We start from the raw sequence: 56,140 nt of genomic DNA, 5'->3' as shown, positions 1-56,140 counted from the left end.
CCAGGACCGACTGAACCGTCAGGACCCCAAGGACCGCCAGGGCCCGGCCGTCCGAGGCGGGCAGGCCGTACCTGACGCCCCGCCCGGCGACGGGCGGCGGAAGCTGGTCGTCGCCGCGCTGATGCTGTCCATGGCGCTGGTCGCGCTCGACTCGGCCTGCGTCTCCACCGCCGTCCCGCAGATCGTCAGCGAGCTGGGCGGCTTCAGCTACTTCTCCTGGATGTTCTCCGGCTATCTGCTGGCGGTCACGGTCACGCTGCCGATCTACGGCAAGCTGGCCGACGCGCGAGGACGCAAGCCGGTGCTGCTGATCGGCTCGTCGATCTTCCTGATCGGCTCACTGCTCTGCGCGGGCGCGTGGAGCATGACGGTGCTGATCGTGTTCCGGCTGGTCCAGGGGCTCGGCGGCGGAGCGATCCAGGGGACGGTGCAGACGCTGGCGGCCGACCTCTACCCGCTGGAGAAGCGGCCCCGGATCCAGGCCGCGATGTCCACGGTCTGGGCCGTCTCCGCGGTCCTCGGCCCGGCGCTCGGCGGGGTGCTGGCCACCTACGCCAACTGGCGCTGGATCTTCCTGATCAACCTTCCGGTCGGTCTGATCGCGCTGGTGCTGCTCAAGCGGAACCTGCGCGAGCCGCAGGTCGCGGCGGCCACCCGGTCGCGGATCGACTGGCTGGGCGCGGTCGGGCTCTTCCTGACGACCGGTCTGCTGCTCTTCGCCATGGTCCAGGGCGGCGTCGCCTGGCCCTGGCTGTCGGCCCCCAGCATCGGCCTCTTCGCCGCCTCCCTGCTGGCGGGCGTGGCGACCTACGGGATCGAGCGGCGTGCCGAGGAGCCGATCATCCCCGGCTGGGTCTGGCGACGGCGGGTCATCGCGGGCGTCAACCTGGCCCTGGGCTGCCTGGGCCTGCTGATGATCGCCCCGATGGTCTTCCTTCCCACGTACGCGCAGTCGGTGCTGGGACTGGCCCCGGTGGCGGCGGGCTTCGTGCTGTCGGTGTGGACGATCAGCTGGCCGATCTCCGCCGCGCTCTCCAACCGGCTCTACCGGCGGATCGGCTTCCGCAACACCGCGCTGATCGGCGCGGCCGTCGGGACCGCGCTGCTGGCCGCCTTCCCGCTGCTCCCGTATCGCGGCGCGGCGTGGCAGCCGGCCCTGCTGATGCTGATCCTCGGCGCGGGTCTCGGGCTGTTCCAACTGCCGCTGATCATCGGTGTGCAGAGCAGCGTGCCGTGGCACGAGCGCGGCACGGCGACGGCCTCCATCCTGTTCTGCCGTCAGGTCGGCCAGAGCGTCGGCGGCGTGATCTTCGCGGTGATCGCCAACGCCACGCTGACCGATTGGCTGCGCTCCGCCCCCGCCGCGCTGCACGGCAGTCTCCCCCAGGGCCTGGACCAGATAGCGGGCGCGCTGCTGCACCCGACGAGCACGCTCAGCCCCTCCGGCGCGGACTACCTGCGACACGCGCTCGCCTCGGCCGTCAACCACGTGTACGTGGGTGCGGCCGTCGCCGCCGCGCTGGCGGTGGTGGTGCTCGCTACAGTGACGCCGAAGCGCTTCCCTCTCGCCGAGGGCAGCTGACGCAGGCAGAAACGACGCAGACGGAAACGACTTGGGCAGAAACGGGGAGCGTGATGTCGGGCACCGGCTGGATCGAGGTCGGCGACCGGGTCTACCAGCGCCGGTACGACCCGTGCGACGTGACGGTCTCCGTCGTCGTCGGCACGGACGGCCTGCTGGTCGCCGACACCCGGTGCAGTCTCGCCGAGGCGCGTGAACTGCGGGAGCACCTGCGCGCGTTGTCGGCCACCCCGGTTCGGTGGGTGGTCAACACCCACATCCACTGGGACCATGTCTGGGGCAACGCGGAGTTCGTCGCCCCGCGCCAGCTACCCCCGGCCGAGGTCTGGGGCAGCGCGCAGACGGTCACCGCGATGCGCGCCGAGGCCACCGATCCGGAGGCCGCCGCCTTCCGCGAGCGGATGGCGCGCCGCAGCGCGACGTGGGCGGCGAAGATGGCCGAGTTGGAGGAGTACGTGCCCGACCACGAGGTCCACGGCGCGCACGACCTGGACCTGGGCGACGGCCGCACCGTGTCCCTGCGCCACGTCGGCCGCGGCCACACCGACGGCGACCTGCTCCTCCATGTCCCGGACGCGGGCGTGCTGCTGACGGGCGACCTGGTCGAGGAGTCCGGGCCACCGGCCTACGGCTCCGACTCCTTTCCCCTTGACTGGGCCCCCACGCTGGACGCCGCGCTGACCCTCGCCGGTCCGGACGCCCGGTACGTCCCCGGCCACGGCGCGACGGTCGACGCGGCCTTCGTCCGCGCGCAGGCGGACGCGATCCGCGCGGTCGCGGAGCAGTGCCGGGCGCTGCACGCGGCGGGCGTCGCGGCCGACGAGGCGCTGCAGGCGGGCGAGTGGCCCTTCCCGCCCGAGGCGCTGGGCAGCGCGATCCCGCGCGCCTACGGGCAGTTGGGCTGAGCCCCGGCACTGCTCGCCCGCTGCTGACGTGCTGTTGACGTGCTGTTGACGTGCTGTTGACGTGCTACTGACCTGCTACTGGTGCGGGTTGACCAGATCCAGGATCTTGTTGACCAGCTCGACCACCGGTGCGCCCAGCACCCCGACCGTCTGGGCGATGGCGCGGATGCTCCGCAACGCCCGGCTCCGGCGGTCGGGTTGGCTGTCGTCGGTCGCCTCGGCCAGATGGGCGTCCAGGTCCTCGGCGACCTCCGGCGCTACGGCGGCGTCGCCGCGGAGAGCGGCCACCAGACCGCGCAGCTGCGCCAACTGCGCGGCGAGCTCCGGGACCTGGCCGGCGCCGTACTGGTTCTTGACCATCCCGATGTTGTTGCTGCCGCCCTCGATCCGGACGACGTCACCGAAGTAGCTGTCTCCGCTCACGACTTCACCATCCCCATGTTGCTGGAGCCGCCGTACATGTTCACGACGTCGCCGAAGTAGTAGTTGGACGGCTTGCTGATGTGGAGCCGCTGCACCTGGTAGATGGCCTCGGGGCCCGGGTGCTCGATCGCGCCCACGATCGCGTCGACCAGCCGGTCCAGCTCCCGCCGCTCGGGGAGGGTCACCAGCGCGGTCGACGGACCCGAGGTCTCGATCGCCAGGGCGGGGTGCGGGTTCTCGGACAGCACCTGCACCAGCTGCACGACATAGGTGATGATCAGAGCCACCCCGACGAACCACAGGAAGACCAGCCACCCGCTGACGCCGGACTGCTGGCCCGTCTGGTCTCCGGTGCTGTTGGCCAGGGCGTCGAGAAGGCTGAACATCCCCAGGGCCGCCAGCGTGACGGCCGTACGCCAGAAGAACCTGAACACCGCCAGGCCGTAGCGGGGCCGCAGCTCGAAGGTGAACACCCGCGCGATGTTCCGGATCGGATAGGCCGCGTGCCCGACCCAGAGCACCCGCTCGGTGACCCGCAGGTCCAACTCCCGCCGGGGCGACGCGGACGGCCTCCCGATCGGCGGCGGTGGCGTCGCGGTACGCCGCACCGGCGGCGGTTGTTCCGCGGGCGGAGGTGCCTGCTCCGAAGGCGCTGGTGGTTGCTCCGGCAGTCGTGGCTGCTCCGTCGGCGGTGGTGGATACTCCGCGCTCACCCGTACAAGCCCCCGTTCCCCTGGCTTCCCAGGATCGATCTGCGATCGTTCGATCACCGACAGAGCATAGTTACTGTCGGCAACGGGGAGCCAGGGGAATGACGTTGACGTGACATCAGATGTCGCCGAGTTGTGATCGGGCGCGATCAGATGTCGATCAGCACCTTGCCGACCGCCCCGCCCTGGACGGCGTCGTGAGCCGCCGCCGTCTGCGCGAGCGGAAAGCGGTGCCAGGGAAGACCGGCCTCCGCGCCGCCGCGGAGCGCCCCCGCCGCCACCGCGTCCCGGATCGCGGCGACCGCCGCGACCTTCGCAGTGTCAGGGATGGTGTACACCAGAACGCCCAACCAGCGGAGGTTGCGGAACATCGACGGGCGGACCGGGAGGGTGACCTCCGCGCCGCTGCCGTCGGCGTAGAAGGCGACCGTCCCGTTGTCGGCCAGCACGGCCAGATCGAGGTCCACGTTGGCGGTGACCGCGACCTCGACCACCACGTCGACGCCCTCCGGCGCCAGCCCGCGGATCACCGCCGCCGCGTCCTCCGTACGGTAGTCGACGACGTGGTGCGCGCCCGCGGCCTGCGCCAGCTTGGCCTTCTCGGGGCTGCTGACCGTGGTGACGACCGTCGCACCCGCCCAACGGGCCAGCTGGATCGCGGCGTTGCCGACCGCACCCGCGCCGCCCGCGACCAGGACGGTCCTCCCGGCCAGCGCGCCCGGTGCCAGGAGCGCGGGCGCGTCCTCGGCGAGGGTGAGGGCGCGGTGCGCGGTCATCGCGGGGATGCCGAGGCTCGCGCCGAGGTCGAAGGAGGCGTGCTCGGGCAGCGCGACGGCCTGGCGTTCGGGGAGGACGACGTACTCCTGCGCCGTCCCGTCGGGTCGCTGCCAGGCCGACTCCCAGATCCAGACCCGCTCGCCGACGCGGCCCGCGTCCACGCCGGGACCGACCGCGTCGACGACGCCCGCGCCGTCCTGGTTGGGGACCTGCTGCGCACTCAGCCCCGGACCACCCGAACGGGACTTCCAGTCGGTCGGGTTGACGCCGGAGACGACGACGCGGACCCGGACCTCGCCGGGACCGGGCTCCGGGACGGGGCGGTCCGCCAGGGAGAGGACGTCGGAACCGCCGCTGCGCTCGTACACGATTGCCTTCATGTCCGGCGCAACCGCCCGCACGCGGCCGATGTTCCCGCTGCCTCAGCGATTCTCGGCCAGCCGGCCCAGCGCCTCGCGGTGGGCGCGGTCCAGCGCCTGCGCCGCCGGGACCTCGATGTCCGGGGTGATGCCGGTGCCCTCCCAGTCCGTGCCGCTGGTCGGGTTGATCGAGCGGCCGACGGGGATGGTGGCCTCCAGGTGCGGGTGGACCGTCCAGCCGTTGCGCGGGTGCGCACCGCCCTTGGTGCGCTCGCCGACCACGACGGCGCGGCCGAGCTGCTGCAGGTCGTAGGCCAGCTCCTCGGCGCCGGAGAAGGTGGTGGCGCTGGTCAGCAGGTAGACCGGCTTCTGCTGCCCGAGTCGGCGGCCCGGGACGTGGGGCAGCGTCCAGGACTGCTCCTCCTGGTCGCCCTCACGCCAGTACTGGGTGTTGATGTGGGTCGGCTGGTCGAAGAAGTAGCTGCACAGGTACTGGACGGTGTGGGGGTCGCCGCCCTCGTTGCGGCGCAGGTCGACGACGAGGGCGCGCGCCTGGGCGGCCAGGGTCATCGCCGCGGTCAGCGGGTCCGCCGAGAGGTGCAGCGGGAAGATGATCGGCGCGAGCTCCAGCACCGCGACGCCGCCCTCCAGCAGCTCGAAGCGCGGGACGCCGCCGCAGGACTCGGCGGAACGGCGCTCCATCATCTGCCCCGCCGCCGCGTCCTGACCGTCGGGGACCTCGTCGGCGTGGAAGGCCAGCCTCAGGTGCTTGTCCCCGTTGACGGACTGCAGGTCCTCGGTGACCAGTGCGCCGAGCCGCTCGACGTCCCCGGCCGCGCCGGCCTCGGTGTACCGCCCGGCTGCCAGCGCCGCGCGGAGCTGAGCGGCGATCTTGTCGCCCTGCTCGGGGAAGACGTAGTGGGCGGTCACCAGGTCGGCGGTCCGCTCGACTATGCCCACGTGATCGAGTGTCGAATTCATGATCGGCAGTAAAGCGGTCCCGAGCCGAACCGAACAGGGTTTCCGCAGCTCGCCGACTGCATCGATCGGATTAATTGTGTGACCGGAACGCTTCAATATGCGCACGGATGGTGACATATGGCCCCAGACAGTCGCGGTGTGTCCCCCGTACCCCGGGCCCGACGCCCGAGGTCCGCACCCGACGCCCGGAGGTGCCGGATGCGCCGCATACCGCCCCGCCCCACCCGTCGTCGCGCCGCCGCACTCGCTGCGGCCACCGCGGCAGCCACCGCGTTCGCCCTCGCCCCGGCCGTCGCGCTCGCGCCGACCGCCTGGGCCAGCGGCGTCAACGGCGCCGACATCACGCTCAGCCCGGACACCGTCGACCCGGGCGACACGGTCGGCCTGATCGTCAACTGCAGCTCGTCGTACTTCGGCACGCCGAACCCGACGATGGTCTCCTCGCTGGCCTTCGTCACTGCGGTCAAGCTGCACCCGATGCCGGGTCAGGCGGGCTTCTTCTCCGGCGCGGCCACGGTCAGCCACGACGTGAAGCCCGGCGACTACAACGTCTCCGGCGCGTGCCAGGTGACCAACACCTCCCTCTCCGGATTCAACGCGACGGTGACGGTCAGGGGCCACGAGCACGAACACCCGCACGGCCCGGTGCACACCGGCGTCGGCGGCAGCGTCGACCCGGGCAACGGCACGCAGGTCGCCTTCGGCCTCGGCATCGCCGGTCTCGGCGGCGGCGCGCTCTACTGGAGCCGTCGGCGCGGCGGGCAGCACTGACACACCGACCGGTGAGGGGTAGCGGATGGGCCCTGCGGGGCGGCGGTTCGTCGCGCGCGCGGTGCTGGTGCTCGGGCTGGTGATCGCCGGGCGCGGCGTCGGGTCCGCCCCGCCGCAGCCGGACGCGAGCGCGGTCTCCTCCGACAACGGCGTCTACTGGTACAGCGACGAGGACCGTCCCGCCCCGCCGCTGCCCGCGTCGAAGCCGCTCCGCGTGCGGATCCCCTCGATCGGCGTGGACGCGCCCCTCACCGCGCTCTCGCTGGACAGCGGCGGCCAGCTGCGGCCGCCACCGGAGAGCCGGAAGAACCTGGCCGGCTGGTTCGCCGACGGGACCGCGCCCGGCAGTGCCGGACCGGCCATCATCGCCGGGCACGTGGACAACGCCCACGGCCCGGCGGTCTTCTACGGTCTCGGCGCACTGCAGCGCGGCGACACGGTCGACGTGCTCCGCGCCGACCGCCGTACGGCCGTCTTCCTGGTCGACGACGTGGCGGTCTTCCCCAAGAACGCCTTCCCTGACCAGCGCGTCTACGGGCCGACCCCGCTGGCCGTGCTGCGGCTGATCACCTGCGGCGGCGGATACCGCGCCGGGCAGGGCTACCTCGGCAACGTGGTGGTCTTCGCGCATCTGGTGAAGCGTCAACCCTCCTGACAGAAGCGGGAATGAGGATGGTCCTGATTCTTCGCACACGTTCGGTGCTGCAGACGTCTAGGCCGTACCGACTGGTCGGTACTACCCTCCTGGCACACTCCGGCTGCCACCCCGGGAGGGCCCATGGCCACTGCCACCGCTCCTGCCCCGCTCGTGCTCCACCGACTGTGGAGACGCGAACTCGCCCACTACCCCGACTCCGCCCGGCGTTACGTCTACCTCGGCATCGTGGTGCTGACGACCGTCGTCCTCTACTACGCGCTCTACGTCCAGTACGCGGTCGCGACCTCGATCATCACCCACTACCAGATGAGCTACCGCTACTTCGTCTGGATCAGCGTCGTCGGCAACGCCGTCGGCGCGTTCGCGTCCCTGATAGCCGGGCTGGCGGACCGTTGGGGGCGGGCCAACATGGTCGTCTACGGCCTGCTGGCCACCGGCCTGCTGGTGCTCTTCGGGCTGCCCAACGCGCCGGACCAGGGGACGTACCTGGTGCTCTTCGCACTGGTCGGCTTCGTCGAGGGCCTGGTTCTGGTCGCCACGCCCGCGCTGATCCGCGACTTCTCACCGCAGTTGGGGCGGGCGGCGGCCATGGGCTACTGGACCATGGGCCCGGTGCTCGGCAGCCTGGTGGTCACCGAGGTCACCTCGCACACGCTCGGCTCCGGCGCGGGCAGCGCCACCTGGCAGGACGAGCTGCGCTACGCGGGCATCGCGACGCTGCTGGTCTTCCTGGTCTCGCTGTTCCGCCTGCGCGAGCTCGCACCGAGACTGCGCGACCAGCTGATGGTCAGTCTGCGCGACCGCACGCTGGTCGAGGCCCGGGCCAAGGGACTCGACCCGGACGCGGCGCTGAGCGGCCACTGGCGGCAGATGCTGAAGCCCGACGTGATCGGATCGGCCCTCGCCATCAGCGTCTTCCTGCTGCTCTACTTCGCCGCCGTCGGCAACTTCGTGGTCTACTTCGCCACGAACTTCGGCTACAGCGAGCAGCGCGCCGACGCGCTGGCCAACTGGTACTGGATCAGCAACGCGATCGCGCTGGTGATCGCGGGACTGGCCTCGGACCGGCTTCGGGTCCGCAAGCCGTTCATGCTGGTCGGCGGGATCGGCAGCATCGTGGCCACCGTGCTGTTCGCGCTGCGCGCGACCCAGGCCACCACCGGCTACTACACCTTCGCCTGGCTCTCCGTCGCCATCGGCGTGCTGGGCGGGCTGACCTACGCGCCGTGGATGGCGAGCTTCACCGAAACCGTGGAGCGCCGCAATCCGGCGGCCACCGCGACCGGGCTGGCGGTGTGGGGCTGGATCATCCGCGTGGTCGTCGCGGTCTCGGCGGCGTTCCTGCCGGTGGTGGTCACCTCGGTGACGCCGCTGGTGGAGCACGGCTCCGAGGTGGCGGCGGCCCAGGCGCGCGCCGCGAAGGCCTTGGCCGTCGTAGACGCCCACCCGCAGCTCTTCGCGGAGCTGGCGAAGTACCAGCCGAACGCGATCCCGCCCGCGCTGCTGGGACAGGCCGTCCAGCAGGTCGGCCTGCCGGGCCTGCAGACCGTCCAGGCCGAGCAGTCAGACCTGGCGCTGCTGCAGAAGTACGGGCCGCAGGTGGCCGCGGCGGCGAAGGACAACCCGCACGACTGGCAGGTGTGGTGGTGGGTCTGCGTGGGCGGCCAGGTGCTGTTCCTGCCGTGCGTGCTGCTGATGGCCGGCCGCTGGAGCCCGCGCCGGGCGCGTGAGGACGCCGAGGCGCACCAGCAGGCCGTCGACGCCGAGTTGGCGGCGCTGACCGGCGAAGCGTGACCGAACGTGAACAGTGGGGCCCGGAGCGCATCGCTCCGGGCCCCACTCCATGCAGTGAAAAATTCAACGAAAGCGCGACCGTTCGATAAGAAAGTGTTGCTGCTCCGTTCGGCCTATTCCCCCGTTCGGAGCAATGTCATGACCATCCCCGCCGGGCGCTCGCTGCAGGTATTTGGTCCACTAGGACTTGAGGGGTATTTCGTTCGAAGAATCCCCGACCAGAGGGTGATCAGAAGATCCCAGGCCGCATGGCAGACTACTCACCCATGGGGAAAGCAATGGAAGCCCGCGACCTCACCAGCAGCCCGTTGGGCCACTGGGCAGGATCGGTGCGTGGCCACTTCCGTTCGCCCGGTCGCCCCCGATTGTGGGTCGAGCTGCTGCTGATTGCCGTGAGCTACTGGATCTATTCGATGGTCCGCAATGCGGTGCCCGAGATGGAGACCCGCGCCCAACAGAATGCCCACGACATCTGGTCGCTCGAACAGACGCTGCACATTGATGTTGAACGATCGATCAACCACGGCTTGGACTCGATCGGCTGGTTGATCACCGGGCTCGACTACGACTACGCGACCCTGCACTTCATCGTCACCATCGCGGTTCTGGTGTGGTTGTTCCGCGCCCATTCCGGGCGCTACGCCGCCGCCCGACTATCACTCTTCGTGACTACGGGCATGGCTCTGGTGGGGTACTACTTCTTCCCCCTTGCGCCGCCCCGGCTGATGACCCACGGCGGTTTCGTCGACACCGTCGCCACGCACCACACCTGGGGCTCCATGGCCTCCGGCGACATGGCCCACGTGTCGAACCAGTTCGCCGCCATGCCGTCCATGCACATCGGCTGGTCGCTGTGGTGCGGCATCACCATCTGGTTCCTGGCGAAACGCCGCTGGGTCCGCGTGCTCGGCGTGATCTATCCGGTCACCACGCTGGTGGTCATCGTGGCGACGGCCAACCACTTCTTCATGGACGCGATCGCCGGCGCGGTCTGCACCGGCATCGGGCTGACCAGCTCCCGGCTGGTCTACCGGCGCTGGCCCTACAGCTTCCCGAAGGCCGCGCCGGTGCCGACGCCGCTGCCCGAACCGGTCAAGGAGCCGGTCGGCGCGTCCCGCTGAGGACCCTTCTCAGGTCTTCTCAGCCCTTCTCGCCGTAGACCCGGTTCTCCATGACCTCGCGGGCGAGCCGGGCCGTGCGGCGGTAGTCGTCGACCATCTCGCCCGCGTGGCCCTCGCCGTAGCCGAGGTAGCGCGCGACGCCGGCCAGCTCGCGCGACTCCGCCGGGAAGCTGTCGCCCGGCCGTCCGCGCACCAGCATCACCGCGTTGCGCACCCGGGTGGCCTGTACCCAGGCGGCGCTGAGCGCCTCCGCCTCGTCGGCGGCCAGCAAGTCGGCCTCCAGGGCAGCGGCCAGTGCGCGCAGGGTCCGGGTGGTGCGCAGGCCGGGGACCTCGGCGGCGTGCTGCAGCTGGAGCAGCTGGACCGTCCACTCCACGTCCGCCAGCCCGCCCCGGCCCAGCTTGGTGTGGGTGGTCGGGTCCGCACCGCGCGGCAGCCGTTCGGTCTCGACGCGGGCCTTGATCCGGCGGATCTCCAGCAGCTCGGCCTCGTCCAGCCCCGCCTCGGGGTAGCGCAGCGGATCGATCAGCGCGGTGAACTCCGCCCCCAGCGCGACGTCGCCCGCGACCGGCTTGGCCCGCAGCAGCGCCTGGCTCTCCCAGGTGCGCGACCAGCGGCGGTAGTAGGCGGCGTAGGAGCCGATGGACCGCACCAGCGGGCCCTGGCGGCCCTCCGGGCGCAGGTCGGCGTCGATCAGCAGCGGCGGCTCGGTCGAGGGTACCTGGAGCAGGCGGCGCAGCTCCTCGAAGACCTGGCGGGCGGCGTTGCTCGCCGCCGTCTCGTCCGCGCCCGGCAGGGGGTCATGGACGAACATGACGTCGGCGTCACTGCCGTAGCCGAGCTCGTGGCCGCCGAAGCGGCCCATGGCGATGACCGCCAGCCGGGTCGGCAGCGGTTCGCCGGTGGCGGCCTCGGCCGCGGCGACGCAGGCGGCCAGCGCGCCGCTGAGGGTGGCCCGGTTCAGGCCGGTCAGCGCCAGCCCGGCGGCCTCGACCGCGTCGGCCGGCGTGTCCCCGAGACGGCCCAGCACGTCGGCCGCCGCGGTGCGGAACAGCTCGCGGCGGCGCACCGACCGGGCCGCGGCGACGGCCGCCGGCGCGCCCTCCGCGCGCCCGACGGCGGAGGCCACCTCCCGGTCCAGCGCCTGCGGCGAGCGCGGGTCCAGGCCGTCACTGTCGCCGAGCAGGGCGACTGCCTCGGGGGCGCGCAGCAACAGGTCCGGCGCCAGGCGGCCGGAGGAGAGGATCCGGGCCAGGTTCTCCGCGGCCGCGCCCTCGTCGCGCAGCAGCCGCAGGTACCAGGGCGTCGAGCCGAGGCTGTCGGAGACCTTGCGGAAGCCGAGCAGCCCCGCGTCCGGGTCGGCGGAGTCGGCGAACCAGCCGAGCATCACCGGCAGCAGGGTCCGTTGCAGCGCGGCGCGGCGGCTGACTCCGGTGGCGAGCGCCTGCAGGTGACGAAGGGCGTCGGCGGGCGCGGTGTAGCCGAGGGCGGCGAGGCGTGCCTGGGCCGCCGAGGCGGAGAGCGCGTTGCCGCCCTCCAGACGGCCGGTCAGTCCGGCCTCCTCCAGATCCAGCTCGGCCACCGCGTCCAGCAGCGGGCGGTAGAAGAGCTTCTCGTGCAGCCGGCGCACCTCGCGGCTGTGGCGCTTCCACTCGGTCAGCAGCGCGGCCACCGGGTCGGCGCGCAGTCCCAGCGAGCGGCCCAGCCGCCGCAGTTCCTGCTCCCCGGTGGGGACGAGGTGGGTACGGCGCAGCTGGAACAGCTGGATCCGGTGTTCCAGCGTGCGCAGGAAGCGGTAGGCACTGTCCAGCGCGGCGGCGTCGGCCCGGCCGACGTAGCCGCCGACGGAGAGGTCGGCCAGCGCGGTCAGCGTGGTGGCGCTGCGCAGCGACTCGTCCGTCCGGCCGTGCACCAGCTGCAGCAGCTGCACCGAGAACTCGACGTCGCGCAGTCCGCCGGGCCCGAGCTTCAGCTCGCGGTCGACCTCGGCGGCCGGGATCGCGTCGACGACGCGACGGCGCATCTGCTGCACGTCCTGGACGAAGTTCTCCCGCTCGGACGCCTGCCACACCATCGGCATGACCGCGTCCACATAGGCGCGGCCCAGCTCCGCGTCGCCCGCGACCGGGCGCGCCTTGAGCAGCGCCTGGAACTCCCACGTCTTGGCCCAGCGCTGGTAGTACGCGAGGTGGCTCGCGAGGGTCCGCACGAGCGGGCCGTTCTTGCCCTCGGGGCGCAGGTTGGCGTCGACCTGCCAGATGGTGCCCTCGCGGGTCGTGTCGGAGCAGAGCTGCATCATCCGGGCGGCGAGCCGGGTGGCCGCCTGGATCGGGTCCGCCTCCCCCGCGGGCCGGCCTTCGGGCCCGTCCTCGCGCTCGTCACGCTCCTCGCGCGGCTCGGCGACGAAGACCACGTCGACGTCGGAGACGTAGTTGAGCTCGCGTCCCCCGCACTTGCCCATCGCGATCACTGCCAGCCGGCAGGCCCGGGCGGCGGCCGGGTCCTCCTCGGCGGCGATGTCGAGAGCGGCCTGGAGGGTCGCCCCGGCCAGGTCGGCGAGCTCGGTGGCGGTCTGGCCCAGGTCGGCGGTGCCGGTCAGGTCCCGGGCGGCGACGGTGAGCAGCAGGCGGCGGTAGCCGGAGCGCAGCGCGTCCGCGCGGGGCGTGTCCGCGTTCTCCTCCCAGATGTGCCGGTAGAGGCGGCGGACGAACTCCTCCGGCCCGGGGTGGATGTCGTGCAGCTCGAAGGTGACCAGCTCGTGCCAGTCGTGCGGGTGCCGGCGCAGGTGGTCGCCGAGGGCGGCGCTGGCGCCGAGCACGCCGAGGAGCCGGTCGCGCAGCGGCTTGGCGGTGGTGACGGTGTCGAGCAGGGCGTGCCGCTCGGCGTCGGTCGGGCAGGCCTCGACCAGCTCGGCGAAGCCCTGCAGCGCCTGGTCCGGGTCGGCGGTGGCGGCGAGCGCGTCCAGCAGCACGCTGTCCGAGGCGTGCGCGGCCAGCGTCGGCTCGGCGAGCCGCTGGGCCGCCGCCTCGGGGTCGGTGAACCCGCGCCGGATCAGCCATCCCAGTGGATTGCTCCGCCGCGCCCCGCCGTGCACCTGCTCCACGCTTCTCGCCTCCGGCCGACCGCCTTCGCGGACCTCGCTGTCGATCCTCCCCGACCCTACGGGGTTCGAACACTCGACACAGCGACCGTCCGCGCAGGCGCTAGGCCCTGTCTGACAATTCCCGTCGGATCAGCCCGGGTCGGCTGGCGCGGTCAGCTGCAAGGCGGAGGATCGCCCTCGTACTGGGCCGTACTTGGGCGATTCGACAACGCAGCATGGGGGCACCCCCTAGCCGAAGGCCGGGGGAGGCCGTGCCAGGCGGGTCGGGCCCGACGGGAATTGTCAGACAGGGCCTAGGCCCGGACGACGACCGTGCGGGCGGCCTTGTCGTGCAGGGTCTGCTGGTTCGGCCGGTCCCACAGCATCCAGAGGCAGTCCAGCATGCTCAGGTACGCGCCGACCCCCAGCACCGCGGCGGGCAGGACGTACACCGCCGTCCGCAGCCACGCCTGACCGGCCGTCAGCCGGCCCGCGCGCTCGGTTCCGATCGGCACCACCCGGATGCGGAACGCCCGCATGCCGAGCGTCCGGCCGCCCCCGAACTGCAGCTGGAGCGCGCCGTAGAGCAGCCGGATCCCGGTGAGGACGAGCAGCACGAGGACGCTGTTGGTCATGCCCGGCAGCCGCAGGCTCGCCAGGTACAGCACCACGATCACGACCATGTCGACGGCGGCGGCACCGAGCCGCGCCCCGAACGAGGCCAGGTCGTGGCCGCCGACGACACGGAGCTCGGAGACCAGGGTTCCCGAACCGAACGGACTGTCCACCGGGTTCTGCTGTGGCTTCTGCTGTGGGTTCTTCTGCACCGCGGCATCCAAGCACGCGGCCCTGACCTGCGACAAGCAGCCGTTACAGCACCGGGAGGCTGCGCTTCAGCTCGAACGGGGTGACCTCCTGGCGGTACTGCTCCCACTCGTCGTGCTTGTTGCGGAGGAAGAAGTCGAAGACGTGCTCGCCGAGCGTCTCGCGGACCAGGTCGCTGCGCTCCATTAGTTCGATGGCCTCGCCCAGGTTCTGCGGGAGGGGCTCGATGCCCATGGCGCGGCGTTCGAGGTTGCTGAGCGCCCAGACGTCGTCGTCCGCCCCCGGAGGGAGCTCGTAGCCCTCGGCGATGCCCTTGAGACCGGCGGCCAGCACCACCGAGTAGGCCAGGTACGGATTGCAGCCGGTGTCGAGGGAGCGGATCTCGACGCGGGTCGATCCCTGCTTGCCCGGCTTGTACATCGGGACGCGGACCAGGGCCGAGCGGTTGTTGTGGCCCCAGCAGATGTAGGACGGCGCCTCGCCGCCCGCGCCCGCGGCGCGCTGCGAGCCGCCCCAGATGCGCTTGTAGGAGTTGACCCACTGGTTGGTGATCGCCGAGGTCTCCGCCGCGTGGCGGAGCAGACCGGCGATGAAGGAGCGGCCGACCTTGGAGAGCTGGTACTCCGCGCCCGCCTCGTGGAAGGCGTTGCGGTCGCCCTCGAAGAGGGAGAGGTGGGTGTGCATGCCGGACCCCGGGAAGTTGGAGAACGGCTTCGGCATGAAGGTGGCGTGGACACCCTGCTCCAGCGCGACCTCCTTCATGACCAGACGGAACGTCATGATGTTGTCGGCCGTGGAGAGTGCGTCCGCGTAGCGGAGGTCGATCTCCTGCTGGCCCGGGGCGCCCTCGTGGTGGCTGAACTCCACCGAGATGCCCATCGACTCCAGCATGGTGATGGCCTGTCGGCGGAAGTCGTGGCCGACGCCGCGCGGGGTGTGGTCGAAGTAGCCCGAGTGGTCCGCCGGGGTCGGCGGGGTGCCGTCCGCGGGGAGGTCGTTCAGCAGGAAGAACTCGATCTCGGGGTGGGTGTAGAAGGTGAAGCCCAGGTTGGACGCCTTCTCCAGGGTCCGCTTGAGGACGAAGCGCGGGTCCGCGAAGGACGGCGAGCCGTCCGGCATCAGGATGTCGCAGAACATGCGGGCCGTCCCCGGCGCCTCCGAGCGCCACGGCAGTATCTGGAAGGTCGCCGGGTCCGGCTTGGCCAACATGTCCGACTCGTACACCCGGGCGAAGCCCTCGATCGCGGACCCGTCGAACCCGATGCCCTCCTCGAAGGCCTGGTCCAGCTCGGCCGGAGCGACCGCGACGGACTTGAGGAAGCCGAGGACGTCGGTGAACCAGAGCCGGACGAACCGGATGTCACGCTCTTCGAGAGTGCGGAGCACGAACTCCTGCTGCTTGCCCATGACTACAGTCTCACCTCTGCGCTTTACGGATGCGTTAACGCGGAAGCGCCGTCGGGCGCGTCGTCCACTGTGCGCATCATTGCAGATTATGAGGCTGGTGGGACGATCCGAATGTCGCCCCGCCCGTCACCCCGCTCGTTACGCTGCCGCGTCAGCAGACGCGGCCGAACTGGGTCGGGTAGTAACCGGTCGACAGGACCGAGATCCGGACGTCGGCACCGGGGTGGGGCGCCTCGATGTACCGGCCGCCGCCGAGGTAGATCGCGACGTGGTGGATGCCGGAGGCGCGGCTGCTGGAGGACCAGAAGACCAGGTCACCGCGCCGTAGCCGGCTCGCGGTGATCGGGGTGGTCGCCCGGTACTGGTCGGCGGCCACCCGCGGCAGGCTGACCCCGGCCCGCTGGTAGGCCTGCTGGACCAGACCGGAGCAGTCGAAGCCGTAGGGTCCGTTGCCGCCCCACACGTAGGGCTTGCCCAGCTGCGCCTCGGCGTACCTGATGGCCGCCTCGAGGCTGCCCGCGCTCGGGCCGGGGGCCGGATTCGGCTCGGGGGTCGGGCTCGGGGACGGAGTCGGATTCGGGCTCGGGCTCGGGGAGGGGTGTGCGCTGCCGACGTGGGCGAGGTAGATGTCGTAGTGCGTCGTCCAGCGCCACTCGCCGTTCTTGCGGAACCAGTAGCGGTGCCCGTCCCAGCCCTGGCGTATGCCCCCGCTGGTCGCGGCGGCACCACCGCCGGACCCGCCGCCGCTGCTGTGGCGCAGGTAGATGTCGTAGTGCGAGGTCCAGCGCCATTCGCCGTTCGCGCGGAACCAGTAGCGACTGCCGTCCCAACCCGCATGCGCGGGGGCCGGGTCCGCGTGCGCGGCCGGGGCGGATATCAGCGCGACGCCACCGCCGACCGCCAGCATCGCGGTCGTCGCAGCGGCCCGCGCCAGGGGACGCACGTGCGGTGTGACCGGGGGCGTCGGGGATGCCGGGGTGCCGTGGGTGCGGCAGTGGACACAGGTGCAGCCGGTCGTGTCCAGCTCGGCGAAATGCGGTGCTCATGGCGGACGGGCTCCGTTCTCTTCGGGACGGGGGTGCTTACGGCGTCACGGAAGGTCTGCGTCGCTGAAGGTCTGCGTCACGGAAGCTCCGCGTCACTGAGGTTCTGCGGCGGACGGTTCGGTTACGGAGAGCGGGACGTCCGGTCGGCGCAGGGCGGGGAGGCCGCCGCCGATGTCCTCCAGTGGAATCGCTGTCACCGAACCGGGGGTTGGCGGCTCGGCTGCTGTCCGGTCCTCGTCGGCGGTCCGGCTCGACGGGCTCGACGGGCTCGACGGGCTCGACGGGCTCGGCGGGCTCGGCGGGGTCGGGACCGCAAGGAAGGCGGTCACCAGGTCCCGCGTCAGCAGCGCGCGAAACTCCGCATCCAGGGCCATCCCCTGGTCCCGCTCGAACTGACGCAGCGTCAACCCGGCTGTCTCGACCGCGTCGCCGACGATCACCTCACGGGTGCCGGCGTCCAGCTCGGCGAGGCGGCGACGACGCATGCCGTCGGCGAAGTCGGCGCGGTAGTCGAGGCCGACGGCCTGGACCGAGTAGACGGCGATGCCGACGGGCGCCATCTCCGCGCCCAGCAGGCGGGTCAGTTCACCGCCGAGCCACTGGCCGTCGCGCAGCGAGGGGCCCGGGGTGACGAAGCTGTCGCACGGGAGCGTGGAGGCGACCCGGCAGAAGACCGCCTCGGCGCTGGCCGCCAGGTGCCTGCCGTGGTCGTCGACGGCGAAGCGGGCGCGGGCGGTGTCCTTGACCTGCCAGACCAGCATCAGCTCGGCCGTGATCGGCGAGCCCTCGCGGTCGGTGGCCTGGATCGCCTCGCTGCGCCAGTGCCGGATCCGGACGTCGATCGGCCGCCGCTTGAGCAGCGGGTTCACCCAGACCAGCCCGGAGCGGCGGACCGTGCCGCGGTAGCCGCCCCAGCGGCTGAGCACGCGGGCGGTGCCCACCGGATTGGCCATCAGCCCGAAGAACCCGACAACGGAGACCAGCGCGCACAGCCCCTGCAGTACGACGGCGGTACGCGAGGCCAGCGCCGGCCCGCTGCCATGGAGGGCCTGCGCACCGGGCACCCAGCCCGGCAGGCCGGCGGCCCGGGCCTGGACCAGCGCCGCCGCGAGTGCGGCGGCCGGAATCAGCAGCAGGGCGACCCACCCGGGCACGACGCCACGCTGCCGGACGCTCCCTCAGTTCCGCGTCCGAGCGGGGCGGTCGGCGTACCGCCCAGGGAGCGGTGGCCTGACGTTCGGCCGACTGGTCCACGTGGTCCATCCCCTCTGCAGGCATCGCGCCCCGCGATCGACTTCGCAGGCGATCTTCAGGCGGCACGAACGTACCCTTAATTCGGACATACCGTCAATACAGCTATAACTCAGTAGTAACACCGGCATGCCCTGATCATTCGGACAGTCAAACGCATCCGAACGAAGGACATCCGGGACATGGCGAAGCCCCGCCGACTCCCGCCGGGCACAGGCCTTCGGCGATCGCCAGTGCACGAACGAAGCTTCCCCGCGCTCCTGTCCGAGCATTCCGGCAGACATCTCGTCGGACAGACGATTACTGTGGAGTCATGCCTTCCCTTCGTCTCGCGCTGAACCAGGTCGACAGCGTCGTCGGCAACCTCGACGGCAACGCCGAGCTGATCGTCCGCTGGACCAGGCACGCCGCCGAGCAGGGCGCCCACCTGGTGGCCTTCCCCGAGCTGACCCTCACCGGCTACCCGATCGAGGACCTGGCGCTGCGCCCGTCCTTCATCGAGGCCTCGCGCGCGACGCTGGTCGCGCTGGCGGCCCGGCTGCAGGCGGAGGGGCTGGGCGAGACCCCGGTCGTGGTCGGCTACCTGGGCAAATCGCTGACCGACACCCCGGGGCCGGGGCCCGAAAGGACGTTGGGTCTGCCCGCCGGTTCGCCGCAGAACTGCGCCGCGCTGCTCCACAAGGGTGAGGTGGTCACCAGGCTGGCCAAGCACCACCTCCCCAACTATGGCGTGTTCGACGAGTTCCGCTACTTCGTCCCCGGCGACACGCTGCCGGTGGTCCGGCTGCACGGGATCGACGTCGCGCTCGCCGTCTGCGAGGACATCTGGCAGGACGGCGGCCGGGTCCAGGCCGCACGCCAGGCCGACGCGGGACTGCTGCTGGTGGTCAACGCCTCCCCCTACCAGGCGCGCCGCGGGGCCGAGCGGCTGGAGCTGGTCCGCAGGCGGGCGGCGGAGGCCGACTGCACCCTCGCCTACGTCAACCTGGTGGGCGGCCAGGACGAGTTGGTCTTCGACGGCCAGTCCGTGGTCGTCGCCGCGGACGGCACCGTGCTGGCCCGCGCGCCGCAGTTCGAGTCCGGCTGCCTGCTGCTCGACCTCGACCTGCCGGAGGCGACGGCGCCGCTCGACGACACCACCCGGATCGTCGCCGACGGCCTGGAGATCCGCCGCACGGTCCTCTCCGAGGAGCCGCTCCCCGCACCGGACGAACCCGTCGCGCCGGGCCGGGCGCCCGAGATGGACGAGCTGGAGGAGATCTACGCCGCGCTGGTCTGCGGGCTGCGGGCCTACGTGGAGAAGAACGGCTTCACGTCGGTGCTGATCGGCCTCTCCGGCGGCATCGACTCGGCGCTGGTCGCGGCGCTCGCGGTGGACGCGGTGGGGGCGGAGCACGTCCAGGGCGTCTCCATGCCGAGCGCGTACTCCTCGCAGCACTCACAGGACGACGCGGCCCAGTTGGCGGAGAACACCGGGCTGCGGTTCCGGACGGTCCCGATCGCGCCGATGTTCGACGCCTACATGTCCGCGCTCGGCCTCAGCGGTCTGGCGGAGGAGAACCTGCAGTCGCGGCTGCGCGGCACGCTGCTGATGGCGATCTCCAACCAGGAGGGCCACATCGTCCTCGCCCCGGGCAACAAGAGCGAGTTGGCGGTCGGCTACTCGACCCTCTACGGCGACTCGGTCGGCGCGTTCGGACCGATCAAGGACGTCTACAAGTCGCTGGTCTTCCAACTGGCCCGCTGGCGCAACGAGGCCGCGGCCAAGCGCGGCGAGACGCCGCCGATCCCGGAGAACACGATCACCAAGCCGCCCTCCGCCGAACTGCGGCCCGACCAGGTCGACACCGACTCCCTGCCCGAGTACGACGTCCTGGACGCGATCCTCACGGCCTATGTGGAACAGGACCGGGGCCGCGCCGAGATCGTCGCCGGGGGGTACGACCCGGCCCTGGTCGAGCGGGTGATCCACCTGGTGGACACGGCCGAGTACAAGCGGCGGCAGTACCCGCCGGGGACGAAGATCTCGTCCAAGAACTTCGGCCGCGACCGTCGGCAGCCGATCACCAACCGGTGGCGCGAGCGGTAGTCAGGCAGCGGCAGTCACGCGGCAGCAGTCACGCCTGCGGACGCCCGCTCGTCGGCGTCCGCCAGCCAGAAGTAGACGGGCGGCAGGCCGAGCTCGATCACCGAGAGCACGATCTGGAACCACTGCGGCCAGCCGTGCAGGGCGAGGGAGAGCACCCGGCCGAGACCCCCCAGCAGGAAGACACCCGCCAGCCAGCGCACGGCGGTGGCCGGGACGGGCCGCTGCCGCGCGGCCCAGAGCCAGGCCAGGCCGTAGCCGCAGAAGCTCGCGCCCATGAAGCGTCCCCAGCTGTCGACGGTCGTCCCGGCGTTGCCCGCGCCGGGGATCGCCGCGTTGCCGAGGGCCACGTGGAACAGCCCGATCGCCACGCACGCCCAGCCCATCAGCTGGACGAGCAGTCGGAGAGTCCTGGCCATGACGCACCACCAGCCTTAGTTGACATATGTCTACTAGCCCTGGAACCCAGGGTAGGCCCGCCTGGTAGACACGTGTCAAGTAATCTGGTGACGTGCCACCTCCCCGCCGGCGACTCAGCCCGGCCGACCGTCGCGCCCAGCTCCTCTCCGTCGGAGCCGGGATGTTCGCGGAGCACCCCTACGAGGAGGTGCTCATGGACGAGGTCGCCCAACGGGCCGGGGTCTCGCGGGCGCTGCTCTACCGTCACTTCCCGAGCAAGCACGCGCTCTTCGCCTCCGTCTACCAGGAGGCGGCCGACCGGCTGTTGGTCGAGACGCGCATCGACCCGGCCGACTCCCTGCGCCAGCAGCTCGTTCAGGGCATGGACGTGCACCTCGACTACTTCATCGCCAACCGCAACGCCGTGCTGACCGCGAACCGGGTCCTCGCGGGGGACCCCGTGATCCAGACGATCATGACCGGTGAACTGGACGCCCTCCGCGCGCGCTTGCTCGGCGTCCTGCCGCCGGCCGACGACACCACCCGCGCGGCGGTGTCGAGCGTGCTGAAGAGCTGGCTGGTCTTCGTCCAGGTGCTCGTCGTGGACTGGCTCGCCGACGAGACCTGCAGCCGGGACGAGATGCGCGACATCTGCGTCGGCGCGGCCCTCGGCGCGCTGCGCCCGCTGCTCCCCGAGGCTGCGTCGGCCTGAAGCGTCCGGCCGTCGGCGGAGGCTCCGTCTCCCTCGGGCCTACAGCTCGAAGTGCGCGGCGATCGGCCGGTGGTCGCTGCCCGTCCGGGGCAGCACCCAGGCCGAGGTGGGCGTGATGCCGCGGGACATGATCTGGTCGATCCGGGCCATCGGGAACTGGGACGGCCAGCTGAAGCCGAAGCCCCCGCCCGCGCTCCCCTGCGCGGACTGGAGCTGCATGGTGACCGGGGCCAGCGCGCGGTCGTTCATCGTGCCGTTCATGTCGCCGAGCAGCAGCACCTTCTTCAACGGCTCCGCGCTCAGCGCCTCACCCAGCGCCTCCGCGCTGTGGTCGCGCTGGTTGGCGGTGAAGCCGTTGTCGAAGTTGACCCGGACCGACGGCATGTGGGCCACGTAGACGGCGAGCGGACCCTGCGGGGTCTGGACGGTGGCCCGCAGGGCGCGGATCCAGCCGATCTTGATGTCGACGGGCTGGATGTCCGTCAGCGGGTCCTTCGACCAGAGCCCGACGGTGCCCTCGACCGCGTGGTACGGGTAGCTGCCGCCCAGCGTCCGCTCGATCGTCGGGAGTTGGGCGGAGGTGATCTCCTCCAGTGAGATCACGTCCGGCTTGGCCTGCATCAGCGTGTCCATGGTGCTGACCACCTGGGTGTTGGACGCGTCGATGTTGTGCTGGACGGCGGTGAAGTCGTACGAGCCGCCGCTCTTGTCGGTCAGCAGCCCGCCGAAGAGGAGCAGCCAGACCAGCGTGGGCGCGAGCAGCGCCGCCAGCGCGGTCGCCGAGCGGCGCAGCAGCGCGACCACCAGCAGTACCGGGACGGCCAGCCCGACCCACGGCAGGAAGGTCTCGGTCAGGCTGCCGAAGTTGCCGAGCTGGTCCGGGATCTGCCGATGGAAGGCCAGCACACAGCCGACCAGCAGGGCCAGCCCGGCGGCGACCCAGCCCCGGCGCCAGGTCGAACGGCCCTTGCCGTCCCGTCCGCGCCAGTGGAGGTCCCTGCCGACGAAAGCCATGCGTTGTTCCTCACCCTCTGGGCCTTTTGGCCTGTTTGCTGCGGTTCAGCCTATGGGTGAGGAGACGCCGACAACCGCAGTCGGGTTCCCGTGGCCAAGGTAAGTGCTTCCTGAGGAGGCGTCCCTACGGAGCGGCCTGCACAGTGACCGACACAGTGACCGACACGACTCGCGACTGGCCGGTCTCTCCCCTTCCCGTCCTTCGCCACGACGTGTCAGCATGGACGTGATCCGGGGACGCCGCACGGCGCCACGAGACCACGACACAGGAGACAGACCATGCAGAACGGTTCGCTTCCGCCTGCCCAAAAAGCCTCCGGCACAGCCTCCCTCTACGGCGGGGTCACTGGCCGCCGGGTGACGGTCCGGGACCTGGCCGCCGCCAAGACCCGGGGCGAGCGCTGGGCCATGCTCACCGCCTACGACGCGCCGACCGCCGGCGTCTTCGACGAGTCCGGCGTGCCGGTCCTGCTCGTCGGCGACTCGATGGGCAACTGCCACCTCGGCTACGACACCACCGTGCCGGTCACCATGGACGAGATCGCGATCCTCTCCGCCGCGGTCGTCCGTGGGTCCAAGCGCGCCATGGTCGTCGCCGACCTGCCGTTCGGCAGCTACCAGGAGTCCCCGGCCCAGGCGCTGCGCAGCGCCGTCCGGCTGATGAAGGAGGCCGGGGTCCACGCGGTCAAGCTGGAGGGCGGCGAGCGCTCGGCGGCCGCCATCGAGCTGCTGGTCCAGGCCGGCGTCCCGGTCATGGCGCACCTGGGCCTGACCCCGCAGTCGGTGCACGCGCTCGGCGGCTACCCCGTCCAGGGCCGGGGCGACGAGGCGTCGCACCAGCTGCTGCGCGACGCCAAGACGGTGCAGGCGGCCGGGGCGTTCTCGGTCGTGCTGGAGGCGGTGCCGGCCGAGCTGGCCGCGCAGGTCACCAAGGAGCTGCACATCCCGACCGTCGGCATCGGCGCGGGCGTCGGCTGCGACGCGCAGGTGCTGGTCTGGACGGACATGGCCGGCATGACCGACGGCCACGTGCCGCGCTTCGTCAAGCAGTACGCCAACCTGCGCGCGGAGCTGGGCCGGGCCGCACGCGAGTACGTGGACGAGGTGCGCGGCGGGACCTTCCCGGCCGAGGAGCACAGCTTCCACTGAGCACGTTCCACTGGTACGGCACTCCGGCCGGACCCGGCGCGCCGCGCGGTGAGCACGCACGCCGCCACGCGCCGGGCCTGGCGTTACCGTCGCCGACCCGGCATCATCGGCACTCCATGCCGTTCCGGGAGACGTTCCCGGGATGCCGTCCGACCGGAGCCCTGTCACCCCATGAGCTCGTTCGCCAGTCACCAGCACTCGGAACGCCGGATCAGCGTCGTCTTCTGGGTGCTGCTCGCAGTCTTCGCCGCCTCCGGCGGGGCCCTCTGGACGGACTGGGGCAACCCCCGCGTCGGGGTCTTCCTCTTCGTCTGCGCGGGCTGGCTCATCTCGCTCTGCCTGCACGAGTACGGGCACGCGCGCACCGCGCTGCACGGCGGTGACATCAGCGTCGGAGCCAAGGGCTACCTGACGCTGAACCCGCTCAAGTACACGCATCCCGTCTACAGCTTCGTGATGCCGCTGATCTTCATCATCCTGGGCGGCATCGCGCTTCCGGGCGGCGCGGTCTTCATCGACCGCAGCAAGATCCGCAGCAAGGTGAAGAACAGCCTGATCTCGGCGGCGGGCCCGCTGACCAACGTGGTGTTCGCCCTGGTCCTGCTGCTGATCGTGGGCGCGGTGCCGGTGACCACCGGGCACGTCAACTTCTTCGCGGCGCTGGGCTACCTGGCGCTGCTGCAGCTGATGGCGGCGATCATCAACCTGCTGCCGGTCCCCGGCCTGGACGGCTACGGGATCATCGAGCCCTGGCTCTCCTACGAGACCCGCCGCTCACTGTCGTTCATCGCGCCCTACGGCATGATGATCGTCTTCCTGCTGCTGTGGAACCAGCGGGTCGGCAGTTGGTTCTTCAACGACGTGATCTACAAGATCCTCGGCTGGTTCGGCAACACCGGGGACTTCGCCCAGCTGGGCAACGTCCTCTTCCACTTCTTCAGCCTGAACCTCGGCGGGATCTTCGGCGGCAGCTGAGCCGAGGCTCAGGCCCGGGCACGCTTCCACTGCACCCAGCCGACGTTGCTGGCGACACCGGCCAGCAGCACGAAAGCCAGCCCGAGCCAGAACTGCGCCAGCACCGACACCACCGCGGCAGCCAGGGCCAGCACGGCGAGAACGAAGGCGAAGAGCGCGAAGCGGGGCATCGGGGGAACTCCAGCGGTACGAACGGAAGGGCACGAGCGAGCCCGGACGAGGACCATTCTCCCCCGTCCGGACCGTTCCCCCGTTGCCGGGGTGCACAGCAGGCTCACACGCCCGCGTCACACGTCGGTGATCCGCAGGCCCGCGTGCGCCTTGTACCGGCGGTTGACCGAGATCAGGTTGGCCACCAGCGACTCGACCTGGTGGGCGTTGCGCAGTCGGCCCGCGAAGACACCGCGCATGCCGGGGATCCGGTCGGCCAGCGCCTGCACCACGTCCGTGGCGGCCCGCTCCTCGCCCAGCACCAGCACGTCGATGTCGATCTCCTCGACCTCGCGGTCCTCCAGCAGCACCGCCGACAGGTGGTGGAAGGCCGCCGTCACCCGCGACTCCGGCAGCAGCGCCGCGGCCTGCTGTGCCGCGCTGCCCTCCTCCGGCTTGAGCGCGTAGGCGCCCTGCTTGTCGAAGCCCAGCGGGTTGACGCAGTCGACGACGATCTTGCCCGCCAGCTCCGCACGCAGCGACGCCAGCAGCTCGGCGTGGCCCTCCCACGGCACCGCGACGATCACCACGTCCGACCGGGCCGCGACCGAGGCGTTGTCCGCGCCCTCGACGCCGTGGCCCAGGTCGGCGGCGACGGCCTCGGCGCGCTCCGCGCTGCGCGAACCGACCAGCACCCGCTGACCGGCCTTGGCCAGCCGGTACGCCAGCCCGCGCCCCTGCGGGCCGGTCCCGCCCAGCACGCCGACGACCAGGCCGGAGACGTCCGGCAGGTCGAACGGCGACCGGGCCGCGGTGGAGGTGGTGGCGGCAGCGGCGCCACCGGACGCAGCATCAGATGTACTCATGGCCAGATCCTCCCATTCCGCCGCCGCGGTGCGGGAGCATGGCTGCCATGGATGCGGTGAGGGTCACAATGCTGCGCGAACTGCTCGCGGACACCGCCTGGCCGGAGCGGGCCTGCGGGTTCGGCGGCGCACTGCGCGAGGCGGCGACACCGGGCGGGCTGCTGCTGGTGGGCACCGAGCAGGAGGAGCCGTGGCACCTGGCCGCCCACCTCACCGACGAGGCCGCCTACGCCGACCTGCCGGGCCTCGCACCGACGCTGGTGCGGCACCGCGTCCCGCCGGGCGCCCCGCCGCACCTCTCCGTGCCGCTGGCCCGGCTGGAGCAGGCCCGCCGCGGTGAGACGGTCTTCGTCGTCGCTCCGGACGCGACCGACGAGGGCCTGCTGGAACGCGTCCACGACGCCCGCCGGATCGGCGCGACGGTGCTGGCGCTGGAGGCCGACGACGTGGAGCTGCGCGGCCTGGCCCACGAGGCGCTGACGGTCCGCCGGGATCCCGCCACACCCTCGTTCGAGCTAGTCCAGCACCTGGTCAGCGCCGCCGCCGGAGAGCCGGTCTGCCGCCCGCGCCGACGCGGCGTCAGGGACCGGCTCTCGCAGCTCGTGGACCGCCTGACCGCACCGCCCCCGCCACTGGGCTGGTAGCCCCGCCGCAAGCCCCTCCGACGACTCTGCGACCACTCGCGCAGCGCAACCGCCGTGCCGGAGCCGGGTTCGCGTCGTTGGGCCCGGGACGACGCAGCCGCGCCCGCGAGGAGAAACGCATGAGCTCAGCCACGGCACCGACGGTCACGGCGGTGACGCCTCCCGTGCTCGACCTCCTGCTCCCGCACGGGCAGTTGCTCGCCTCCCGGGTGCACCCGCAGGCCGACGCGATCCGGCGCGAGCACGACGCGTGGTTCCGGCAGGCCCTGGCAGGGCTCCAGCTGCCGGGCAGCGAGCGGCTGTTCGGGCCGTGCGAGGGCGTCAGCCTGATGTGCCGGGTACTGCCGGACGCGGACCCCGAGCGGCTGGTCGGCATCTGCGTGGCCGCCTCCGCGCTCTTCCTGCTGGACGACGTGGCCGACGACGAGGCGGTCGAACGGGCCCGCGCGGACGACTACCTGGCCGTACTGCGGGACGCCGCGCCGAGCACCTCCTCCGCTCCGCTGCTGCTGCTCGCCCGGACGCTGACGCGGGCGCGGCAGGGCGTGGCCCCGCGGATCTGGGCGCGGTTCGTCAGCGGCTTCTCCGAGGTGATCGCGGCGGGCGCCGGCAAGTCCGGGACGGCGACCCGGATCGACGGCTACGACGCCTATCTGGCGGCCCGCCGCGCGGACTCGGCGATCGACCTGGTCGGCGTGGCCATCGAGCACGGACTCGGACTGGACCTCGATCTGACGGTCCGTCAAGTAGCCCGTGAGGTGGCGGACGCCGGTGCGGCAGGAGGCCTTCCGACGTGGGAGGAGTTCCACAACGCCTGTTTCCGGCACACCATCCTGGTCAACGACCTGCTCTCGTTCCGCAAGGAGTTCTTCGGCGGCGAGCCCATGAACGCCGTCACGGTCCTGTGCGAGCAGGAGGGCCTGCCGCTGCAGCAGGCCGTGGACGCGGTGTGCATCCGGATCGCGCGGGCCGAGGCGGACTTCCTGTCCTCCGCCCGTGCGCTGCGCGAGCTCGGGACGCCCGAGCTGGACGCGTATCTCACGGCCTGGGAGCTGATGTTGAGCGGCAACCTGGTCTGGTCCCTGGGCTGCCCCCGCTACCACGGCGCGGACGCCCGCCCCTGGCCGTCCGGCGTCCCGAAGCGGATGGAGCTGCACCGGGACCGGACGGTCTTCAGCTGACGTCAGCTGAATGTCAGCCGGCGTCCCCGGGGGCCCCGCCTCGCCCGCCTCGCCCGCGGAGCAGGGCCAGGCCCGTCGCCGCGCCGACCAGCAGCACCAGCAGCGCGGCGACCACCCGCGCCCACGCACCGGTCGCCGCGACCGAGACGGTCGCCCCGGCCAGGACCAGCGCCTGGGCCGCGACCGCGCAGCACAGCAGCGACCCGTCGCGCAGCTGCGCCGCGCCCGGCGGGCCGCCCGCGACGGCGTCCACGAAGACCAGGTAGGCCAGCAGCAGCCCGGCGTCGCAGGCCATCAGCCAGACCGGCGGCGAGCCGATCGCCGCCACCAGCACGAAGCCGACCGCGACCGCCGTGTTGCGGTGCCGCGCCAGTAGGGCGTGCCAGCGCGCATCGCCGCTGACCGGACGGGCCACCACCGGTGGCGCGCCGAACCAGCCCAGCAGCACCAGCACCGCCAGCGCGACGGTGCGGCCCGCGAGGTCACCGAAGGAACCGCCGCTGCTCGGCAGGCCGGACCGGACCAGCGACACCGGGTCGCTCGCCGCGCACGCCAGCGCCACACCGAGCGCGCGGGCCGCCCACAGCTCCACGGCACCGGTCCGTCCGCCGTGGGTATGTGACGTTACGTCAGCCCCCGCGCGGTGGAAAACGGTCATCGCAGCCTCCCCTGGATACGGGTGCGCATGAGCGGCGCGAAGCTCAGGTCGAGGGTGCCGCCCTCCCAGGGCGTGACCGGGATGCCCTTCTCGGTCAGGCTGAACCGCAGCGCCTGCCGGTCCAACCGCCACAGTCGCCGCGCCAGTTGGTCGAGGACGTTGCTGGCGTCGACCCTCGGGTCGCCGATCGGGATCTCCACCACGACCACCGGGTTGCCGCGCTCGGCCAGTCCGCCGAGGACACCCATCATCCGGTTGTCCGCCAGCGGCGTCACCGCGTGGACCAGTGCGCCGTGCGGCAGCGCGGGCGGGGGCAGCCGGTTCAGGTCCGGCGTGTCGTAGGCGAGGTCGCGGCGGACGTCCAGCACGGTCTGCACCAGGCGGTAGAAGTACTGGTCGCCCTGGCCCGGTTGGAGCCAGTGCAGCCGCCCGCCGACGGAGACCACGCCGACCCGGTCGTGGCTGCGCAGATACGCGCGGACGATCCCGGCGGCCACGCGCAGCGACTCGTCCAGGCTGGAGACGCCGGTGGACGGGTCGCGCATGTCCGCGAAGGCGTCCAGCAGCACGACCACGTCGGCGGCCCGCTCGGAGGCGAACTCCTGCAGCTGGATCGCGCCGCGGCGGGTGGTGGCGGACCAGTTGATCCGGCGCTGCCGCTCGCCCCAGACGAAGGGCCGGACGCCGACGATCTCGACGCCCTCGCCCAGCTGTCGCGAGGTGTGCTCGCCCAGGTTGCCCGGCAGCCGCACCGGAACGGGCGTCAGACCGCCCTCCGACGGGACCGGGAAGATCTCGACCTGGCCCAGCTCGACCCGGACCGTCCGGCGGCGCAGCCCGCCCAGGTCGTAGAGGTCGACGTCGACGGTGCCCAGCGACCAGCGTCCCCAGCGGCGCGCGAGGAAACCCAGGATCAGCTCTGCGCCGTCGGTCTCGACGGAGACCAGCTCCGTGCCCGCGCCGGGGACCAGGCCCGGGTCGATCCAGTCGGCGGACCCGGCGAAGGCGACGGTGAAACGCGCCGTGATCGGCTCGCCCTCGAAGACCCGGTCGCTGGAGCGACGCACCCCATCGCCCGCCAGCGTGGGCCGGGAGGTGATCCGGTGCGGGGCGAGCGCGGCGAAGAGCAGCAGGCAGAGCGGGGCCGCCGCCAGGGCCAGCAGCCACGGCTGGCCGGTCAGCAGCGCCGCCACGACCGCCGCGACCGCCACCGACCCGAGCCGGAGCGCGCGTTCGCCCGGCCGGACGCCCTCCTCGGTCCGCGCCGGGGTCTCCTCGTGCCCGACGCCCTGCGGCTGGCCGTCCAGGGCCCGGGCGACCGGGTGGATCATGCCCGGACCGGCGCGTCGGCCGGCAGAGCGGTCGTCCCACCCGCGGTCGACTCACCGGCGGCCGACCCACCGGCGGCCGGCTTGCCCGCCACCGGGCCGCCGGAAGCCGCCTGCGCGGGCGTCCGCGGAGTCGTCCGCGGGGTGGGGACGCGCTGCACGACCCCGGCGACGACGTCGTCGGCGGTGATCCGGCGCACCCACAACTCCGGCTTGAGGGTGACCCGGTGGGCCAGCCCGGGAATGGCGACGGCCTTGACGTCCTCCGGGACGACGTAGTCGCGTCCGGCCATCACCGCGCGGGCGCGGGCCAGTTGGACCAGCGCCAGCCCGCCACGCGGGGAGGCGCCGACCTGGATCTGCGGGTTGTTGCGGGTCGCGTCGATCAGCGCGACCACGTAGTCGACCAGGTCCGCATCGACCTCGACCCGCTCCAACGCGTCGCGCATGGCGACCAGTTCGGCCGGGGTGCCGAGCGGCGTCAGCACCGCCTCGGGGGTGCTGCGGTCGAGGCGGCGGCGGAGCATGGCCGCCTCGTCGGCCACCGGCAGGTAGCCCATCCGCGCCCGCAGCAGGAACCGGTCGAGCTGGGCCTCGGGCAGCGTGTAGGTGCCCTCGTACTCGATCGGGTTGTCGGTGGCGATGACCACGAACGGCTCCGGCAGCCGACGGGTGGTGCCGTCGACCGAGACCTGACCCTCGGCCATCGCCTCCAGCAGCGCGGCCTGGGTCTTCGGCGGCGTGCGGTTGATCTCGTCGGCCAGCAGCAGGTGGGTGAAGACCGGGCCGGGGCGGAAGACCATCTCACCGCTGCGCTGGTCGTAGAAGGGCGCGCCGGTCACGTCGGACGGCAGCAGGTCGGGGGTGAACTGGATACGGCGGAAGTCCAGGCCGAGCACGGTCGCGAAGGAGCGCGCCAGCAGCGTCTTGCCGAGGCCCGGCAGGTCCTCGATCAGCACGTGGCCGCCCGCCAGCACGCCGAGCATCACCAGCTCCAGCGCGGCGCGCTTGCCGACGACTGCGCGCTCGATCTCGTCGAGGACGGCGTGGGCGCGGACGCCCGCCTGCCTGGGGGTCAGCTGGTCGGTCTCGGGGCCGCTCACGGTGCTCCTCTTCGGCGGATCAGGTCTTCGGCGGTTCGGATCTTCGGCGGATCAGGTCTTCGCGGTTCGGGTCTTCGGCGGGTCAGGTAAGCGTCGTTCAGAGGGATTCCAGGCGGGCCACCAGCGCTTCGAGCACCGCCTGTGGCACCGGCCGGGAGATCGGCAGGTCCTGCGTCCCGGCGGCGCGGGCGACGCGCAGCGCCCTGGGCGTACGGGGCAGGCGCGGGTCGAGCCACGGCCACAGCTCGCGGCCGATCACGGCGGCGGCGCGCTCCGGCTGCGCCCGCAGTGAGATGCCGTGCTGCTCGGCGAGCCGCACCTCGTAGAGGCGCAGCAGCAGCGGGTAGAGGTGCAGGCCGTAGCCCTCGGGAGTGTTGGCCGCATCGGAGAGCGCCAGGCCCCAGTAGCGCAGGGTGGGTTCGCGACCGACGGCCAGCCGGGTACGACGGCGGTAGCCGCTATCCATGCCGGAGGCGCCGAGCGCCCAGCGCGTCCCCCAGAACAGGGCGCCGACCAGCACCGCGCCGCCCACCGACGCGCCGGCGACCCCGCCGACCAGCCCGAGCGCGGCGACGCAGACGGCCCCGAAGCCCAGCAGGATCAGCAGCGGCACCCCGTCCGCGCCGAGCAGACGTGAGCGCGCGGACGCGTCCCGGCCCCAGTCCCCGTCCGTGTCCCCGTCTGCAGGTGCCTGCGTGTGTGCCTGCGTCTGTGCGTGCGTGTCCGCGTCCGGAGCGGCGGTTGCCCGGGCGGGCGGGTGATCGGCCATCAGAGCTCGGCCTCCTCGGGCACGCGGATCCCGCCCTCGGCGGCGGCCCGGGCCAGCGCGGCGGCGATGGCGTCCAGCGCGGCGCCGGCCTGGTCGCGCTGGTGCTCGGCCATGGGGTGGGTGGAGTAGCGGGCCTCGCGGAACAGGTCGGTGAGCGTCCGCACCGACACCTCGTCGACCGCGCCGGAGAGCACCACCCGTTCGAGCAGCTCAGCCGGGGTGTCTGCGGTACGGCGGCCGAGGCCGCCCTCGGCCAGCGAGTCCTCCATGGCGGCGTAGCAGGCGATGATCGCGGCGCGCGCATCCGATCCGGCGAGGGCCTGCTGACCGGCCGTCACCGCCTCGGCCAGCGCCTCCTCGGGCTCCCCCACGACCGGCTCGGCGCCCAGCGCCTGCCCGGTGCGGGAGCCGACGGAGACCCACCGGCTCAGCATCACGGCGAGCGCCACCACCAGCGCGATCCCGGCCAGGGCCAGCACCACGAGCAGCAGGGTGGAGAGCGAGAACGGCAGGTGCGCTCCCCCGCCCGACCGGCCCGGCTGGGTCACCGGCTCCTGTGCCTGTGACGGCCCGGGGTGCGGGGTGAGGCTGGGCATCACGCCGGGCTGCTCCGGGAACTCGTCGGCCCCCGGGGTGTGCGTGCCGAGCAGCGTGAGCCCGACGGTGGTCACCACGGCGGCCAGTACCACCCCGGGCACGACCAGGGAATCGATTCTGTCGCGGACCGGCCCGGCCTCCGTCGCCCGGTCCTGCCAGGCGCGGAACCGTCCCACCAGCACGAAGGCGAGCACCACCACGGCCAGGATCGCCAGCGGCCAGTCCGACTTGACCGGGCCCATGCCGTAGGACGAGGCGCCCTGCGCGGCGTTGAGCGAGAGCGCGGCGAGGGCGAGCGCCACCGCCGCCGTCAACACCGCACCCAGGCGCGCGCCCTTCCGCCGCTGCTGACTGCGCTGTGCCACGTACGTTCCCCCGGCTCGCCCCTGTTGTGGGGACACCCTGCCACAGCTGCGCCACCCCCGTCAGGGGGGCATCAGGGATTCGCCCGGGAAGGGGCGTATACGTCCCGTCTCGGGCGGATCACTGCTCGCGCGGGCTACTTCCAGCGCGGGTCGTTGTCCCACTCCTCGTTGCGCTCGGCAGCGCGCTCCAGCGCGTGCGAGGCGGCCTCCGCCGTCGGGTAGGGGCCGAGCCGGTTGCGCGCCGGGCACTCCGGGCCCTCCTCGACCGCGGCGTGCTTGAGACACCAGAACCACTCGCCGGGTTTGCCGGTCGGCTGCTTCGCCATCGCGTCCTCCTGCTGCTCGTGCTGTATCGCTGTCGCTGTCGCTGTCGTCCAGGGTGATGCTTCCCGCCTGACTAGGATGACCACCATGGCGCATCTCGTCCCCGGAACCCTTTCGCCCACCCGTACCGTCCCGGCCCACATCCCGCGGCCCGAGTACGTCGGCAAGAAGGCACCCACGCCCTACACCGGTCCCGAGGTGCAGACCGCCGAGACCGTCGAGAAGATGCGGATCGCCTCGCGCATCGCCGCCCGGGCGATGGACGCCGCAGCCGCCGTGATCGCACCGGGCGTGACCACGGACGAGCTGGACCGGATCGCGCACGCGTACATGTGCGACCACGGCGCCTACCCGTCCGACCTCGGCTACCGGGGCTTCCCCAAGTCGATCTGCACCTCCGTCAACGAGGTGATCTGCCACGGCATCCCGGACTCGACCGTGCTGCAGGACGGCGACATCGTCAACCTGGACGTGACCGCGTTCATCCACGGCGTCCACGGCGACCTCAACGCCACCTTCCTGGTCGGCGACGTGGACGAGGAGTCCAAGCTACTGGTCGAACGGACCCGCGAGGCAACGCGGCGCGGCATCGCCGCGGTCAAGCCGGGACGGCAGGTCAACGTGATCGGCCGGGTGATCGAGTCCTACGCCAAGCGCTTCGGCTACGGCGTGGTCCGGGACTTCACCGGGCACGGCATCAACACGTCGTTCCACTCCGGGCTGATCATCCCGCACTACGACAGCCCCTACGCGACCACGGTGATGCGTCCGGGCATGACGTTCACCATCGAGCCGATGCTGACGCTGGGCGACCACCGCCACGACGTCTGGGACGACGGCTGGACCGTGGTCACCAAGGACCGCAAGCGCACCGCCCAGTTCGAGCACACGCTGGTCGTCACCGAGACCGGCTCGGAGATCCTGACGCTGCCGTAACGGCTGGGCGGACGGGGCTCAGCGGATCATCCACTGCTCGCCGAGCGCCGGGGCGCCAACCGCGGAGCAGGCGTCGGTGAGCACGTCGAGCAGGCGGACCGGGTCCGGCAGCGGCTCCTCGGGGCCGCGGATCCACCCGGCCTCGGTGCCGTCGACCAGGCGGGACGGCGGCAGCAGCACGTAGCTGCCGCGGGTGTGCCAGCGCAGTCCGGGGTGGTCGATCTGGTCGTCCTCGGGGAGGGTGTCGAGCTCGGAGGTCCACCACTCGTCCTCGTCCAGCGGGGAACGGGTCGTGGTGAAGAAGAGCCAGCGGTCCTGGCCGACCGAGGCGACCGGTCCGGCGGCGACACCGGCCTCGGCGAGCCGGTCGAGGGCGAGGCGGCCGGCCTCGGCGGGGACGTCCAGGACATCGTGGACCCGGCCGGTCGGGGTGATCGCGTTGGCGTCGGGGTCCCGGCTGAGCCAGTGGGCGATCTGGTCCGGGTCGGTGGTGGCCTGGGTCTTCCAGGCGAAGGAGAGCGGGTGCTGGGCCGGAGCCGGACAGCCGACCCGCTCACAGGAACATCGGAAGTCGACCGCGTGCGCGGCCGGGGCGACCGGGAAACCGGCCCGTGCGGCGTCGAGCAACGCGCACAGCCGTCTGGCGCGTTCCGCAGCGGCATCCGCCTCGGCCGGGCGACCGCCCGGACGGACCCACCTGCGCCAGAAGGCGCCGATCCTGCCCGCCGAATCCACTCGAGCCCCTTTCGCGCCCGCGCCCGGGATCACCGGGGCACGTACAGAGCAGGATACGGCTGCGCGGCACCCGACATGTGCCAACGGTGCCCGTCCGGGACGAGAGATGGGTCTCACCCACCGTTCCCATCACGCGCACGGGCACCTGGAGTTGGGCACGAACACCCCGACTGCGGGGCCGGACGGCTCAGCTGTTGACCATCTGGGTCAGCTGGCTCGCGGCCGGGACCTGGTTGGTCACGTTCAGACCGTTGGCCGCGCCGGTCTTCTTCACGCTGTCGACCACGTTGTTGACCTGGTTGAAGTCGGCGTCGGTGGCGTTGCCGCCCTTGATCTTCTGCGGCAGGTTCTTCAGGCTGTCCACCGCGCCCGAGAGCGCGTCCGTCGCCTTGGAGAGCGTCGGGTCGCCCTTGGCGTCGTTGAGCGCGGCCTTCAGCCGGTTGTACGTGAAACCACCGGCCAGCGCGCCCTTGACCAGGGCGAGGGTCCGGCCCTTGGCGCCCTTCTTGAACGTGCCCGCCTTGAAGGGCTTGTAGAGCCACTGGTAGGCCGCACCCGCCGCCAGCGAGGCGTTCAGCACGAACTTGGTCTTGGCCAGCTTGACCCGGTCCGCGCTGCTGGTCGGCGAGGCGGTCGCGGCGACCTGACCGGCGTTGATGCTGCCACTGGCCGACTTGCTGCCGGACGAGCAGGCGGGCAGCACCAGCAGCGCGCCTGCCGTGGTCAGGGCGACGAGGGACGTACGGACGCGAGCGGTTTGCAGCGACACAGTGAGGCCTCCGTTGGTTCGGGCACGTCTTGGGCAACGCTCACATGTCCCCGGCGCTCCGGCGCGCTACTGTCGCCCGAACGAGTGATCCCGACGCGAGCTGCGCTTGCGCGCCCCGCAGCCTCGCACTCACGCCCCCAAATAGCGCAGTACGGCCAGCACCCGCCGGTGGTCCGCCCCCGACACCGGCAGGTCCAGCTTGAGGAAGATGTTGGCGACGTGCTTCTCCACCGCGCGCTCGGTCACCACCAGCTGCGCGGCGATCGCCGCGTTGGAGCGTCCCTCGGCCATCAGCCCCAGCACCTCCTGCTCGCGCGGGCTGAGCCGGTCCAGCGAACCCCGGGCCGGGCTGGCGCCGACCAGCTGGGTGACCACCTCCGGGTCCAGTGCGGTGCCGCCCGTGGCGACGCGCTCCAACGCGTCGACGAAGTCGGCGGTGTCCAGCACCCGCTCCTTCAGCAGATAGCCGACGCCCGCCGAGCCACTGGCCAGCAGCCGCGCGGCGTACTGCGTCTCCACGTACTGGGAGAAGATCAGCACCGGCAGGCCAGGACGCTGCCGCCGCAGCTCGATCGCGGCGCGCAGGCCCTCGTCGGTGTGGGTGGGCGGCATCCGGACGTCGCTGATGACGGCGTCGGGCGCGTGCTCGGCAGCGGCCGCGAGGAGCCCGGACGCGTCGGGCACGGCGGCGACCACCTCGTGGCCCTCGTCCTCCAGCAGCTGCACCAGGCCCACCCGCAGGATCGCGGTGTCCTCGGCGACGACGATGCGCATCCGGTCCCTCTCCTCTGTCATCTGTCATCCATGCTCGTCAGCAGCTCGTCGGCGACCCGTCAGCACCCGTCGAGCTCGACCGTGACCGTGGTCGGGCCGCCCGGCGGGCTGTCGACGACGAGGGAGCCGTCGGCGACCCGGACCCGCTCCGCCAGGCCGCGCAGGCCGGAGCCCGCGCCCGCGAGCGTCGCGCCGCCTTGGCCGTCGTCGGTCACCAGCAGCCGGAGCCGTCCGTCGCCCTCCAGCACCGCGATCGACGCCGAGCGCGCCGCACCGTGCTTGGCCGCGTTGGCGAGCAGCTCGGCGGCGGCGAAGTAGAGCATCGTCTCGACCGCCGCCTGCGGTCGCCCGGCGACCGCGACCCGCACCGTGGTGGGCAGCGGCGCGCGTGCGGCGAGCGTGGTGAGCGCGGCCTCAAGACCGGAGTCGAGCGCCGGCGGGTGGATGCCACGGACGAGTTCGCGCAGCTCCTGGACGATCTCCCGGGTCTCGGCGCGGGCCTCGGCGATCAGTTCGGCGGCCCGTTCCGGCTCGCCCCTGGTCAGCCGGGACTCGGCCCGGCCCAACCGCATGCCCAGCGCGACGATGCGGGCCTGCGCGCCGTCGTGGAGGTCGCGCTCGATCCGGCGCAGCGTCGCGGCGGCCTCGTGGATGACCAGTTCCCTGGTCTCCTCCAGCTGGGCGACCCGCTGCTGCGCCCGGGAGGGGCCGAGCAGCCGGAGCATCAGCGCCTTGTCCAGCGCCAGTGGCGCCCGCGCCACCCACGGCCAGGCCAGCAGCACCAGGGCGCCGAAGAGGACCACCAACAGCGCGCGCGGCCAGGTGTCGAAGGCGAAGCCGGCGATCGCCAGGCCCGCGTCGCCCGGGTGGGCGGCCGTCTGCGCCTGGAGCTGCCAGATCAGCGGGTAGAGCAGGAAGACCGTGCCGTAGACCCACCAGACGAAGCCCAGCACGAACTGGACCAGCCCGAGCGGGAAGCGGATCGCCAGATAGCCGACGGCCCGCCAGGACGCCACATCGGCCAGGTTGCGGACCAGATAGCCGGGAAATCCGTGGCCGCTCGGCGGCCTCGGCGGCGCCGGGATCTCGATACCCAGCAGCACCCGCGCCGTCCCCCGGTACGCACCGGCCAAGGACCGGTCCAGCGCCAGGAAGAGCGGGAGCAGCGGCAGCAGCAGCACCCCGGCCGAGAGCAGCCCCAGCACGCAGGTCACCAGCACGGCGGCCAGGCCGACCAGGGCGAAGGGCGCGCTCAGCAGCGAGTAGAGCAGCTCCCGCCAGGTGCGCGCGGAGAAGGGTTCCCGCAGCGCCCGGAGGGTGACGCTCCCGGCGTTCACGGACTCGGACGGCTGCGCGGACATGGGCACAGTCTCGCTCATTCCTTGATCGCACGAGCTGTGCGACGACGGCTCTGCAGCGTTCAGACGTTGCGTCGACGGAGCGTCAGATGCGCGGCGGCGTAGAGGACGGCCGTCCAGCCGAGCAGGATCAGCGCGCCCTGCCACGGCGAGTAGACGTCCGAGGCGTTGTGCCCGCTGCCGAGCATCACGTTGGCCGCGGCCGGCAGCGCCTGCGCGATGTGGGCGCCGACGTTCCCGGGCACAGCCTGGAACGCGGCCGGGAGGACGAACTGCAGCGCCAGGACGGTCGTCACCGCTCCGGCGGTGTGCCGGATCAGCGCGCCGATGCTCAGCGCCAGCACCCCGGTCAGCGCCAGGTACACGCCGAAGCCGAGCACACCGCGCACGGTGGTCGGGTCCGCCAGCGGGAGCGAGGCGTGGGCGGCGGTGATCGAGGAGCCGATCAGCAGCGACGGCAGTGCGATCAGCACGCCGAGCACGAAGAGCACGGCCGCGAAGACGGCGGCCTTGGCGGCGAGCACGGGCGTCCGGCGCGGCGTGGCCAGCATGGTGGAGCGGATCATCCCGGTGGAGAACTCCGAGGCGACGAAGAGCACGCCGAGCACGCAGGCGGCGATCTGCGCCCACTGCGCGCCGGGTTGGAGCACCAGCCCGAGGGTGTCGCGGACGAAGTCCTGCCGGGTGCCGGGGCCCATCGTGTTCCAACTGCTCGTGATCAGCGCGGGCACCAGGATGTTGAAGCCGATGCCCAGCACGGTCAGCACGCCCAGGCACCACCAGGTGGAGCGCAGGCTGGTGAACTTGGTCCGCTCGCTGCGCAGCAGGTCGCGGAAGTCCGGTGTGTGCCGAGTGGTGGCCGGTCCGGTCGGAACGGCAGCAACGGTGGTCATGTCGACGGATCCTCTCTGGCTCAGGCCGGGTCAGGCGGCGGCGTACTGGACGCTGTCGGCGGTCAGGCGCATGAACGCCTCCTCCAGCAGTGCCGGGCGGGCGACTTCCGGCGTCGCGGCGTAGACGTCCGGGTCGGTGTGGCGCTCGATGAACTCGGCGGTGCTGCAGTCGGCCAGGAGTCGGCCGCGGCCGATGACGAGCAGGTGGTCGGCGGTGACGGCCATCTCGTTCATCAGGTGCGAGGAGACCAGCACGGTGCGGCCCTCGGCGGCGAGGCGCTTGATCAGGGTGCGGATCCAGAGGATGCCCTCGGGGTCGAGGCCGTTGACGGGCTCGTCGAGGATCACGATGCGCGGGTCGCCGAGCAGCGCGGCGGCGATGCCGAGGCGCTGGGCCATGCCGAGCGAGAAGCCGCCCGCCCGCCGGTCGGCGGCCTCGGCCAGGCCGACCAGGGCCAGCACCTCGTCGACGCGGTCGGCCGGCAGGCCCTGGGACTGAGTCAGGCAGAGCAGGTGCTTGCGGGCGGTGCGGCCCTTGTGGAAGGCCTTGGCCTCCAGCATCGCGCCGACCTCGGTGAGCGGGCGGGACAGCTCCGCGTAGCGGCGGCCGTTGATCAACGCCTGGCCCGCGTCCGGGCGTTCGAGCCCGAGCAGCAGCCGCATGGTGGTGGACTTGCCCGCGCCGTTGGGGCCGAGGAAGCCGGTGACCTGGCCCGGTCGGACCTGGAAGGTGAGGGAGTCGACGACGGCCCGGCCGCCGTAACGACGGGTCAGGTTGCGCGCCTCGACGGCGGGTGGGGCGGACCGGGTGGATCGGGAGGAGGTCATGCCTCCACCCTGCCGAGCACGGGCAGGGCCGGACGAGGGCGCAGCCACCCGTTCCGGGAGGTGGGGCTACCACGAACCCGGGACGGGTGACTGCACGTCGTGACTCTCGAAAGGGCAGGTCAGCGCGGTGCTGCGGAAATCAGTCGGCCATGACCGGCCCGGTGGCGAGCGCCTGCTCGTCGTCCTTCTCGCGGCCGAGCCGCGAGTGCTTGCGGCTGTAACCGAAGTAGACGACCAGGGCCAGCACCAGCCAGCCCGCGAAGAGCAGGAAGGTGTTGGCGGGCAGGTTCCAGATCAGGTAGAGGCAGAAGACCACGGACAGCGCCGGGACCACCGGGTAGCCGGGGACCTTGAAGCCGCGCTTGAGCAGGGGCTCGCGCACCCGCAGCACGATCACGCCGACGGAGACCACGGCGAAGGCCACCAGGGTGCCCATGCTGGTCAGGTTGGCCAGCCAGTCCAGCGGCACGAAGGCGGCCAGCACGGCGATGAACGCGCCGACGATCAGGGTGTTGCCGACGGGGGTGCCGGTGCGCGGGTTCACCTTGCGGAAGACCGGCGGCAGCATGCCGTCGCGGCCCATCGAGTAGAGGATGCGGGTCTGGCCGTAGATGACGACCAGGGTGACCGAGACGATGGAGATGACCGCACCGGCGGAGAGGAGCGCGCCGGGCCAGTTCTGGCCGGTGACCCGCTGCAGGATCGCGGAGAGGCCCGCGTCCTGGCCGTTGAACAAGGTCCACTTCTGCGCGCCGACGCCGACCAGGGCGACCACGCAGTAGAAGGCGGTGACCACGACCAGCGCGCCGATCAGCGCGCGCGGCAGGGTCTTCTGCGGGTTCTTGACCTCTTCGCCGGCCGTGGAGACGGCGTCCAGTCCGATGAAGGAGAAGAAGACCGAGGAGGCGGCGGCGCTGATGCCGGCGAAACCCATCGGGGCGAAGGGGTGCAGGTTGGCCGAGTGGAAGCCGGTGATGCCGATGATCACGAACAGGACCAGCACGGCGAGCTTGATCAGCACCATGATCGTGTTGATCAGCGTCGACTCCTTGGAGCCGCGCATCAGCAGCAGGCAGCAGAGCACCACCAGGACCACGCCGGGCAGGTTGACGTAACCGCCGTCGCCGGGCGGCGCGGAGATCGCCGCGGGCATGGTGACGCCGAAGAGCCGGTTGGTCAGGTCGTTGAGGTACTGGCCCCAACTCACCGCGATCGCCGAGCCGGAGACGGCGTACTCCAGCAGCAGACAGGAGCCGACCACCCAGGCCGCCAACTCGCCGAGGGTGGCGTAGGCGTAGGAGTAGGACGAGCCGGAGACCGGCACCGCCGAGGTGAGCTCCGCGTAGCAGAGGGCGGTCAGCGCGGCCGTGATCGCACCGATCACGAAGGAGAGGATGACGGCCGGGCCCGCCTCGGGAACGGCCGTGCTCAGGGTGAAGAAGATGCCCGTACCGATGGTCGCCCCGACGCCGATCATCGTGAGCTGGAAGGTGCCCACGGTCCGGCGCAGCCCGCCGCCCTGCTGGCTTTCCGCCGCCTCGGAGTCGGCCAGGAAGGCCGCTACCGGCTTGCGCCGCAGCATCTGCTGGCGGAGCCTCACATCGTTCGGGGGCATTGGCACATGGCCTTTCACTGGGCAGGGCGGGTGGTTCGCCGTTCCCGGACGTGAGGTACGGGACGGGGAAGTGCGTGGGGGTGAGCCCTCAGCTCGGGTGGGGGTTACGGCAGGTCGCGGCGCATCAGGTCGGCGTAGGTCTCGCGACGGACGACGGCGCGGTGCGCCCCGTCCTTGACGAAGACCACCGGGGGCCTGCGGGCGCCGTTGTAGTTGTTGCTGAGCGCGTACGTGTACGCGCCGGTGACCGGGACCGCGATCAGGTCGCCGACCTGCGGGTCCTGGAGCGGAACGCCGGCGCTGAGGGTGTCGCCGGACTCGCAGTGGCGGCCGACCAGGCGGCACTGCTCGCCCTCGCCAGTCGGACGGGCGGCGACGGCGGCCTCGAAGCGCTCCTGGTAGAGGGAGACCTCCAGGTTGTCGCCCATGCCGCCGTCGACGGCGACGAAGGTGTGGCCGCCGCCGCGCTTGACCGAGACGACCCGGTAGAGCGAGACCCCGGCCTCGGCGACCATCGAGCGGCCCGGCTCGATCAGGATCCGCGCGTCGGCGGGCAGCAGCCGCTTGGCCACGTCGATCATCGCGTCCAGGTACTCCTCCACCGTCGGCGGCCGGTCCGCGTAGGTGTAGCGGGAGCCGAGCCCGCCGCCCAGGTCGTAGACGGCGAACTCACCCAGCTCGGCGACGGCCTCGACGGCCTGCGCGAACGGCGCGGTGTCCAGGATCTGCGAGCCGACGTGGACGTGGACGCCGTCCAGCCGGAGCCGGTCGCTGGCGCGCAGCCGGGCGATGGCCGCACGGGCCTGGGGCAGCAGCAGGCCGAACTTGGAGCCGTTCTGGCCGGTGGAGATCGCCTCGTGGGTGTCGGGGCGGATGTCCGGGGTCACCCGGACCAGCACGCCCTGCTCGCCGCCGGTGGTGGCGTTCGGGGTGTCGCGGAGGATCGACTCCAGCTTGTCGATGTCGTCGAAGTTGTCGACGACGATCGTGCCCGCGCCCGCCTCGACGGCGAGGCGCAGCTCCTCCTCGGTCTTGGCGTTGCCGTGGACGACCAGTCCCGCCGGGTCCGCCCCGGCGGCGACGGCGAGCGTCAGCTCGCCGCCGCCCGCGACGTCGATGCCCAGGCCCTCCTCGGCCAGCAGCCGGTAGACGGCGGTGCAGGGGAAGGCCTTGGACGCGAAGGTCGCGCGGGAGTTCGGCCAGCGCGCGGCCAGACCGTCGGCATAGCGGCGGGCACGGGCGCGGATCGCGGCCTCGTCGACGACCAGCGCGGGGGTGCCGTAGGTCGCGGCGAGCTCCGAGGCCGGGACGCCGCCGAGGACCAGGGCACCCGATCCGTCGAGAGTCGTGCCGGGCGGAAAGAGGCCCACCAGATCAGCCGCTGGATCCCGCTGCGCCGCCATGGGCATCTCCTCGCGTCTGTCCCGTGTCATGCGGGTTCTTCCGCATTTTTGGCTTCTGTTGTCACTCCCCCGAAAAGTGCTCGCCTTATGTTCAGGCCCACGTCATGTCCAGTCATTGGCGATTTCGCCTAAGATCGCTGCATGAAGATGGCGAATCTGCCGACCCATAGTGGGACAAGCGAGGAGTTGTACGCCCTGGCCGACGCCATCGGGGCGGTCACCGGCGGGGCCGTGGCCATCGAGGACCTGGACCACCGGATCCTCGCCTACTCGACCCTGCCCGACCAGCGGATCGACGAGCACCGCCGCCGGGGCATCCTGGAGCGCCGGGTCCCGAACCACCAGCCCGAGCAGCTGTCCCAGTACCGCGCGGTCATGGCCGCGCCGGGCGTGGTCCGGCTGCCGGTCCTGGCCGAGACGGAGCTGCCGCGCGCCGCCGTCGCGATCCGCGCCGGGCACCGGCCGCTCGGCACCATCTGGGCCATCGAGGGCGAGAACCCGATCGACGCCGACGGCGAGCGCGCCATGGTCGACGGCGCCCGGCTGGCCGCGCTGCACATGCTGCGCCGCCGCAGCGCCGCGGAGCTCGACGTCCAGGCGCGCGAGGACGCACTGCGCGCCGCGCTCCGGGGCAGGCGCACCGCGCGCGAGGTCCGCTTCGAGCTGGGACTGCCCGGCCAGCGCCCGCTCGCGCTGCTCGGCTTCGCGCCGGTGCTCGACGCGGGCGACGCGGCCGGGGACGACCTGCTGGTCCGGCTCGCCGCGTCGTCCACCCGGCACTGGCCGGCCGTCCACGCGGAGGCCTCGGTGGCCACCGTCGGCCGCACCGTCTACGTGCTGCTGCCGCTCGACGACGCGGTCTCCGCGTTCGCCACCGCGCGCCGCCTGGGCGAGCAGGCCGCCGCCGTGCTGGACCTCAGCATGGAGACACCGCTGCGCGCCGCCGCCTCCCGGATCGCCTACGGGCCCGAGGAGCTGCCCGACCTGCGGGCCGAGGTCGACGACGTGCTCCGGGTCACCACCGCCGACCCGAAGGCGCCCGGCTTCGCCACACTGCAGGACACCCACGCGCGGGTGCTGCTCGCGCACGTCGCCGACGAGCTGGCCCGCCGTCCCCGGCTGCGCCACCCCGGCATCGACGCGATGCTGGAGCACGACCGGGCCAAGGGCACGTCCTTCGCCGCCTCGGTCACCGCCTGGCTCGACGCGGTCGGCAACATCGGCGAGGCGGCGGCCAAACTGACCATCCATCCGAACACGCTCAAGTACCGGCTGCGGCGCGCGGGCGAGCTCTTCGACATCGACCTGGACCACCCCGACGACCGGCTCTCCTGCTGGCTCCAGCTGCGGATGCCGCGGTAGGTCCCGTCGGCCGGGCCGACCGGGAGCCGCCGACGTCCAGGCGAAATCCGGCTGATCCAGCCGGCATTGATGACCGGCACGAACCTGGTGGCACGCCGGAAAGCACTGGTAGGACCGTCCCCATGAACCCGAACGCCGCATCCGCGCCCGCCCGTTCCCTCGCGAGTTCCCGCTACGACGTCGTCGTGATCGGCGGAGGCCACAACGGTCTCGTCGCCGCCGCCTACCTCGCCCGTGCCGGGCGACGGGTCGCCGTCCTGGAGCGCCAGGACCACGCGGGTGGCGCGGCCGTCTCCGCCCAGGTCTTCGCGGGCGTCGACGCCCGGCTGTCGCGCTACTCGTACCTGGTCAGCCTGCTGCCTCGGAAGATCGTCAGCGACCTCGGCCTGCGACTGGACCTCAAGCGCCGCCGCTACTCCTCCTACACCCCCTACGGCGCGGGCGACGGCCTGCTGGTCGACAACGGCGACGACGCGGCCACGGCGGCCGGCTTCCGCTCGCTGACCGGCGGGGACCGGGAGTTCGCCGCCTGGCAGGAGTTCTACGGCCGCACCCGCAAGGTCGCCGACGCCGTCTTCCCGACGCTCACCGAGCCGCTGCCCGACCGCGACCAGCTGCACAAGCTGGTCGCCGACGCCGCCGGCGAGGAGACCTGGCAGGCCCTCTTCGAGCGGCCGATCGGCGAGGCCGTCGAGGCCGTCTTCACCGACGACGTCGTCCGCGGCATCGTCCTGACGGACGCGCTGATCGGCACCTTCGCCTCCGCACACGACGCGTCGCTGCGTCAGAACGCCTGCTTCCTCTACCACGTGATCGGCAACGGCACCGGCGACTGGGACGTCCCGGTCGGCGGGATGGGCTCGGTCACCGGCGCGCTCACCGCCACCGCGCGAGCCGCCGGAGCCGAGCTGCTGACGGACTGTGAGGTGACCTCCGTCCAGGCCGACGGCCACAGCGCCGAAGTGCGCTTCGTCGACGCGCGCGGGGCGGAGCGGACCGTCGGCGCGGACCACGTGCTGTGCAACGCCGCTCCGCGCGAACTGGCCCGACTGGTCGGCGACACCGCGCCGCAGGAGTCGGTCGAGGGCGCGCAGCTCAAGGTCAACATGCTGCTGACCCGACTGCCCCGGCTCCGCGACAGGTCCGTCGACCCGCACGCGGCCTTCGCGGGAACCTTCCACATCGCGGAGTCCTACCGGCAGTTGGAGACCGCCTACCGGCAGGCGGCCGACGGCTCGCTGCCGAGCCCGGCGCCGTCGGAGGTCTACTGCCACTCGCTGACCGACCCGAGCATCCTCGGCCCCGAGCTCCGCTCCCGCGGCTACCAGACGCTCACCCTCTTCGCGCTGCACCAGCCCGCGCGCCTCTTCGCCGAGTCGACCCGCGACGCCCAGCACGAGTCAGCACTGCGGGAGGCCGCCCTGCGGGCGGTGCTGGCCCCGCTGGACGCGGTGCTGGACGAGCCGATCGCCGACTGCCTGGCCGTCGACGCCGACGGCCGCCCCTGCGTCGAGGCCCGCACCCCGCTCGACCTCGACGCCGACCTGGGCCTCCCGGGCGGCAACATCTTCCACCGCCCCCTCGTCCTGCCCTTCGCCGAGGCCGCCGAGGCGGCGTCACCGAGGGCCGGCCGCTGGGGCGTCGGCACCCCGTACGCCGCCAACCTGCTCCTCTGCGGCGCGGGCGCCCCGCGCGGCGGCGGCGTCAGCGGCATCCCCGGCCACAACGCGGCCATGGCGGTGCTGGGACGGTGATCCGCGGGTGATCCGCAGGTGATCCGCGGGTGACCGACCCCAGGGCCTGGGCTCAGCCCTCGTAGCGGGCGCCGCGGAGGCGGGGTTCGAGGCCGATCCAGATGACCGACATCAAGCGCCGGGCCGTCTCCTCGGGCGGCTCGGGGCCGGTGTCCAGGACCCAGCCCGCCAGCGCGTCCGCAGCGCCGACGATCACCTGCGCTATCGCCGCCGCCTCGCCCCGGTCCGGGCCGACGTCCTCACCGTCGGTGCGGTGGGTGTGCTCGCCCGCCGCCTCCCGGACCGCGCGGCGCAGCAGGGCGGTGACGGCGGAGGCGACCTCGCGGCGCGCGGCCGTGACGTCCTCGACGACCGGCTCGCCCTGGGCGCGGGCCTGCTGGTAGAGGACGATCCAGCTCTCCCGGTGCTCGGCCACGAAGCCGAAGAACGCGGTGAGCCCGCGGAACAGCTGCTCCCCCGGATCCAGCGACGGGTCGGCGGCGCTGGCGAAGGCGCTGATGATCCGGTCCGCCTCGCGCCGGATGCAGGCGGCGAAGAGCTCCTCCTTGGACCCCAAGTAGAGGTAGAGCATCGGCTTGGAGACGTCACAGGCCTCCGCGATCTCGTCCATCGACGCCGCGTGGTACCCGGAGCGCGAGAAGATCCGCACGGCCGCGTCGAGCATCTGCTGCTCGCGCTGGGCCCGCGGTACGCGCTTGGCCTTCACAGGGGCCCCTTCCCGGGCATCCGATCGCATTCTGCGAGTCTATGGGGTCAGCCTGGGAACTCTTGGCCAAAGCCGGGTACGCAACCGCATGCGCGGAAGTTGCAACGTGACCCGCTGCACCCACGTGGGACCTTGCATCCCGGCCCACGAGAGATTTAACTAGCATCGCTAATTAACTTCACGACCCGGCCCGGAGGGACTCGCGGTGGAGACCTACAGCGACCAGTACATCAACGGCGGCTGGACCCCCTCCCGCGGCGGGGGCGCGATCACCGTGCTGAACCCCGCCACCGAGGAGCCGCTGGCCACCGTCCCCGCGGGGACCGCCGAGGACGTGGACGCGGCCGTCGCCGCCGCACGAGCGGCTGCGCGGACGTGGGGGGCGACGGACAAGGAGACCCGGCTCGGCCACCTGACCGCGATCAGGGACGGGCTCGCCGCCCGTCAGGGCGAGATCGCCGCGACCGTGACCGCCGAGCTCGGCTCACCCATCGGGTTCGCGACCGCCGTGCAGGCCGGGCTGCCGCTCGGCGTCGCCGGCAGCTACCTGTCGACCCTCGCCGACTTCGAGTTCAGCGAGCGCGTCGGCAACTCCACCGTCTACGCCGAGCCCGCGGGCGTCGTCGCGGCGATCACGCCGTGGAACTACCCGCTGCACCAGATCGTCGCCAAGGTCGTCCCCGCGCTCGCCGCCGGCTGCACCGTGGTGCTCAAGCCCGCCGAGGACACCCCGCTCGTGGCACGGCTCTTCGCGCAGATCGTGCACGAGGCCGGGCTGCCCGCCGGGGTCTTCAACCTGGTGACCGGCGTCGGCACCGTCGCGGGCGCCGCGCTCGCCGCGCACCCGGACGTGGACCTGGTCTCCTTCACCGGGTCGACCGCCGTCGGGCGGTCCATCGCCGAGCAGGCCGGGCGCGGCATCAAGCGCGTCGCGCTGGAGCTCGGCGGCAAGTCCGCCAACGTCGTGCTGCCGGGCGCGGACCTGGTCCGCGCAGTCAACGTCAACGTCGGCAACGTCTTCGCCAACTCCGGCCAGACGTGCAGCGCGTGGACCCGGCTGCTGGTCCACCAGGACCAGTACGAGGAGGCCGTGGCCGTCGCCGCCAAGGCCGCCGCCAAGTACGTGCCGGGCGACCCGACCGACGAGGCGACCCGGCTCGGGCCGGTCGTCAACGCCAAGCAGCGCGAGCGGGTGCGCGGCTACATCCAGGCCGGCCTGGACGCCGGTGCGCGGCTGGTCGCGGGCGGCACCGACGCGCCGGAGGTCTGCGACCGCGGCTTCTACGTGCGGCCGACCGTACTCGCGGACGTCACCCCGGAGATGACGGTGGCTCAGGAGGAGATCTTCGGCCCGGTGCTGTGCATCCTCCCCTACCGCGACGAGGAGCACGCGCTGGAGCTGGCCAACGGCACCCAGTACGGCCTGGCCGGCGGCGTCTGGGCGGCCGACGAGGAGACGGCGGTCGCCTTCGCCCGCCGGATGGACACCGGGCAGATCGACATCAACGGGGGCCGGTTCAACCCGCTTGCCCCCTTCGGTGGTTACAAGGGCTCCGGCGTCGGCCGCGAGCTCGGCAGGCACGGTCTGACGGAGTTCCTGCAGACCAAGTCCCTGCAGTTCTGAGCGTCCCTGCAGTTCTGAGCGTCCCTGCAGTTCTGAGCGTCCCTGCAGTTCTGAGCCACCGCACTCCCAGGCCCACCCCTTACACACGAGAGGCTGTTCCCGTGACGACGACCGTCCGCGCCGCCCTGCTCCCCGCCGTGGGCGCCCCGCTGGAGCTGACCGAGATCGAGCTGCCCGAGCCCGGTCCGGGCCAGGTCCGGGTCCGCCTCGCGGCGGCGGGCGTGTGCCACTCCGACCTGTCCCTCTCCAACGGGACGCTGCGCGCGGCGACGCCGGTCGTGCTCGGGCACGAGGGCGCGGGGACGGTCGTCGCCGTCGGCGAGGGCGTGACCAAGGCCCGCGCCGGCGACTCCGTGGTGCTCAACTGGGCCCCGGCATGCGGACACTGCCACCTGTGCGAGATCGGCGAGCCGTGGCTCTGCGAGAACTCGTACGCCGCCTCGGTGGAGACCTACGCCGCCCTGAAGGACGGCACCGGCGTCTTCCCGGGGCTCGGCGTCGCCGCCTTCGCCGAGGAGACGCTGGTCGGTGAGAACGCGATCATCCCGCTGCCGGAGGGCGTGCCGCTGACCTCGGCCGCGCTGCTGGGCTGCGCGGTGCTGACCGGGTACGGCGCGGTCCACAACGCCGCGCGGGTGCGGCAGGGCGAGTCCGCGGTGGTGTTCGGGCTCGGCGGCGTCGGCCTGGCCGTACTGCAGGCGCTGCGGATCGCGGGGGCCGGACCGATCGTGGCCGTGGACGTGACGCCGGAGAAGGAGGAGCTGGCGCGCCGTCACGGCGCGACCGAGTTCCTGCTCGCCGACGAGCAGACCGCCAAGGCGGTCCGCAAGCTCACCGGCGGGCACGGAGCGGACCACGCCTTCGAGTGCGTCGGGCGCGGAGCGACGATCCGCACGGCCTGGAACTCGACGCGTCGGGGCGGGCGGACGACGGTGGTGGGCATCGGCGGCAAGGACGACCAGGTCTCCTTCTCGGCGCTGGAGGTCTTCCACTTCGCCCGGACGCTGACCGCCTGCGTCTACGGCAACGGCGTGCCCGAGCGCGACGTGCCGGTGCTCGCCGAGCACGTCCGCGCCGGCCGGCTGGACCTGGAGGCGCTGATCACCGACCGGATCACGCTGGACGAGATCCCGGCCGCCTTCGACCGGATGCGCGAGGGCAAGGGCGGACGGTCCCTGGTCGTGTTCTGAGCGCGGGGCCCGGACGTTGATCATCTTCTCGGTCGGGCCGCTCGGCCCGGTAGAGTGGTGCGGTTGCCTGACCGCCGATGGACCTGAGGAACGACGTGAGCACCGACTCCCCCGCCACCGCTGCCCACGTCCTCACGGAGGCCTCGCGTCGCCGCACCTTCGCGGTGATCTCGCACCCTGACGCCGGTAAGTCCACGCTGACCGAGGCGCTCGCGCTGCACGCGCAGGCGATCACCTCGGCCGGCGCGGTGCACGGCAAGGGCGGGCGACGCGGCGTCACCTCCGACTGGATGGAGCTGGAGCGCGACCGCGGCATCTCGGTCACCTCCGCCGCCCTGCAGTTCGGCCACCGCGACCACGTGATGAACCTGGTCGACACCCCCGGTCACGCCGACTTCTCCGAGGACACCTACCGCGTCCTCTCGGCCGTCGACTGCGCGATCATGCTGGTCGACGCGGCCAAGGGTCTGGAGGAGCAGACGCGCAAGCTCTTCTCCGTCTGCCGCCACCGCGGCGTCCCGGTGATCACCTTCATCAACAAGTGGGACCGCCGCGGTCGCGAGGCGCTGGAGCTGCTGGACGACATCCAGAACATCCTGGAGATCACCCCCGTCCCGCAGGTCTGGCCGGTGGGCAACGCGGGCAACTTCCGCGGCCTGGTCGAGGCGGGCGACACCGAGCAGTTCCTGAAGTACACCCGCGTCCCCGGCGGCACCCACGAGGCCGCGGAGGAGCGGATGGACGCCGCCGCGGCCGAGGCCGTCGAGGGCGACCTGTGGCCGACCGCGCTGGAGGAGCTGGAGCTCGCGCTCGACTCCGGCCCGGGCTGGGACCCGCAGGCCTTCCGCGAGGGCAAGATCACCCCGGTCTTCTTCGGCTCCGCGCTCACCAACATCGGTGTCCGGCTGCTGCTCGACGCCGTCGTGGACCTGGCCCCCTCCCCCGACGCGCGGGAGATGGCCAACGGCGACCACCGCGCGGTCGAGGACGCGTTCTCCGGCGTGGTCTTCAAGATCCAAGCCAACATGGACCCGGCGCACCGCGACCGGATCGCCTTCGTGCGCGTCTGCTCCGGTGTCTTCGAGCGCGGCATGAACGTCACCCGCGCCGCCAGCGGCCGTTCGCTGGCCACCAAGTACGCGCACACCGTCTTCGGCGCGGAGCGCACCGTCGCCGACACCTGCTACCCGGGCGACGTGGTCGGCCTGATCAACGCGACCGCGCTGCGCGTCGGCGACACCCTCTTCGTCGGCAAGAAGGCCGAGTTCCCGCCGCTGCCCGCGTTCGCGCCGGAGCACTTCGCGGTGGCGCGGCCGAAGGACATCAGCCGGTCCAAGCAGTTCCGCAAGGGCATCTCGCAGCTGGACGAGGAGGGCGTGGTCCAGGTGCTGGTCTCGGACCGACGCGGCGACCAGGCACCCGTCCTGGCCGCCGTCGGTCCGATGCAGTTCGACGTCGTCGTGCACCGGATGGAGCACGAGTTCTCGTCGCCGATCTCGCTGGACCGGTTGCCCTACTCCGTCGCCCGCGTCACCGACGCCGAGGGCGCGGCGGTGCTGGACCGCTCCCGTCTGGTCACCGGCGAGCCGCTGACCCGCCGCAGCGACAACGCGATGCTGGCGCTCTTCGGCGACAAGTGGCAGCTCAACAGCTTCGTCCGGGGCAACCCGGACGTGAAGCTGGAGACGCTGATCGCCACGGCGGACTGAGCAAGGCGCACAGCGGCAGATTCACCGCCGCGCGAGGAACCCCTCGACGGCCTTGACGAACTCCTCCGGGCCATCGATCCACGGGTTGTGGCCGGAGCCCGGCTGCACCACCAGCTCGCCACGCGGGAAGATCTGGGCGACCCGCGCCGCGGCCGACGGGCGCGGGGAGGGGTCGAGTTCGCCCGCCAGCACCAAGACGGGCATGTCCAGCCGGGACAGCGTCGCGCGGACGGCCTCGGCGTCGTCGAAGGCGCCGGGGCTGAGGTAGCCGTCGGCCGCCTCTTCCTCGAACAGCTCCGCCACCAGGGCGGCGTGGGCCTGGGCGGCGGCGTCCCAACGGCCGTAGACGAGACGGTCGAGCAGCGACCAGTCGGCGTCGGACGCCGCGCCGGTCATGGCCCGCTCGAAGGCGGCGAGCACCTCGGGGTACCAGGGCTCGCCGCTGCGCAGCGGCAGTGCCTCGCGGCGCTGTTCGACCGGGAAGTCGATCCCCGCCGCCCGTGCCCGGGCGGTCACCAGCACCAGCGACCGCACCCGCTGCGGGTGGCGGGCGGCGTAGTGGAGCGCGAGGTCGCCCGCGGCCGAGTGGGCGAGCAGGTCGACGCGCTCCTCGGCCAGCCGCTCGCGCAACGCCTCGATGTCGGCGACCTGCCGGTCGACGCGGTAGCTCGCCTTGTCGGCGGGCTTCGCGGAGGCGCCCGTCCCGCGCAGGTCCAGCCGCACCAGCGTGCGGTGGGCGGCGAGGCCACCGAGATCGCCGAGGTAGCCGGAGGCGGTCATCGGGCCGCCCGGGAGGCAGACCAGCGGTTCGCCGCTGCCCTCCCGATGAAAGACGAGGCGGGTTCCGTCCGGGGCCAGGAAGCTGTCCGAGGGCACGCTATCCGAGGGCAAGAAGGCGGTCATCTGGCGATGATGCCCTGCGCCTGCGGCGGACGCCACGGATTACTTCCCCGGCACGGATTACTCCCCGGCACGACTTACTTCCCCGGCACGACCTTGGCCAGGGCCTCCTCGGTGCGGCCGACGACCGTGGTGCCGTCGTCGGCGGTGATGATCGGACGCTGGATCAGCACCGGGTGCTCCGCCAGGGCGGCGATCCACCTGCCGCGCGACTCCGCGTCCCGGGGCCAGGCCTGACGGTCCTTCATACCCAGCTGCTTGGCCACCGCCTCGTCGGTGCGGGTGATGTCCCACGGCTCCAGCGCCAGCCGCCCCAGCACCACCTCCAGCTCGGCCGCGGTCGGCGGCTCCTCCAGGTAGCGGCGCACGGTGTACTCCGCCCCGGCCTCGTCGAGCAGGTCGACGGCGACGCGGCACTTGCTGCAGCGGGGGTTGATCCAGATCTCCATACGGCCAGCGTAGGCCGTGCCCTGGGCCGTGCTCCGGGCCGTGCGGGAACACGTCCCGGGCCGGGAGGGTTGGCCTGGGAAAGAGCGTCGCGCAACGAAGGAGCCGCAGATGTCCGTGGTCGTCACCGCCGTGGTCCACCCGAAGCCGGGCAAGCTGGAGGAGGCGCTCGCCGCGTACGCGCGCCATGTCGACTCCGTGCACGCCGAGCCCGGCTGCGAGCTCTACGCCCTGCACACCGACGGCACCTCGATCGTGGTGGTGGAGAAGTGGGCCACCCGCGCCCACCTCGACGCACACGCCGCCGGCGCGGTCCTCGCCGAGCTGGGCCCGGAGCTCGACGCGCTGCGCGAGCGACCCGCCGACGTGACCGTGCTGGAACCGCGTCCGGCCGGGACCGACGCCACCGGCAAGGGCGCGCTGTAGCGTTCCTGTATGAACATGAAAGTGGTCCTGTTCGGCGCCTCGGGGATGGTCGGACAGGGCGTGCTGCGCGAGTGCCTGCGGGACGAGCGGGTGCGTGAGGTCGTCGCCGTGGTCCGCAGGCCGCTCACGCCGGTCGATGCGCCGGGGATCACGGACGGCGCCGAGAAGCTGACCGAGGTCGTGCACGACGACTTCACCGACTTCTCCGCGCTGCACGACCACTTCGAGCACGCCGCGGCCTGCTTCTTCTGCCTCGGCGTCTCCAGCGTGGGCCAGAACGCGGAGACCTACCGGCGGATCACGTACGACTTCACCATGGCCGCAGCGCGCGAACTCGCCTTTGCCAGCCCCGGGTTGACCTTCACCTACGTCTCCGGGGAGGGCACCGACGCCACCGAGCGCGGCCGGGTGGCCTGGGCGCGGGTGAAGGGCGCCACCGAGAACGCGCTGCTGGCGCAGGAGGGGCTGGTCACCTACCTGTTCCGGCCCGGCTGGATCCAGCCGATGCACGGCGAGCGGGCGAAGACCGGCTGGTACCGGGCCGCCTACGCGGCCTTCCGGCCCGCCTACCCGCTGCTCTCCCGGCTGGCGCCGAGGCATGTCACCACGACGGAGAACCTGGGCCGCGCCATGCTCGCCGTCGTGGACCTGCACGGCACCGGTCCGCGCGTGCTCGCCAGCCCCGAGATCAACGAGCTCGCCGCCGGAGCGGAGCCCGAGGCGCACGGCTGACGGCCCCGGCTGGCGACGAGCTCCGGCCGCGTCACCCCGAGGAGGTGAACTGGCGGCTCAGCCGCAGCATCTGGGCCGGGGTGGTGTGCGGGAGGTACGCCTTGCCGATGGCGGTCCCGATCGCGGGCAGTTGGGCCGGGTCCGGGTACGACATGTAGAGCGGCAGGTACTCGGGCTGGAACTTGGCCTTGAAGGCGAGCAGCGAACGGAAGCCGTAGACCGACTCCAGCGCCTTCCCCGCGATGTCGAGGACGCGTTGGAGCGGCACGGCCTGCTCGCCCCGGTCGATCCGGGCCAGCGGCGCGCCGGAGAGGCTCAGGAACTCCGCGCCCTCCTCCTTGAACTGCAGTGCCGCGCTGGCGATCAGGAACTCCATCACGCCGCGGAAGCCCTCGCCGCTGCGGCGCATGAAGTCGAGGGTCCAGCCGACGGGCTGCCCCTCCCGGTAGCAGGGCAGCCAGCTGGTGATGCCGTGCAGCGTTCCGTCCGCGTCCACCGCCACCAGGATCCGCACGCGCGGGTCGTCCAGCTCGTCCAGGCCGCCGAGGGTGAAGCCCATCTCGGGCAGGCCCTTGTCCGCCACCCACTCCTCCGACAGTGCCCGCACCTGCTCCTGGACGGAGAGCGGGGCGGTGGGCCAGGTGTGCCAGTGGGCGGTGATCCCGGCCTTGCCCGCCTTGTTGAGCGCGGTCCTGACGTCCTGCCACTTCTTGCCGGTGAAGGCGAGGTCGGGCAGCCGCAGCAGGGTGTCCTCGGCCACCTGGACGGCGGACCAGCCGAGCGCGTCCGAGCGCTGCCTCATCTCGCCGGTGATGCTGTAGAAGCAGGGCGACCAGCCCTGCTCGTCACAGAAGCTGCTGAATCCCGCCACCGCCGCCCGGCGGGCGTCCGGCTCACCGTAGGGGTCGCCCGTGGTGAGCGCGATGGAACCGACGACCCGGTAGGCGACGGCGGCCCGGCCGTCCTCGCTGATCCAGTACTCGTTGCCGGGCCAGGTGGTCATGTAGGAGAGGGTCGAGCCGCCGTTCTCCAGCAGCAGCGCCCCCGCCTCGGCCGAGTGGTCCTCCTTCCGCCGTGCGCCCGCCCGCCAGAAGGCCACGAAGAGACCGCCGAGCACGATCAGCCAGAAGACCGGCCCGGTCAGCTCGTACAGCGCCTTGGCCCAGCCGCTCACCGGGACGAACGCGTAGAGGGAGGTGCCGAAGAGGATCAGATAGCTGTCCGGGAGCAGGCGTTTGGGGTAGTCGACGAGCATCTGGTGGAAGGTCGGCACCGGACTGAACTCGTTGCGGGCGTCGTAGCCGAACTTGACGTAGGTCGCGCCGATGACCACGAAGGCCAGCACGGCGATGGTCCAGAAGGTCAGTGCCGTCTCCTTCTCCGCGCGCAGGCGGAAGTGGCACCGGGTGAGCGCCAGCACCGCCAGGATCACGACCGGGACCAACAACAGCCCGACGGAGTAGATGGTCACCCCGGTGACCAGGCCGGGCTGGGTGGTCGGGTCGTTCACCAGTTGGGACCGGGTGAGCAGGAAGAAGCGCAGCGTCGCGGCGAAGATGCCGACCTCGAAGAGCGCTGCCGCCCACCAGGCCATCCGCCGCCCGCGCCAGAGTCCGAGCGCGATCACCGCAAGGATCAGCACCGGCACGAACAGCGTCACCACCGCCACGCTGTTGTTGAGCAGGTAGTCGGCACGTAGGGAAAGACAGGCCCTGCTCCCCGCGCCCGCTCCGGCGCAGGCGTCGGTGACCTCCCCGGCGGACAGGTTGGAGGGGATGAAGAGCTCCTCGTAGATCGCCAGCGGGCCGCCCTGCGAGCCGGTGATCCAGCTGATCGCGGGTCCGATCGCGGAGGTGGCCGCGAGCAGCGCCACCAGGACTCTGGTCTCCGCGTGGGAGGAGGGCAGCAGCCGGACGCCGCGCAGCGACCGCCGCTTGCCGAGCAGCAGCGCGCCGCCGACGAGGCCGACGAAGGCCGCGCCCGCCCGCATGATGTCGAGCACGTCGCCCGCGTAGAAGAGGAAGAGCAGCGTCATGGTGATCAGCAGCAGTCGGGTGCGGCGGCGCCACAGCGCGGTCAGTTGAGCGCTGAGGGCCAGTCCGACGCCGGTCAGCCCGACGCTCGCACCGACCGAGAGACTGATCGCGAGGTGGTGGCCGAGATCCGCGACCGAGCTCTCCAGCCACGGGTCACCCGCAGCCGCCCCGGCCTCGATCGCCGCGATCCCGAGCAGGGCGCCGAGCACCTGCGAGGCGAGGAGGAACGCCCCCGCCTTGACGGCGCCGAGGCGTCGCTCCGCCGGGAGCAGCGTGGCCAGCGCCAGCGCGGTGGTGATGAGGTACGGGGCCAGCCCCGGCTCCCAGAGGCCGTAGCTGAACAGGGTCCACCACCTGCCCTGCGTCAGGCTGGTGGTGCCGGCCCCGACATGCCGCAGCAGCGAGTCGGACGGGCCGTGGACGACACTGCCCGTCACGAGGCCGACCACCCAGAACGCGGCCAGGAAGACCGCCGTCAGCGGGGCCTTGGCCAGCACCCTGGGAACCACGGCCGCCGCGACGAGCCAGCGCCGCAGGTTCCCGGCGAGCCGGTGCAACGGGTTCGCGAGGGCGGCCGGCGCCTCCTCGGTGTCGGCGGTGGTCTGCGCTTGCGAGGTCATGAGCTCAGTCCGTCCTGCTGGGCGATCCAGGGCAGTTCGTCGGCGAGTCCGGTCTTCCACACGGCCCAGTCGTGGCCGCCGGGCACGGTCTTGTAGACCACGTGCATTCCGGCCTTCTGGCAGGCCGCGTAGACCCTGCGCTGCTGCGGCCCGAACTCGGCGTCGCCGTCGCCGGCCAGGACGACCCCGGCGGTGTCCGGGAACTGCCTGCGCGCCATCACATGCAGCGGGTCGGCGGTGTTGAAGGCGGCCTCGTCGCCGCCGAAGGCCTGGTTCACCGTCTTGGCGTGGTTGCCGAGCGTGGGCTCGTCCTGGCCGGACATGTCCAGGAACGAGCCGTACACCGCCGGCGCGTTGACCGCGAGCTGCAGCGCGCAGGTGCCGCCGAAGGAGAGGCCGCCGACGGTCCAGGCGGTGCGGCCGGCGCCGACCTGGAGATTGGCGGTGACCCAGGTCGGCACGTCCTTGGCCAGGTAGGTCTGCGCCTTGGCGATCTTCGAGTCCATGCAGAGCGTGTTGTCGAACGGCGAGCCGATCGGGTCCGCGACGACGACCACCGGCGCCAGCCCCCGGTGGCCGGCGGCGTACGCGTCCATGGTCTGCTGCAGCTGACCACCGCCCAGCCAGTCCTCCGGACCACCGGGCTGCCCGGCCATCAGCACCAGCACGGGCAGCAGCGGCCGGACCTTGGTGCTGTAGGCGGGAGGCGTCCACACGATCGCGTCGCGCGCGGTGAAGCCGGAGACGGCGCCGGGGATCCTGGCCGTGGAGAGGCGGCCCTTGGCCGGCATGTCGGCCGGTGGGTGCCACACCTCGGCGATGGTCCTGCCGGCCGGGACGTGCAGCACCGCCTCCTTGGCGCCCACCGCCAGCGCGTCCGGCTGGGTCTGCCAGGGTCCGGGCAACGTGCTCAACGTCGGGTACTGCTGGAACTGCTGGTTGACCCTGTTCCCGGCGAAGGCGACCACCAGCAGGCAGGCGACCAGTGCCAGCACCCGGCCGCCCCAGCGCAGGAACGGCAGTCGGAAGAGGAAGAGCAGCACCGCCAGCACGCAGACGCCGACCCATACCGCCGACTGGGTGGGCAACCCGTCGGGGAAGGGCTGCCACCAGTCGTCGACCCAGACCACGATCAGCACCGAGCACCCGGCCGCCAGCACCAGGACCAGCGGCAGCCAGCGCAGCCACCAGCTCCGACGCCGGGAGAGCAGCAACCATGCCAGCGACGCCACGCCCAACACGGCCAGCACGGCGGGGAGCCATCCGGACAGCAGCGACCAGTCCCCTGGGCCACCCGCGAGCTGGTTCCCC

52 protein-coding genes (2 of these 52 only partly in view) are annotated in these 56,140 nt (G+C 72.3%); 20 read left to right on the top strand and 32 right to left on the bottom strand.

Going from position 1 to position 56,140, the window contains the following annotated elements; all coding sequences use genetic code 11:
• Positions 1 to 1,582, top strand: partial view of an MDR family MFS transporter gene (locus ABH940_RS26000; RefSeq protein WP_370072368.1) — the 3' portion only. It extends 38 nt beyond the left edge of the window; only the last 1,582 of its 1,620 coding nucleotides appear in the window; the start codon falls outside the window, past its left edge; the stop codon is at positions 1,580 to 1,582.
• A 53-nt stretch (positions 1,583 to 1,635) separates the two neighbouring features.
• Positions 1,636 to 2,487, top strand: a complete 852-nt coding sequence (locus ABH940_RS25995) for an MBL fold metallo-hydrolase (protein WP_370106295.1) — start codon at positions 1,636 to 1,638, stop codon at positions 2,485 to 2,487.
• Between the two features lie 75 nt (positions 2,488 to 2,562).
• On the opposite strand, the gene ABH940_RS25990 is transcribed toward ABH940_RS25995, so the two are convergent.
• The 4 genes from ABH940_RS25990 to ABH940_RS25975 form a co-directional block, all read right to left on the bottom strand.
• Positions 2,563 to 2,910: a hypothetical protein gene (locus tag ABH940_RS25990; protein ID WP_370106294.1), complete on the bottom strand. Its 348-nt coding sequence runs from the start codon at positions 2,908 to 2,910 to the stop codon at positions 2,563 to 2,565.
• Entirely contained in the window at positions 2,907 to 3,518 is a 612-nt protein-coding gene (locus ABH940_RS25985; protein ID WP_370072371.1) for a DUF6232 family protein, read from the bottom strand. Before ABH940_RS25985 ends, ABH940_RS25990 begins: the two co-directional genes overlap by 4 nt.
• 251 nt (positions 3,519 to 3,769) lie before the next feature.
• Positions 3,770 to 4,777 (bottom strand): NADPH:quinone reductase, encoded by a 1,008-nt coding sequence (locus tag ABH940_RS25980; protein WP_370106293.1) that lies wholly within the window; start codon positions 4,775 to 4,777, stop codon positions 3,770 to 3,772.
• A gap of 42 nt (positions 4,778 to 4,819) precedes the next feature.
• Positions 4,820 to 5,737: a S41 family peptidase gene (locus tag ABH940_RS25975; RefSeq protein WP_370106292.1), complete on the bottom strand. Its 918-nt coding sequence runs from the start codon at positions 5,735 to 5,737 to the stop codon at positions 4,820 to 4,822.
• Between the two features lie 198 nt (positions 5,738 to 5,935).
• Here ABH940_RS25975 and ABH940_RS25970 point away from each other — a divergent pair, with 198 nt between their 5' ends.
• The 4 genes from ABH940_RS25970 (at position 5,936) to ABH940_RS25955 (ending at position 10,081) form a co-directional block, all read left to right on the top strand.
• Positions 5,936 to 6,508: a hypothetical protein gene (locus ABH940_RS25970; RefSeq protein ID WP_370106291.1), complete on the top strand. Its 573-nt coding sequence runs from the start codon at positions 5,936 to 5,938 to the stop codon at positions 6,506 to 6,508.
• 25 nt (positions 6,509 to 6,533) lie between these two features.
• Positions 6,534 to 7,163, top strand: a complete 630-nt coding sequence (locus ABH940_RS25965; RefSeq protein WP_370072375.1) for a class F sortase — start codon at positions 6,534 to 6,536, stop codon at positions 7,161 to 7,163.
• Between the two features lie 123 nt (positions 7,164 to 7,286).
• On the top strand, positions 7,287 to 8,960 hold the full coding sequence (locus ABH940_RS25960) for an MFS transporter (protein ID WP_370106290.1): 1,674 nt from the start codon (positions 7,287 to 7,289) through the stop codon (positions 8,958 to 8,960).
• A 248-nt stretch (positions 8,961 to 9,208) separates the two neighbouring features.
• Positions 9,209 to 10,081: a phosphatase PAP2 family protein gene (locus ABH940_RS25955; protein ID WP_370072377.1), complete on the top strand. Its 873-nt coding sequence runs from the start codon at positions 9,209 to 9,211 to the stop codon at positions 10,079 to 10,081.
• Positions 10,082 to 10,100: 19 nt separating this feature from the next.
• On the opposite strand, the gene ABH940_RS25950 is transcribed toward ABH940_RS25955, so the two are convergent.
• From ABH940_RS25950 to ABH940_RS25930, 5 genes are all read right to left on the bottom strand, one after another.
• Positions 10,101 to 13,184, bottom strand: a complete 3,084-nt coding sequence (locus ABH940_RS25950; protein WP_370072378.1) for a bifunctional [glutamine synthetase] adenylyltransferase/[glutamine synthetase]-adenylyl-L-tyrosine phosphorylase — start codon at positions 13,182 to 13,184, stop codon at positions 10,101 to 10,103.
• A gap of 293 nt (positions 13,185 to 13,477) precedes the next feature.
• Positions 13,478 to 13,990 (bottom strand): RDD family protein, encoded by a 513-nt coding sequence (locus ABH940_RS25945; protein WP_370106289.1) that lies wholly within the window; start codon positions 13,988 to 13,990, stop codon positions 13,478 to 13,480.
• 43 nt (positions 13,991 to 14,033) lie between these two features.
• Positions 14,034 to 15,395 (bottom strand): glutamine synthetase family protein, encoded by a 1,362-nt coding sequence (locus ABH940_RS25940; RefSeq protein ID WP_370106288.1) that lies wholly within the window; start codon positions 15,393 to 15,395, stop codon positions 14,034 to 14,036.
• A 151-nt stretch (positions 15,396 to 15,546) separates the two neighbouring features.
• On the bottom strand, positions 15,547 to 16,338 hold the full coding sequence (locus ABH940_RS25935) for a C40 family peptidase (RefSeq protein WP_370106287.1): 792 nt from the start codon (positions 16,336 to 16,338) through the stop codon (positions 15,547 to 15,549).
• A gap of 195 nt (positions 16,339 to 16,533) precedes the next feature.
• Positions 16,534 to 17,595 (bottom strand): SPFH domain-containing protein, encoded by a 1,062-nt coding sequence (locus ABH940_RS25930; RefSeq protein ID WP_370106286.1) that lies wholly within the window; start codon positions 17,593 to 17,595, stop codon positions 16,534 to 16,536.
• 410 nt (positions 17,596 to 18,005) lie between these two features.
• On the opposite strand from ABH940_RS25930, the gene ABH940_RS25925 reads away from it, so the two are divergent.
• Complete coding sequence (locus ABH940_RS25925; RefSeq protein WP_370106284.1) at positions 18,006 to 19,781, top strand: NAD+ synthase; 1,776 nt, start codon at positions 18,006 to 18,008, stop codon at positions 19,779 to 19,781.
• A 14-nt stretch (positions 19,782 to 19,795) separates the two neighbouring features.
• Here the strand turns inward: ABH940_RS25925 and ABH940_RS25920 are convergent, their stop codons facing one another.
• The gene (locus ABH940_RS25920; protein WP_370072384.1) at positions 19,796 to 20,197 is read right to left on the bottom strand and encodes a DUF4345 domain-containing protein; all 402 of its coding nucleotides are present in this window, start codon (positions 20,195 to 20,197) and stop codon (positions 19,796 to 19,798) included.
• A 92-nt stretch (positions 20,198 to 20,289) separates the two neighbouring features.
• Between ABH940_RS25920 and ABH940_RS25915 the strand changes: the two genes are divergently transcribed.
• Positions 20,290 to 20,889 carry a TetR/AcrR family transcriptional regulator gene (locus ABH940_RS25915; protein WP_370072385.1) on the top strand — a complete coding sequence of 200 codons (600 nt, stop codon included), beginning with the start codon at positions 20,290 to 20,292 and terminating at the stop codon, positions 20,887 to 20,889.
• A 39-nt stretch (positions 20,890 to 20,928) separates the two neighbouring features.
• On the opposite strand, the gene ABH940_RS25910 is transcribed toward ABH940_RS25915, so the two are convergent.
• A complete protein-coding gene (locus ABH940_RS25910) occupies positions 20,929 to 21,903 on the bottom strand; it encodes an endonuclease/exonuclease/phosphatase family protein (protein WP_370106283.1) in 975 nt (324 codons plus the stop codon).
• A gap of 279 nt (positions 21,904 to 22,182) precedes the next feature.
• On the opposite strand from ABH940_RS25910, the gene panB reads away from it, so the two are divergent.
• Both panB and ABH940_RS25900 read left to right on the top strand, forming a co-directional pair.
• The gene (panB, locus tag ABH940_RS25905; RefSeq protein WP_370072387.1) at positions 22,183 to 23,052 is read left to right on the top strand and encodes a 3-methyl-2-oxobutanoate hydroxymethyltransferase; all 870 of its coding nucleotides are present in this window, start codon (positions 22,183 to 22,185) and stop codon (positions 23,050 to 23,052) included.
• A 171-nt stretch (positions 23,053 to 23,223) separates the two neighbouring features.
• Entirely contained in the window at positions 23,224 to 24,027 is an 804-nt protein-coding gene (locus ABH940_RS25900; RefSeq protein WP_370072388.1) for a site-2 protease family protein, read from the top strand.
• 8 nt (positions 24,028 to 24,035) lie between these two features.
• Here ABH940_RS25900 and ABH940_RS25895 read toward each other — a convergent pair whose 3' ends face one another.
• Together ABH940_RS25895 and npdG are read right to left on the bottom strand one after the other, a co-directional pair.
• Positions 24,036 to 24,197, bottom strand: a complete 162-nt coding sequence (locus ABH940_RS25895; RefSeq protein ID WP_196196544.1) for a hypothetical protein — start codon at positions 24,195 to 24,197, stop codon at positions 24,036 to 24,038.
• Between the two features lie 117 nt (positions 24,198 to 24,314).
• Positions 24,315 to 25,043: an NADPH-dependent F420 reductase gene (gene npdG / locus ABH940_RS25890; protein WP_370072389.1), complete on the bottom strand. Its 729-nt coding sequence runs from the start codon at positions 25,041 to 25,043 to the stop codon at positions 24,315 to 24,317.
• 47 nt (positions 25,044 to 25,090) lie between these two features.
• Between npdG and ABH940_RS25885 the strand changes: the two genes are divergently transcribed.
• Together ABH940_RS25885 and ABH940_RS25880 are read left to right on the top strand one after the other, a co-directional pair.
• Positions 25,091 to 25,687: a hypothetical protein gene (locus ABH940_RS25885; protein ID WP_370072390.1), complete on the top strand. Its 597-nt coding sequence runs from the start codon at positions 25,091 to 25,093 to the stop codon at positions 25,685 to 25,687.
• A gap of 119 nt (positions 25,688 to 25,806) precedes the next feature.
• The gene (locus ABH940_RS25880) at positions 25,807 to 26,868 is read left to right on the top strand and encodes a hypothetical protein (RefSeq protein ID WP_370106282.1); all 1,062 of its coding nucleotides are present in this window, start codon (positions 25,807 to 25,809) and stop codon (positions 26,866 to 26,868) included.
• Positions 26,869 to 26,881: 13 nt separating this feature from the next.
• On the opposite strand, the gene ABH940_RS25875 is transcribed toward ABH940_RS25880, so the two are convergent.
• From ABH940_RS25875 to ABH940_RS25850, 6 genes are all read right to left on the bottom strand, one after another.
• A complete protein-coding gene (locus ABH940_RS25875) occupies positions 26,882 to 27,526 on the bottom strand; it encodes a hypothetical protein (RefSeq protein WP_370072392.1) in 645 nt (214 codons plus the stop codon).
• Complete coding sequence (locus ABH940_RS25870; RefSeq protein WP_370072394.1) at positions 27,523 to 28,857, bottom strand: DUF58 domain-containing protein; 1,335 nt, start codon at positions 28,855 to 28,857, stop codon at positions 27,523 to 27,525. The genes ABH940_RS25875 and ABH940_RS25870 overlap by 4 nt, the downstream gene beginning before the upstream one ends.
• Positions 28,854 to 29,957, bottom strand: a complete 1,104-nt coding sequence (locus ABH940_RS25865; protein WP_370072395.1) for an AAA family ATPase — start codon at positions 29,955 to 29,957, stop codon at positions 28,854 to 28,856. The genes ABH940_RS25870 and ABH940_RS25865 overlap by 4 nt, the downstream gene beginning before the upstream one ends.
• Positions 29,958 to 30,054: 97 nt before the next feature.
• Positions 30,055 to 30,726, bottom strand: coding sequence for a hypothetical protein (locus ABH940_RS25860; RefSeq protein WP_370106281.1), 672 nt, complete (start codon positions 30,724 to 30,726; stop codon positions 30,055 to 30,057).
• Positions 30,726 to 31,688 (bottom strand): DUF4129 domain-containing protein, encoded by a 963-nt coding sequence (locus ABH940_RS25855; RefSeq protein ID WP_370106280.1) that lies wholly within the window; start codon positions 31,686 to 31,688, stop codon positions 30,726 to 30,728. Before ABH940_RS25855 ends, ABH940_RS25860 begins: the two co-directional genes overlap by 1 nt.
• A 134-nt stretch (positions 31,689 to 31,822) precedes the next feature.
• Positions 31,823 to 32,014 (bottom strand): hypothetical protein, encoded by a 192-nt coding sequence (locus tag ABH940_RS25850; protein WP_370072398.1) that lies wholly within the window; start codon positions 32,012 to 32,014, stop codon positions 31,823 to 31,825.
• A 76-nt stretch (positions 32,015 to 32,090) separates the two neighbouring features.
• Between ABH940_RS25850 and map the strand changes: the two genes are divergently transcribed.
• Positions 32,091 to 32,948, top strand: a complete 858-nt coding sequence (map, locus tag ABH940_RS25845; protein ID WP_370106279.1) for a type I methionyl aminopeptidase — start codon at positions 32,091 to 32,093, stop codon at positions 32,946 to 32,948.
• Positions 32,949 to 32,966: 18 nt separating this feature from the next.
• On the opposite strand, the gene ABH940_RS25840 is transcribed toward map, so the two are convergent.
• The 8 genes from ABH940_RS25840 to lysA all read right to left on the bottom strand — a co-directional run bounded on the left by ABH940_RS25840 (position 32,967) and on the right by lysA (position 41,323).
• On the bottom strand, positions 32,967 to 33,683 hold the full coding sequence (locus ABH940_RS25840) for a bifunctional DNA primase/polymerase (protein WP_370106278.1): 717 nt from the start codon (positions 33,681 to 33,683) through the stop codon (positions 32,967 to 32,969).
• A gap of 187 nt (positions 33,684 to 33,870) precedes the next feature.
• Entirely contained in the window at positions 33,871 to 34,452 is a 582-nt protein-coding gene (locus tag ABH940_RS25835; RefSeq protein ID WP_370072401.1) for a hypothetical protein, read from the bottom strand.
• Positions 34,453 to 34,581: 129 nt separating this feature from the next.
• Positions 34,582 to 35,226 carry a response regulator gene (locus ABH940_RS25830; protein ID WP_370072422.1) on the bottom strand — a complete coding sequence of 215 codons (645 nt, stop codon included), beginning with the start codon at positions 35,224 to 35,226 and terminating at the stop codon, positions 34,582 to 34,584.
• A 59-nt stretch (positions 35,227 to 35,285) separates the two neighbouring features.
• The gene (locus ABH940_RS25825) at positions 35,286 to 36,605 is read right to left on the bottom strand and encodes a sensor histidine kinase (protein WP_370106277.1); all 1,320 of its coding nucleotides are present in this window, start codon (positions 36,603 to 36,605) and stop codon (positions 35,286 to 35,288) included.
• Positions 36,606 to 36,646: 41 nt separating this feature from the next.
• Positions 36,647 to 37,477, bottom strand: coding sequence for an ABC transporter permease (locus ABH940_RS25820; RefSeq protein WP_370072403.1), 831 nt, complete (start codon positions 37,475 to 37,477; stop codon positions 36,647 to 36,649).
• Positions 37,478 to 37,507: 30 nt separating this feature from the next.
• Complete coding sequence (locus ABH940_RS25815; protein ID WP_370072404.1) at positions 37,508 to 38,305, bottom strand: ABC transporter ATP-binding protein; 798 nt, start codon at positions 38,303 to 38,305, stop codon at positions 37,508 to 37,510.
• A gap of 139 nt (positions 38,306 to 38,444) precedes the next feature.
• Positions 38,445 to 39,920 carry an amino acid permease gene (locus ABH940_RS25810; RefSeq protein ID WP_370072405.1) on the bottom strand — a complete coding sequence of 492 codons (1,476 nt, stop codon included), beginning with the start codon at positions 39,918 to 39,920 and terminating at the stop codon, positions 38,445 to 38,447.
• Positions 39,921 to 40,024: 104 nt separating this feature from the next.
• The gene (lysA, locus tag ABH940_RS25805) at positions 40,025 to 41,323 is read right to left on the bottom strand and encodes a diaminopimelate decarboxylase (protein WP_370106276.1); all 1,299 of its coding nucleotides are present in this window, start codon (positions 41,321 to 41,323) and stop codon (positions 40,025 to 40,027) included.
• 141 nt (positions 41,324 to 41,464) lie between these two features.
• Between lysA and ABH940_RS25800 the strand changes: the two genes are divergently transcribed.
• The gene (locus ABH940_RS25800; protein WP_370072407.1) at positions 41,465 to 42,685 is read left to right on the top strand and encodes a PucR family transcriptional regulator; all 1,221 of its coding nucleotides are present in this window, start codon (positions 41,465 to 41,467) and stop codon (positions 42,683 to 42,685) included.
• Positions 42,686 to 42,807: 122 nt separating this feature from the next.
• Positions 42,808 to 44,439 carry a phytoene desaturase family protein gene (locus ABH940_RS25795; protein ID WP_370072408.1) on the top strand — a complete coding sequence of 544 codons (1,632 nt, stop codon included), beginning with the start codon at positions 42,808 to 42,810 and terminating at the stop codon, positions 44,437 to 44,439.
• 52 nt (positions 44,440 to 44,491) lie between these two features.
• Here the strand turns inward: ABH940_RS25795 and ABH940_RS25790 are convergent, their stop codons facing one another.
• Complete coding sequence (locus tag ABH940_RS25790; protein ID WP_370072409.1) at positions 44,492 to 45,145, bottom strand: TetR/AcrR family transcriptional regulator; 654 nt, start codon at positions 45,143 to 45,145, stop codon at positions 44,492 to 44,494.
• Positions 45,146 to 45,350: 205 nt separating this feature from the next.
• On the opposite strand from ABH940_RS25790, the gene ABH940_RS25785 reads away from it, so the two are divergent.
• From ABH940_RS25785 to ABH940_RS25775, 3 genes are all read left to right on the top strand, one after another.
• On the top strand, positions 45,351 to 46,769 hold the full coding sequence (locus tag ABH940_RS25785; RefSeq protein WP_370106275.1) for an aldehyde dehydrogenase family protein: 1,419 nt from the start codon (positions 45,351 to 45,353) through the stop codon (positions 46,767 to 46,769).
• Positions 46,770 to 46,870: 101 nt separating this feature from the next.
• Positions 46,871 to 47,959, top strand: coding sequence for a Zn-dependent alcohol dehydrogenase (locus ABH940_RS25780; protein WP_370072411.1), 1,089 nt, complete (start codon positions 46,871 to 46,873; stop codon positions 47,957 to 47,959).
• A 95-nt stretch (positions 47,960 to 48,054) separates the two neighbouring features.
• Positions 48,055 to 49,668 (top strand): peptide chain release factor 3, encoded by a 1,614-nt coding sequence (locus ABH940_RS25775; RefSeq protein WP_370072412.1) that lies wholly within the window; start codon positions 48,055 to 48,057, stop codon positions 49,666 to 49,668.
• A 21-nt stretch (positions 49,669 to 49,689) separates the two neighbouring features.
• Here the strand turns inward: ABH940_RS25775 and ABH940_RS25770 are convergent, their stop codons facing one another.
• Both ABH940_RS25770 and ABH940_RS25765 read right to left on the bottom strand, forming a co-directional pair.
• Positions 49,690 to 50,571, bottom strand: a complete 882-nt coding sequence (locus ABH940_RS25770; RefSeq protein WP_370106274.1) for an alpha/beta fold hydrolase — start codon at positions 50,569 to 50,571, stop codon at positions 49,690 to 49,692.
• 74 nt (positions 50,572 to 50,645) lie between these two features.
• The gene (locus ABH940_RS25765) at positions 50,646 to 51,017 is read right to left on the bottom strand and encodes an arsenate reductase family protein (RefSeq protein ID WP_370072414.1); all 372 of its coding nucleotides are present in this window, start codon (positions 51,015 to 51,017) and stop codon (positions 50,646 to 50,648) included.
• A 109-nt stretch (positions 51,018 to 51,126) separates the two neighbouring features.
• On the opposite strand from ABH940_RS25765, the gene ABH940_RS25760 reads away from it, so the two are divergent.
• Positions 51,127 to 51,441, top strand: a complete 315-nt coding sequence (locus tag ABH940_RS25760) for a putative quinol monooxygenase (RefSeq protein ID WP_370072415.1) — start codon at positions 51,127 to 51,129, stop codon at positions 51,439 to 51,441.
• Between the two features lie 9 nt (positions 51,442 to 51,450).
• Complete coding sequence (locus ABH940_RS25755) at positions 51,451 to 52,173, top strand: epimerase (RefSeq protein ID WP_370072416.1); 723 nt, start codon at positions 51,451 to 51,453, stop codon at positions 52,171 to 52,173.
• A 31-nt stretch (positions 52,174 to 52,204) separates the two neighbouring features.
• Here ABH940_RS25755 and ABH940_RS25750 read toward each other — a convergent pair whose 3' ends face one another.
• Positions 52,205 to 54,829, bottom strand: a complete 2,625-nt coding sequence (locus ABH940_RS25750) for a bifunctional lysylphosphatidylglycerol flippase/synthetase MprF (RefSeq protein ID WP_370106273.1) — start codon at positions 54,827 to 54,829, stop codon at positions 52,205 to 52,207.
• Positions 54,826 to 56,140, bottom strand: the 3' portion of a protein-coding gene (locus ABH940_RS25745) for an alpha/beta hydrolase (RefSeq protein WP_370072418.1). The gene runs 11 nt beyond the window's last position; the window shows 1,315 of its 1,326 coding nt (coding positions 12–1,326); the start codon falls outside the window, past its right edge; it ends in the stop codon at positions 54,826 to 54,828. Before ABH940_RS25745 ends, ABH940_RS25750 begins: the two co-directional genes overlap by 4 nt.

The sequence above is a fragment of the Streptacidiphilus sp. BW17 genome (assembly GCF_041262485.1).
Taxonomy (GTDB): Bacteria; Actinomycetota; Actinomycetes; order Streptomycetales; family Streptomycetaceae; genus Streptacidiphilus.
This window is presented reverse-complemented; position numbering and strand designations above follow the sequence as displayed.

Excerpts from the sequence above, each read along its gene's own strand:
- ABH940_RS25995 (WP_370106295.1), top strand. The coding sequence starts at position 1,636 with ATGTCGGGCACCGGCTGGATCGAGGTCGGCGACCGGGTCTACCAGCGC.
- ABH940_RS25980 (WP_370106293.1), bottom strand. The coding sequence starts at position 4,777 with ATGAAGGCAATCGTGTACGAGCGCAGCGGCGGTTCCGACGTCCTCTCC.
- ABH940_RS25975 (WP_370106292.1), bottom strand. The coding sequence starts at position 5,737 with ATGAATTCGACACTCGATCACGTGGGCATAGTCGAGCGGACCGCCGAC.
- ABH940_RS25970 (WP_370106291.1), top strand. The coding sequence starts at position 5,936 with ATGCGCCGCATACCGCCCCGCCCCACCCGTCGTCGCGCCGCCGCACTC.
- ABH940_RS25965 (WP_370072375.1), top strand. The coding sequence starts at position 6,534 with ATGGGCCCTGCGGGGCGGCGGTTCGTCGCGCGCGCGGTGCTGGTGCTC.
- ABH940_RS25960 (WP_370106290.1), top strand. The coding sequence starts at position 7,287 with ATGGCCACTGCCACCGCTCCTGCCCCGCTCGTGCTCCACCGACTGTGG.
- ABH940_RS25955 (WP_370072377.1), top strand. The coding sequence starts at position 9,209 with ATGGCAGACTACTCACCCATGGGGAAAGCAATGGAAGCCCGCGACCTC.
- ABH940_RS25940 (WP_370106288.1), bottom strand. The coding sequence starts at position 15,395 with ATGGGCAAGCAGCAGGAGTTCGTGCTCCGCACTCTCGAAGAGCGTGAC.
- ABH940_RS25925 (WP_370106284.1), top strand. The coding sequence starts at position 18,006 with ATGCCTTCCCTTCGTCTCGCGCTGAACCAGGTCGACAGCGTCGTCGGC.
- ABH940_RS25920 (WP_370072384.1), bottom strand. The coding sequence starts at position 20,197 with ATGGCCAGGACTCTCCGACTGCTCGTCCAGCTGATGGGCTGGGCGTGC.
- ABH940_RS25910 (WP_370106283.1), bottom strand. The coding sequence starts at position 21,903 with ATGGCTTTCGTCGGCAGGGACCTCCACTGGCGCGGACGGGACGGCAAG.
- panB (WP_370072387.1), top strand. The coding sequence starts at position 22,183 with ATGCAGAACGGTTCGCTTCCGCCTGCCCAAAAAGCCTCCGGCACAGCC.
- ABH940_RS25900 (WP_370072388.1), top strand. The coding sequence starts at position 23,224 with ATGAGCTCGTTCGCCAGTCACCAGCACTCGGAACGCCGGATCAGCGTC.
- ABH940_RS25895 (WP_196196544.1), bottom strand. The coding sequence starts at position 24,197 with ATGCCCCGCTTCGCGCTCTTCGCCTTCGTTCTCGCCGTGCTGGCCCTG.
- npdG (WP_370072389.1), bottom strand. The coding sequence starts at position 25,043 with ATGAGTACATCTGATGCTGCGTCCGGTGGCGCCGCTGCCGCCACCACC.
- ABH940_RS25885 (WP_370072390.1), top strand. The coding sequence starts at position 25,091 with ATGGATGCGGTGAGGGTCACAATGCTGCGCGAACTGCTCGCGGACACC.
- ABH940_RS25880 (WP_370106282.1), top strand. The coding sequence starts at position 25,807 with ATGAGCTCAGCCACGGCACCGACGGTCACGGCGGTGACGCCTCCCGTG.
- ABH940_RS25875 (WP_370072392.1), bottom strand. The coding sequence starts at position 27,526 with ATGACCGTTTTCCACCGCGCGGGGGCTGACGTAACGTCACATACCCAC.
- ABH940_RS25870 (WP_370072394.1), bottom strand. The coding sequence starts at position 28,857 with ATGATCCACCCGGTCGCCCGGGCCCTGGACGGCCAGCCGCAGGGCGTC.
- ABH940_RS25860 (WP_370106281.1), bottom strand. The coding sequence starts at position 30,726 with ATGGCCGATCACCCGCCCGCCCGGGCAACCGCCGCTCCGGACGCGGAC.
- ABH940_RS25850 (WP_370072398.1), bottom strand. The coding sequence starts at position 32,014 with ATGGCGAAGCAGCCGACCGGCAAACCCGGCGAGTGGTTCTGGTGTCTC.
- map (WP_370106279.1), top strand. The coding sequence starts at position 32,091 with ATGACCACCATGGCGCATCTCGTCCCCGGAACCCTTTCGCCCACCCGT.
- ABH940_RS25830 (WP_370072422.1), bottom strand. The coding sequence starts at position 35,226 with ATGCGCATCGTCGTCGCCGAGGACACCGCGATCCTGCGGGTGGGCCTG.
- ABH940_RS25825 (WP_370106277.1), bottom strand. The coding sequence starts at position 36,605 with ATGAGCGAGACTGTGCCCATGTCCGCGCAGCCGTCCGAGTCCGTGAAC.
- ABH940_RS25820 (WP_370072403.1), bottom strand. The coding sequence starts at position 37,477 with ATGACCACCGTTGCTGCCGTTCCGACCGGACCGGCCACCACTCGGCAC.
- ABH940_RS25815 (WP_370072404.1), bottom strand. The coding sequence starts at position 38,305 with ATGACCTCCTCCCGATCCACCCGGTCCGCCCCACCCGCCGTCGAGGCG.
- ABH940_RS25810 (WP_370072405.1), bottom strand. The coding sequence starts at position 39,920 with ATGCCCCCGAACGATGTGAGGCTCCGCCAGCAGATGCTGCGGCGCAAG.
- lysA (WP_370106276.1), bottom strand. The coding sequence starts at position 41,323 with ATGGCGGCGCAGCGGGATCCAGCGGCTGATCTGGTGGGCCTCTTTCCG.
- ABH940_RS25800 (WP_370072407.1), top strand. The coding sequence starts at position 41,465 with ATGAAGATGGCGAATCTGCCGACCCATAGTGGGACAAGCGAGGAGTTG.
- ABH940_RS25795 (WP_370072408.1), top strand. The coding sequence starts at position 42,808 with ATGAACCCGAACGCCGCATCCGCGCCCGCCCGTTCCCTCGCGAGTTCC.
- ABH940_RS25770 (WP_370106274.1), bottom strand. The coding sequence starts at position 50,571 with ATGACCGCCTTCTTGCCCTCGGATAGCGTGCCCTCGGACAGCTTCCTG.
- ABH940_RS25765 (WP_370072414.1), bottom strand. The coding sequence starts at position 51,017 with ATGGAGATCTGGATCAACCCCCGCTGCAGCAAGTGCCGCGTCGCCGTC.
- ABH940_RS25760 (WP_370072415.1), top strand. The coding sequence starts at position 51,127 with ATGTCCGTGGTCGTCACCGCCGTGGTCCACCCGAAGCCGGGCAAGCTG.
- ABH940_RS25755 (WP_370072416.1), top strand. The coding sequence starts at position 51,451 with ATGAACATGAAAGTGGTCCTGTTCGGCGCCTCGGGGATGGTCGGACAG.
- ABH940_RS25750 (WP_370106273.1), bottom strand. The coding sequence starts at position 54,829 with ATGACCTCGCAAGCGCAGACCACCGCCGACACCGAGGAGGCGCCGGCC.